The 55,197-nt window shown below is 70.8% G+C and carries 53 protein-coding genes (2 of these 53 only partly in view); 26 read left to right on the forward strand and 27 right to left on the reverse strand.

The window, feature by feature from the left end; translation table 11 throughout:
* From ASD69_RS09650 to ASD69_RS22980, 4 genes are all read right to left on the reverse strand, one after another.
* Positions 1–873, reverse strand: partial view of a multidrug efflux RND transporter permease subunit gene (locus tag ASD69_RS09650; RefSeq protein WP_056177287.1) — the beginning only. The gene continues 2,295 nt to the left of window position 1, outside the view; 873 of the gene's 3,168 nt are visible here — the first part of the coding sequence; it begins with the start codon at positions 871–873; its stop codon lies beyond the left edge, outside the window.
* 172 nt (positions 874–1,045) lie between these two features.
* Entirely contained in the window at positions 1,046–2,272 is a 1,227-nt protein-coding gene (locus ASD69_RS09655) for an efflux RND transporter periplasmic adaptor subunit (RefSeq protein WP_082576406.1), read from the reverse strand.
* A complete protein-coding gene (locus ASD69_RS09660; RefSeq protein ID WP_056177289.1) occupies positions 2,269–3,210 on the reverse strand; it encodes an SDR family oxidoreductase in 942 nt (313 codons plus the stop codon). Before ASD69_RS09660 ends, ASD69_RS09655 begins: the two co-directional genes overlap by 4 nt.
* Positions 3,207–3,569 carry a DUF2798 domain-containing protein gene (locus tag ASD69_RS22980; protein ID WP_082576407.1) on the reverse strand — a complete coding sequence of 121 codons (363 nt, stop codon included), beginning with the start codon at positions 3,567–3,569 and terminating at the stop codon, positions 3,207–3,209. The genes ASD69_RS09660 and ASD69_RS22980 overlap by 4 nt, the downstream gene beginning before the upstream one ends.
* Before the next feature lie 75 nt (positions 3,570–3,644).
* On the opposite strand from ASD69_RS22980, the gene ASD69_RS09670 reads away from it, so the two are divergent.
* Positions 3,645–4,730 (forward strand): LysR family transcriptional regulator, encoded by a 1,086-nt coding sequence (locus ASD69_RS09670; protein ID WP_056177292.1) that lies wholly within the window; start codon positions 3,645–3,647, stop codon positions 4,728–4,730.
* A gap of 262 nt (positions 4,731–4,992) precedes the next feature.
* On the opposite strand, the gene recD is transcribed toward ASD69_RS09670, so the two are convergent.
* From recD to recC, 3 genes are read right to left on the reverse strand one after another with little or no spacing between them, the layout of a single operon-like run.
* Positions 4,993–6,810, reverse strand: a complete 1,818-nt coding sequence (gene recD, locus ASD69_RS09675) for an exodeoxyribonuclease V subunit alpha (protein WP_056177294.1) — start codon at positions 6,808–6,810, stop codon at positions 4,993–4,995.
* Positions 6,807–10,466, reverse strand: a complete 3,660-nt coding sequence (gene recB / locus ASD69_RS09680; RefSeq protein WP_082576408.1) for an exodeoxyribonuclease V subunit beta — start codon at positions 10,464–10,466, stop codon at positions 6,807–6,809. The genes recD and recB overlap by 4 nt, the downstream gene beginning before the upstream one ends.
* Positions 10,463–13,807, reverse strand: coding sequence for an exodeoxyribonuclease V subunit gamma (recC, locus tag ASD69_RS09685; RefSeq protein WP_056177296.1), 3,345 nt, complete (start codon positions 13,805–13,807; stop codon positions 10,463–10,465). The genes recB and recC overlap by 4 nt, the downstream gene beginning before the upstream one ends.
* Before the next feature lie 465 nt (positions 13,808–14,272).
* Between recC and ASD69_RS09690 the strand changes: the two genes are divergently transcribed.
* The 6 genes from ASD69_RS09690 (at position 14,273) to ASD69_RS09715 (ending at position 18,769) form a co-directional block, all read left to right on the forward strand.
* Positions 14,273–15,061, forward strand: coding sequence for an ATP-binding cassette domain-containing protein (locus ASD69_RS09690; RefSeq protein ID WP_056177298.1), 789 nt, complete (start codon positions 14,273–14,275; stop codon positions 15,059–15,061).
* Positions 15,061–15,810, forward strand: a complete 750-nt coding sequence (locus ASD69_RS09695) for an MlaE family lipid ABC transporter permease subunit (protein ID WP_056177300.1) — start codon at positions 15,061–15,063, stop codon at positions 15,808–15,810. Before ASD69_RS09690 ends, ASD69_RS09695 begins: the two co-directional genes overlap by 1 nt.
* A gap of 37 nt (positions 15,811–15,847) precedes the next feature.
* On the forward strand, positions 15,848–16,426 hold the full coding sequence (mlaD, locus tag ASD69_RS09700; RefSeq protein WP_056177303.1) for an outer membrane lipid asymmetry maintenance protein MlaD: 579 nt from the start codon (positions 15,848–15,850) through the stop codon (positions 16,424–16,426).
* Entirely contained in the window at positions 16,423–17,079 is a 657-nt protein-coding gene (locus ASD69_RS09705) for an ABC transporter substrate-binding protein (RefSeq protein ID WP_056177305.1), read from the forward strand. Before mlaD ends, ASD69_RS09705 begins: the two co-directional genes overlap by 4 nt.
* Positions 17,080–17,081: 2 nt before the next feature.
* Positions 17,082–17,363 carry an STAS domain-containing protein gene (locus ASD69_RS09710; protein WP_056177307.1) on the forward strand — a complete coding sequence of 94 codons (282 nt, stop codon included), beginning with the start codon at positions 17,082–17,084 and terminating at the stop codon, positions 17,361–17,363.
* 74 nt (positions 17,364–17,437) lie between these two features.
* A complete protein-coding gene (locus tag ASD69_RS09715; RefSeq protein ID WP_343123759.1) occupies positions 17,438–18,769 on the forward strand; it encodes a VacJ family lipoprotein in 1,332 nt (443 codons plus the stop codon).
* A gap of 455 nt (positions 18,770–19,224) precedes the next feature.
* Here the strand turns inward: ASD69_RS09715 and rmuC are convergent, their stop codons facing one another.
* On the reverse strand, positions 19,225–20,580 hold the full coding sequence (gene rmuC, locus ASD69_RS09720; protein WP_056177309.1) for a DNA recombination protein RmuC: 1,356 nt from the start codon (positions 20,578–20,580) through the stop codon (positions 19,225–19,227).
* A 121-nt stretch (positions 20,581–20,701) separates the two neighbouring features.
* On the opposite strand from rmuC, the gene ASD69_RS09725 reads away from it, so the two are divergent.
* Entirely contained in the window at positions 20,702–21,226 is a 525-nt protein-coding gene (locus ASD69_RS09725) for a hypothetical protein (RefSeq protein ID WP_056177311.1), read from the forward strand.
* Positions 21,227–21,267: 41 nt separating this feature from the next.
* A complete protein-coding gene (locus tag ASD69_RS09730) occupies positions 21,268–21,630 on the forward strand; it encodes a hypothetical protein (protein ID WP_056177312.1) in 363 nt (120 codons plus the stop codon).
* On the opposite strand, the gene ASD69_RS09735 is transcribed toward ASD69_RS09730, so the two are convergent.
* Positions 21,627–22,568 carry a LysR family transcriptional regulator gene (locus tag ASD69_RS09735; RefSeq protein ID WP_082576409.1) on the reverse strand — a complete coding sequence of 314 codons (942 nt, stop codon included), beginning with the start codon at positions 22,566–22,568 and terminating at the stop codon, positions 21,627–21,629. The genes ASD69_RS09730 and ASD69_RS09735 overlap by 4 nt on opposite strands.
* 84 nt (positions 22,569–22,652) lie before the next feature.
* Here ASD69_RS09735 and ASD69_RS09740 point away from each other — a divergent pair, with 84 nt between their 5' ends.
* The 3 genes from ASD69_RS09740 to ASD69_RS09750 all read left to right on the forward strand — a co-directional run bounded on the left by ASD69_RS09740 (position 22,653) and on the right by ASD69_RS09750 (position 24,762).
* Complete coding sequence (locus tag ASD69_RS09740) at positions 22,653–23,588, forward strand: DMT family transporter (protein WP_056177315.1); 936 nt, start codon at positions 22,653–22,655, stop codon at positions 23,586–23,588.
* A gap of 28 nt (positions 23,589–23,616) precedes the next feature.
* On the forward strand, positions 23,617–24,315 hold the full coding sequence (locus ASD69_RS09745) for a hydrolase (protein ID WP_200943976.1): 699 nt from the start codon (positions 23,617–23,619) through the stop codon (positions 24,313–24,315).
* A gap of 114 nt (positions 24,316–24,429) precedes the next feature.
* A complete protein-coding gene (locus ASD69_RS09750) occupies positions 24,430–24,762 on the forward strand; it encodes a hypothetical protein (RefSeq protein WP_056177317.1) in 333 nt (110 codons plus the stop codon).
* Positions 24,763–25,187: 425 nt separating this feature from the next.
* Here ASD69_RS09750 and ASD69_RS09755 read toward each other — a convergent pair whose 3' ends face one another.
* A complete protein-coding gene (locus ASD69_RS09755; protein WP_056177318.1) occupies positions 25,188–26,357 on the reverse strand; it encodes a class I SAM-dependent rRNA methyltransferase in 1,170 nt (389 codons plus the stop codon).
* Positions 26,358–26,495: 138 nt separating this feature from the next.
* On the opposite strand from ASD69_RS09755, the gene ASD69_RS09760 reads away from it, so the two are divergent.
* The 3 genes from ASD69_RS09760 (at position 26,496) to ASD69_RS09770 (ending at position 28,306) form a co-directional block, all read left to right on the forward strand.
* On the forward strand, positions 26,496–27,260 hold the full coding sequence (locus ASD69_RS09760) for a rhomboid family intramembrane serine protease (protein ID WP_056177320.1): 765 nt from the start codon (positions 26,496–26,498) through the stop codon (positions 27,258–27,260).
* A gap of 81 nt (positions 27,261–27,341) precedes the next feature.
* On the forward strand, positions 27,342–27,713 hold the full coding sequence (locus ASD69_RS09765) for a hypothetical protein (protein ID WP_056177322.1): 372 nt from the start codon (positions 27,342–27,344) through the stop codon (positions 27,711–27,713).
* Positions 27,714–27,733: 20 nt separating this feature from the next.
* Complete coding sequence (locus tag ASD69_RS09770) at positions 27,734–28,306, forward strand: cysteine hydrolase family protein (RefSeq protein ID WP_056177324.1); 573 nt, start codon at positions 27,734–27,736, stop codon at positions 28,304–28,306.
* A gap of 84 nt (positions 28,307–28,390) precedes the next feature.
* Here ASD69_RS09770 and ASD69_RS09775 read toward each other — a convergent pair whose 3' ends face one another.
* The 7 genes from ASD69_RS09775 to ASD69_RS21880 form a co-directional block, all read right to left on the reverse strand.
* Complete coding sequence (locus ASD69_RS09775) at positions 28,391–28,591, reverse strand: hypothetical protein (RefSeq protein WP_056177326.1); 201 nt, start codon at positions 28,589–28,591, stop codon at positions 28,391–28,393.
* A 104-nt stretch (positions 28,592–28,695) separates the two neighbouring features.
* The gene (locus ASD69_RS21865; protein ID WP_157489525.1) at positions 28,696–28,863 is read right to left on the reverse strand and encodes a hypothetical protein; all 168 of its coding nucleotides are present in this window, start codon (positions 28,861–28,863) and stop codon (positions 28,696–28,698) included.
* A 146-nt stretch (positions 28,864–29,009) separates the two neighbouring features.
* Entirely contained in the window at positions 29,010–30,254 is a 1,245-nt protein-coding gene (locus ASD69_RS09780; protein WP_056177328.1) for an HlyD family efflux transporter periplasmic adaptor subunit, read from the reverse strand.
* Positions 30,251–32,386, reverse strand: a complete 2,136-nt coding sequence (locus ASD69_RS09785) for a peptidase domain-containing ABC transporter (protein ID WP_056177330.1) — start codon at positions 32,384–32,386, stop codon at positions 30,251–30,253. Before ASD69_RS09785 ends, ASD69_RS09780 begins: the two co-directional genes overlap by 4 nt.
* Positions 32,387–32,463: 77 nt before the next feature.
* Positions 32,464–32,628, reverse strand: coding sequence for a hypothetical protein (locus ASD69_RS21870; RefSeq protein ID WP_157489524.1), 165 nt, complete (start codon positions 32,626–32,628; stop codon positions 32,464–32,466).
* Positions 32,629–32,639: 11 nt separating this feature from the next.
* Positions 32,640–32,780: a hypothetical protein gene (locus ASD69_RS21875; protein ID WP_157499134.1), complete on the reverse strand. Its 141-nt coding sequence runs from the start codon at positions 32,778–32,780 to the stop codon at positions 32,640–32,642.
* 81 nt (positions 32,781–32,861) lie between these two features.
* Positions 32,862–33,029 carry a hypothetical protein gene (locus ASD69_RS21880; RefSeq protein WP_157499135.1) on the reverse strand — a complete coding sequence of 56 codons (168 nt, stop codon included), beginning with the start codon at positions 33,027–33,029 and terminating at the stop codon, positions 32,862–32,864.
* A gap of 145 nt (positions 33,030–33,174) precedes the next feature.
* On the opposite strand from ASD69_RS21880, the gene ASD69_RS09790 reads away from it, so the two are divergent.
* Positions 33,175–33,747: an ECF-type sigma factor gene (locus ASD69_RS09790; RefSeq protein ID WP_056177332.1), complete on the forward strand. Its 573-nt coding sequence runs from the start codon at positions 33,175–33,177 to the stop codon at positions 33,745–33,747.
* Positions 33,744–36,539: a serine/threonine-protein kinase gene (locus tag ASD69_RS09795; protein WP_056177335.1), complete on the forward strand. Its 2,796-nt coding sequence runs from the start codon at positions 33,744–33,746 to the stop codon at positions 36,537–36,539. The genes ASD69_RS09790 and ASD69_RS09795 overlap by 4 nt, the downstream gene beginning before the upstream one ends.
* A gap of 106 nt (positions 36,540–36,645) precedes the next feature.
* Here the strand turns inward: ASD69_RS09795 and ASD69_RS09800 are convergent, their stop codons facing one another.
* Positions 36,646–38,388, reverse strand: coding sequence for a phosphoethanolamine transferase (locus ASD69_RS09800; protein WP_056177338.1), 1,743 nt, complete (start codon positions 38,386–38,388; stop codon positions 36,646–36,648).
* Between the two features lie 367 nt (positions 38,389–38,755).
* Between ASD69_RS09800 and ASD69_RS09805 the strand changes: the two genes are divergently transcribed.
* From ASD69_RS09805 to ASD69_RS09815, 3 genes are all read left to right on the forward strand, one after another.
* Positions 38,756–40,426, forward strand: a complete 1,671-nt coding sequence (locus tag ASD69_RS09805; RefSeq protein WP_056177340.1) for a M28 family metallopeptidase — start codon at positions 38,756–38,758, stop codon at positions 40,424–40,426.
* Complete coding sequence (locus ASD69_RS09810) at positions 40,416–41,288, forward strand: hypothetical protein (protein ID WP_056177342.1); 873 nt, start codon at positions 40,416–40,418, stop codon at positions 41,286–41,288. The genes ASD69_RS09805 and ASD69_RS09810 overlap by 11 nt, the downstream gene beginning before the upstream one ends.
* A gap of 128 nt (positions 41,289–41,416) precedes the next feature.
* Positions 41,417–42,109, forward strand: coding sequence for an aspartate/glutamate racemase family protein (locus ASD69_RS09815; protein WP_056177344.1), 693 nt, complete (start codon positions 41,417–41,419; stop codon positions 42,107–42,109).
* 136 nt (positions 42,110–42,245) lie between these two features.
* Here the strand turns inward: ASD69_RS09815 and ASD69_RS09820 are convergent, their stop codons facing one another.
* The gene (locus ASD69_RS09820; RefSeq protein ID WP_056177346.1) at positions 42,246–42,722 is read right to left on the reverse strand and encodes an Lrp/AsnC family transcriptional regulator; all 477 of its coding nucleotides are present in this window, start codon (positions 42,720–42,722) and stop codon (positions 42,246–42,248) included.
* A 149-nt stretch (positions 42,723–42,871) separates the two neighbouring features.
* Between ASD69_RS09820 and phhA the strand changes: the two genes are divergently transcribed.
* Positions 42,872–43,765: a phenylalanine 4-monooxygenase gene (phhA, locus tag ASD69_RS09825; protein ID WP_056177348.1), complete on the forward strand. Its 894-nt coding sequence runs from the start codon at positions 42,872–42,874 to the stop codon at positions 43,763–43,765.
* A 42-nt stretch (positions 43,766–43,807) separates the two neighbouring features.
* Here the strand turns inward: phhA and ASD69_RS09830 are convergent, their stop codons facing one another.
* Entirely contained in the window at positions 43,808–45,199 is a 1,392-nt protein-coding gene (locus tag ASD69_RS09830) for an FAD/NAD(P)-binding protein (RefSeq protein ID WP_157499136.1), read from the reverse strand.
* A 144-nt stretch (positions 45,200–45,343) separates the two neighbouring features.
* Positions 45,344–46,069, reverse strand: coding sequence for a hypothetical protein (locus tag ASD69_RS09835; protein WP_056177351.1), 726 nt, complete (start codon positions 46,067–46,069; stop codon positions 45,344–45,346).
* A gap of 145 nt (positions 46,070–46,214) precedes the next feature.
* Between ASD69_RS09835 and ASD69_RS09840 the strand changes: the two genes are divergently transcribed.
* Positions 46,215–47,351, forward strand: coding sequence for a histidine kinase (locus ASD69_RS09840; RefSeq protein WP_056177353.1), 1,137 nt, complete (start codon positions 46,215–46,217; stop codon positions 47,349–47,351).
* Positions 47,348–47,980: a response regulator transcription factor gene (locus ASD69_RS09845; RefSeq protein ID WP_056177355.1), complete on the forward strand. Its 633-nt coding sequence runs from the start codon at positions 47,348–47,350 to the stop codon at positions 47,978–47,980. The genes ASD69_RS09840 and ASD69_RS09845 overlap by 4 nt, the downstream gene beginning before the upstream one ends.
* Positions 47,981–48,230: 250 nt before the next feature.
* On the opposite strand, the gene ASD69_RS09850 is transcribed toward ASD69_RS09845, so the two are convergent.
* From ASD69_RS09850 to ASD69_RS09875, 6 genes are all read right to left on the reverse strand, one after another.
* Positions 48,231–48,620 carry an HU family DNA-binding protein gene (locus ASD69_RS09850; RefSeq protein WP_056177357.1) on the reverse strand — a complete coding sequence of 130 codons (390 nt, stop codon included), beginning with the start codon at positions 48,618–48,620 and terminating at the stop codon, positions 48,231–48,233.
* Positions 48,621–48,898: 278 nt separating this feature from the next.
* Entirely contained in the window at positions 48,899–49,597 is a 699-nt protein-coding gene (locus ASD69_RS09855) for a YafY family protein (RefSeq protein ID WP_056177359.1), read from the reverse strand.
* Positions 49,598–49,699: 102 nt separating this feature from the next.
* A complete protein-coding gene (locus ASD69_RS22460; RefSeq protein ID WP_056177361.1) occupies positions 49,700–51,061 on the reverse strand; it encodes an NIPSNAP family protein in 1,362 nt (453 codons plus the stop codon).
* Between the two features lie 67 nt (positions 51,062–51,128).
* On the reverse strand, positions 51,129–51,602 hold the full coding sequence (locus ASD69_RS09865; RefSeq protein ID WP_056179753.1) for a hypothetical protein: 474 nt from the start codon (positions 51,600–51,602) through the stop codon (positions 51,129–51,131).
* A 226-nt stretch (positions 51,603–51,828) separates the two neighbouring features.
* Positions 51,829–53,208, reverse strand: a complete 1,380-nt coding sequence (locus ASD69_RS09870) for an ATP-binding protein (RefSeq protein ID WP_056177363.1) — start codon at positions 53,206–53,208, stop codon at positions 51,829–51,831.
* Positions 53,205–53,870 (reverse strand): response regulator transcription factor, encoded by a 666-nt coding sequence (locus tag ASD69_RS09875; protein WP_056177366.1) that lies wholly within the window; start codon positions 53,868–53,870, stop codon positions 53,205–53,207. The genes ASD69_RS09870 and ASD69_RS09875 overlap by 4 nt, the downstream gene beginning before the upstream one ends.
* 191 nt (positions 53,871–54,061) lie before the next feature.
* Here ASD69_RS09875 and ASD69_RS09880 point away from each other — a divergent pair, with 191 nt between their 5' ends.
* The 3 genes from ASD69_RS09880 to ASD69_RS09890 all read left to right on the forward strand — a co-directional run.
* The gene (locus ASD69_RS09880; RefSeq protein WP_157499137.1) at positions 54,062–54,412 is read left to right on the forward strand and encodes a hypothetical protein; all 351 of its coding nucleotides are present in this window, start codon (positions 54,062–54,064) and stop codon (positions 54,410–54,412) included.
* Positions 54,409–54,957: a GNAT family N-acetyltransferase gene (locus tag ASD69_RS09885; protein ID WP_056177370.1), complete on the forward strand. Its 549-nt coding sequence runs from the start codon at positions 54,409–54,411 to the stop codon at positions 54,955–54,957. Before ASD69_RS09880 ends, ASD69_RS09885 begins: the two co-directional genes overlap by 4 nt.
* Before the next feature lie 112 nt (positions 54,958–55,069).
* On the forward strand, positions 55,070–55,197 hold the 5' portion of the coding sequence (locus tag ASD69_RS09890; RefSeq protein ID WP_056177372.1) for an MBL fold metallo-hydrolase. It continues 901 nt past the right edge of the window; 128 of the gene's 1,029 nt are visible here — the first part of the coding sequence; its start codon is at positions 55,070–55,072; the stop codon falls past the right edge of the window.

The raw sequence follows: 55,197 nt of genomic DNA on the forward strand, positions 1-55,197 counted from the left end.
GATGCCGACCGCGTTCTTGCCGTCCAGCTGCGAACGCAGGCTGTAATCGCCGGCGCCCAGTTCCAGACGGGCGACGTCGGACAGGCGCACGATCTCGCCGTCGTTGCCGCTCTTGACCACGATGTTGCCGAACTCTTCCTCGCTCTGCAGACGGCCCTTGGCGTTGATCAGGGTCAGGAAGTCGCTGTTGGGCATGGGCTCGGCGCCGAGCTGGCCGGCCGAGACCTGCACGTTCTGCTCGCGCATGGCGCGCAGCACGTCGCTGGCGGTCAGACCGCGCGAGGCGATCTTGTCCGGGTCCAGCCACACGCGCATGGCGTAGTCGCCGCCACCGAAGATCTGCGCGTCGCCCACGCCGGACAGGCGCGCCAGGGAATCCTTGACGTGCAGACGGGCGTAGTTGCGCAGGTACAGGGTGTCGTACTTGCCGTTGGGCGAGGTCAGGTGCACCACCATCAGGAACACCGGCGCCTGCTTCTGGGTCGTCACGCCTTGCCGGCGCACGTCCTCGGGCAGTCGCGCCAGCGCCTGGCTGACGCGGTTCTGCACGCGCACCGCCGCATCGTCCGGATCGGTGCCCGGGCGGAAGGTGACGGTGATGGCCAGCACGCCGTCGGAACCGGCGACCGACTTGATGTACATCATGTCCTCGACGCCGTTGATCGCTTCCTCCAACGGCGTGGCGACGGTTTCGGCGATGACCTTCGGGTTGGCGCCCGGGTACACCGTGCGCACCATCACCGAGGGCGGTACCACTTCGGGATATTCGCTGATCGGCAGGATCGGTATCGCGATCAGGCCGGCGGCGAAGATCACGATCGACAGCACGGCAGCGAAGATCGGCCGATCGATGAAAAATTTGGAAAAGTCCATAACGGATTCCTTGGTGCGGCATGTAGCCGCATGAGTCCCCGGCCGACGCCGCGGCGTCGGCCTTGATTGCGGAAACCTGGCCGGAAGGCGGCCGACGCCCGCGCGTGCGGGACGTCGGCGGCCTGCCTGTGCTTGGTGTTCGGCTAGCGGTCCGCAGTCATACGGTCGTGCGTCACTTCGCGCCGGCGGTGCTGGCGACCGGCTGACCCGGCACCGGCGCGGATGCGCCCATGACGATGGTCTTCGGGGCCACCGGCGCGCCGGGGAAGAAGATCTTCTGCACGCCGTGCACGATCACCTTGTCGGTCGGCGCCAGGCCCGACTGGACCACGCGCAGACCGTCGATCATGCGACCGAGCACCACGTCCTTGCGGACCGCTTCGCTCTTGGCGCCGAGCACGTAGACGTACTTGCGGTCCTGGTCGGTGAGCACGGCCTTGTCGTCGATCAGCATGGCCTTGAAATCGCCGCTGCCTTCCAGCTGCACGCGCGCGAACATGCCGGGCGTGAACATCCGGTCCGGATTGGCCACCACCGCGCGGGCGCGGATGGTGCCGGTGGTCGGATCGACCTGATTGTCGGTGAAGTCGACCGCGCCTTCGTGCGGATAGCCGGCTTCGCTGGCCAGGCCGACGCGGACCGGGTTCTTGTTCTCGGCGCGCTCGCCCTTGCGGGCCAGGTCGTTGTAACGCGAGTAGGTCTGCTCGTCGCTTTCGAAGTAGATGTACATCGGATCCTGCGAGACCAGGGTGGTCAGCAGGGTCTGATCGGCCTGGGCCAGGTTGCCGACGGTGGTCAGCGCACGGCCCGCGCGGCCGCTGATCGGCGCGCGCACTTCGGTGAAGGTCAGGTCCAGCTGGGCCGAGGCCACCGCGGCCTCGGCGGCGCGCACGCCGGCGTTGCCCTGGGTGGTCGCGGCGCGGCGGGTCTCGAACTCTTCGCGCGAGATCGCCTTGGCCTCGACCAGGGTCTGGGCGCGCTGGTCCTGGGTCTGGGCCAGGCGCGCTTCGGCGCGCGCGCGTTCCAGTTGGGCCTGGGCGCGGTTGAGCTCGGCGCGGTAGCGGCGCTGGTCGATCACGAACAGCAGATCGCCCTTCTTGACCTCCTGGCCTTCCTTATAGGCGACGCGCTCGACGTAACCGCTGACGCGCGGGCGCAGTTCGACCGATTCCACCGCCGCGACGCGGCCGGTGAATTCGTCCCACTGGCGGACCTGCTTGCTCAGCACCTGGGCCACGCTGACTTCCGCCGGCGGCGGCATGCCGCCACCACCGGATTCGGCGGCCTGGCTGCCGCAGCCGGCCATGGCCAGCGCAATGACGACGCTCGCGGCCAGCGCGAGTACGGGGAGCCCGGGGCCGGCGCGGCCGGAGCGGGCGAGGACTTTGCGAGGGCTCATTGTGGGGAGGGTTCCTGGTTGGTTTTCGAAGTGGTGATCGCTTTCAGCAGCGCGCGTGCGTCTTGCAGACAGCGTTGCGTTTTGGAGTCGACGGGGCTATCCGGATCTTGCGTAGCGGTCGCTGGCGTCGTCGATTCGGCGGCGGCTGGCTGCAAGCGCGCGGTCTGGGCCGCCGGCGGTGCGGGTTCGCGGTCGATGTCGTCGGACAGATCGACCGCATAAGAAGGCAGCGTGCCGGGGCCGAGCGCGCGCGCGTAGGTGACGATCGCGCGCGCCGGTTCGCTGCGTTGTTCGGCCTGTTCGATCAGCGCCAGCGCGCGCTGGCCGATCGACAGGGCGCTGGGCCATTCCGGGCAGGCATGGCAGCCGTTGAGCTCGGTGCGCACGGGCATGTCGACCGCGAGCAGCTGCACGCGCACCGACATCTGCCGGGCTTCGTCGTGCAGCACGCGCGCCAGCATGCGCAGCGCGGCCGCGCCGATCGAGCGATGGCCGTAGCCGGCCCAGGGGTGTTCGCTGCCGGGGCCGCCGATCAGCACGTAGCTGCCGCCGCGGTCGCCCTCGGCCAGCAGCGGCAGCAGGTGGCGGGCGGCGGCCAGGTGCGGCAGCAGGTCTTCGTCGAGCTTGCGGCGCAGGAACGCGGCCGGGTGATCGAGCAGGCGGCCGCGCTCGTTGCTGCCGCAGACCGCGGCGACCACGCCGGCCAGCGGGCGCCCGAGCTTGCGCAGGGCGCGCGCGAGCTTGGCGCCGTCGGCGTCGCTGGCGACCGAGCCGCTGAGCACGGTCAGGTCGGCCTCGGGGTAGGCCGCTCGCAATAGCTTGAGCTCGCGGCCGCCGCGGGCCACCGCGATCACCGGCCAGCCGGCCTTGATCGCGGCCTGGACCACGCCGCGGCCGACGCCGCCGGTGGCGCCCAGGATCACCAGGGGGGATTTCATTGTCCCGCTCCCGGGATTTTTTCTCCCATCAGCGGGATGGTTTCGCGGCGGGTGTGGTGGGACAGCAGGGCGCCGATCGCCGGCAGCACCAGCATCGCGGTCGGCAGGGCGACCGTGAAAGCCAGCACCCAGGCCAGCATCCAGGCCTCTTCCGTGCCTTCGGACAGGCCTTGGCGGAACACGATGGCGGCCAGCACGATCAAGGCTGACATCGCTATCATCATCAGCGGCAGGAAGGCGAGGCGGGCTTGGCGGGCGGTCAACATGGGGGCGGCAGGGGGTTCCGGGTGTGCGACAAAGACTAGGCGCACGAACGGCACTTGATTAGCCGTTGATTCAGGGAATAATTGTCCCGACATCGGGCTAATGCCCGGCTCGGCCCCCTAGCCAGTCCCGAGACGGCCCCTCCCGTCATCCCACATCCGGAGTCCCCCATGGCCCGCGATCTCAACGACACCCTGATCTTCGTCAAGGTGGTCGAGCACGGCAGCTTCATCTCCGCAGCGCGTGCGCTGCGGCTCCCCAAGACCACGGTCAGCCGCAAGGTGCAGGACCTGGAGGCGCGCCTGGGCGCGCAGCTGCTGCATCGCACGACCCGCAAGCTCGGCCTGACCGAGGCCGGCAACATCTATTACGAGCACTGCCAGCGCATCGCGCGCGAGCTGGACGAGGCCGAAAGCGCGGTCGGCCAGCTCCAGGGCGGCCCGCGCGGCTGGTTGCGCTTCACCGCGCCCTACTCGGTCGGCATCACCTGGATCGCGCCGCTGCTGGGCGAGTTCCACGCGCGCCACCCCGAGGTGCGCCTGGAGATGCTGCTGACCAACGAACCGCTGGACATCATCGACAAGGAAATCGACGTCGCCCTGCGCGTGGGCGAGCTGCCCGACTCCAACCTGATCGCGCGCCGCCTGGCGGTGTTCCGCACCCAGGTCTACGCCAGCCCGAACTATCTGGCCCGCCACGGCGAACCGCTGCACCCGGACGATCTGCAGCATCACCGTACCCTGGCGATGCAGAAGTCGCGGCGCAACGGCGCCTACGTGTGGACGCTCAGCGACGGCGACCGCAGCATCGACTACCGCGTCGATCCGGTGCTGGTGGCCAACGATCCGGGCGCGCTCAAGGGCGCGCTGCTGTGCGGCGAGGGCCTGATGCTGGCCAGCGACGTCACCGTCAAGGCCTATGCCGAACAAGGCTACGTGCAGCGCGTGCTGGCCGGCTGGACCGGGCCGGAGATGGACTTCAACGCGGTGTTCCCGCGCGGCCAGGTGCAGTCGCCCAAGGTGCGCGCCTTCGTCGACTTCCTGGTCGAGCGGCTGAACTTCGACGCCGACTACATGCAGGTGCTGTGCCCGGACCGCCAGCGCTTCCGCAAGGCCTCCGAGGACGCCTCGGCGGCGATCGCGGCCGAGCTGGCCAAGGTCGCCAAGCAGCGCCCCAGCAAGGCCTCGCCGGAAGTCGAGGTCGATGCGATCGTGGCCGGCGCGGTGCACGACAGCGAGGATGCGGAGCTGGCCTGAGCCGGCTTCGAATACGACTGCGGCCGTAGGGTGCGGTGAGCGTAGCGAACCGCACCATCGCCATACCCGGCCGGCCGCGCCAGTGCGGTTGTCGCCGCGCCCTACCAGTCCGATGTGCTCCTTCTTTCTTTAGCCCCTCTCCCGCTGGCGGGTTGAGGGTCGGTGCAGGCGCTGGGCTCCAACCTCATGCACTGCCCTCATCCGCCCTTCGGGCACCTTCTCCCGCAAGCGGGAGAAGGGACGGCTAGTGGCGGGAGCGGGGCTAGCGCAAGCGCGCCGCCAACCCCGACACCCGCATCGCATGGCGCGATAGCGCCGCGCGCAGCACCGCCTCGCTCGCGCACAGATGCAGCTCGCGGCGCGCGCGGGTCATGCCGGTGTAGAGCAATTCGCGCGACAGGCTGCGCGCATCCGCGCGCGGCAGTTGCAGCCACACCCGGTCGAACTCCGAGCCCTGGGCCTTGTGCACGGTCATCGCGAACGCGCCCGTGTGGGCGGGCAAGGCGGCCGGGTAATAGCCGCGCACGCCTTCGCTGCCGCCGGCGAACCAGACCACGCTGCCCTCGCCGTCGGCGGGACGCAGGCAGACGCCGATGTCGCCGTTGAACAGACCGTGGCGGTAGCTGTTCTCGGTGATCAGCAGCAGGCGGCCATGGAAGTAGGCCGCGCGATGGCTGCCGGCCAGCGCCTCTTCGATGCGCGCGTTCAAGGGCGCGGCGCCCTGCGCACCGTCGCGCAGCGCGGTCAGCAGGCGCACGCGGCCGGCCAGGGCCAAGGCCTGGGCGGGGTCGTCGACCGCGGCCAGCGCACGCCATTCGCCGAGCAGGCGCTCGCGGCCGGCACCGACCAGCGGATCGATCGCGTCCTCGTGGAAACTCACGCCGCGCAGCGCGCCGTCGCGCAGCAGGGCCAGCGCGGTGTCGGCATCGCCGGCGCGGGTGGCTTCGGCCAGCGGCGCCAGGTCCAGGCTGTCGGCCTGGCGGTAGCCGCGTTGCAGGTGCACTCGGTGGCCGGCCAGCGGCGCGGCGGCGGTTTCCGCGATCGGCCCCTCGCCGAGCAGTGGTTGCAGCAGGCGTTCGATCGACGCCGGCAGCGCCTCGTCTTCGCCGGCCGCGTCGACGATCGCGGCCAGCACGTCGCCGGCTTCCACCGACGGCAGCTGGTCGCGGTCGCCGAGCAGGATCAGGCGCGCGCCGTCGGGCACGGCCTCGACCAGTTTGCACATCAGCGGCAGATCGACCATCGAGGCTTCGTCGATCACCACCGCGTCGTAGGCCAGCGGATCGCGCGCGTCGTGGCGGAAGCGCGGGCTGTCGGGCAGGCTGCCGAGCAGACGATGCAGGGTGCGCGCCTCCACCGGCAGCGCGTCGCACCAGGCCGGGTCGACGCCGGGCAGCATACGCAGGGTGGCGGCGGCGGCGCGCAGGCTTTCGGCCATGCGCTCGGCAGCGCGGCCGGTCGGCGCCGCCAGCGCGATCCGCGGCGGCGGCGCGCCCGCGCGCTGCGCCTGCGCGATCAACAACAACAGCAGACGCGCGACCGTGGTGGTCTTGCCGGTGCCGGGCCCGCCGGTGACCAGCAGCAGCGAACGCGCCAAGGCCAGCGCGGCCGCGCGCGCTTGGTGGTCGCCGTCGCGTGCGTGCGGAAACAAGCTCGCGAACAGGGGCGCGAGCGCGGCGGTGTCGGCCGGCGGCGACGCTTGCGCGGCCAGCGCGCGCAGGCGCGCGGCCAGGCGGCGTTCGTATTCGCGGTAACGACGCAAATAGAGCAGACCGCGCTCCAGCACCAGCGGCGCGCCCGGATCGGCGATGCCGTCGTCGCCGGGCTGGGCGATCCAGGGCGAGGCGCGCAACGCCGCCAGCCATTGCGCGGGTTCGACCAGCACCGCCGCGCCGATGTCCTCGTCGGGTCGGGCGACATCGAACGCCGCATGGCCATCGGCGATCGCGCGCGCGGCCAGCGCGGCGCCGGCCTGCACCAGCTCGGGCGTGGCCGGATCCAACCGGCGCAGCGATTGCGCCAGCGCGTGATCGACGCTGCGCACCAAGCCGCGCCGCAGCAGGGCGTCGAGCAGGCTCATGGCGCGCCACCCGCGCCGCCGAACAGCGCGTCCAAGGCCTCGACCAGCGCGCGCGGCGGCACTTCGGCGTGGATGCCCGCGCCTTCTTCATCGGATCGCATCGGATCCAGACCGCGGCAGAACAGATAACGAGTGCCGCCGAAATCGCGCGCGTAGTCGTAGTCGGCGCCGAGCCGGAAGCGCAGCCAGCGGTGCAGGGCCAAGGTGTAGATCAACGATTGCAGGGTGTACTCGCTGTCGTCCATCGCGCGCTCGATCGCGGCCGCGTCGTAGGACGGCAGGCGGTTGGTCTTGTAGTCGAGCAGGTAATAGCGGCCTTCGTGCGCATAGACCAAGTCGATCTTGCCGGTCATCAGACCATCGAGCCGGCGCCGATGGCCGAAGGCCTGGCGCGCGCGCAGCCAGCCGTGCGCGTGCAGCAGTTCCAGCAGGGCCGTGGTGGAGGCGTCGTTGAGCGCGAAATGGAATTCCATCTCGGCGCGCAAGGCGGCCGGCGGCAGGTCGGCCAGGCGCGCGCCTTCGGGCAGGGTCGCGGTCAGGGTCGCGCCGACCAGGCGCGCCAGCGTGTCCAGGCCGCCGTCGTCGACGTCGGCCTCGGTATAGCCCTGTTCGTGCAGGGCCGTGCGCAGCAGCGCCTCCTGTCCGTCGGGTATCGCGCCCAGGCGGCGCCAATCGCCCCAGGCGGCGAAGTCGCAGCGCTCCAGCGCGGTGTGCACGGCGTTGCCGAAGCGGCTGCCGGAGAAGCGCAGCTCCATCGCGTCGATCGGCAGCTCGCTGGGCGCGGGCAACGCCAGCGGCTCGGGTTCGTCCTGCGCGCCGTGTTCGTCCTGGACCCTGCTGCCGGCGTCCTCGCGGGTGAGCTGGGTGAAGCTGTGCACCCACCAATCGCGCGGCAGCCCGCGGCGCAGGCTGCGCGCGGACGGCACCGCCGCGGGCGCGATCGGAGGCAGCGGTGCGGGGCGCGGCTCCAGCGCGCGATCGTCGATTTCGATATCGCCGGCGTCGCCGCTGTCCAGCGCCTCGGGCGCATCCAGCATCGGCGCCAGCGGCGTCGATGCGCTCAGGTACAGCGGCCCGGTCGCCAGCCACAGCGCGTGGCGGGCGCGGGTCAGGCCGACATAGAGCAGGCGCGCGTCCTCGGCGGCGGACTCGCGCGCGGCGCGCACGCGCGCCTCGCCCCAGACCGGCGTGCCGGCGTCGTCGTGCTCGCCTTCCAGTTGCAGCACGCGGCCGTCGTCGTCGGGGTATTCGCAGTGACGCCCGCCGCGCGGCTCGCGACCGATCGCGGCGAACGGCAGGAACACCAGGCCGAACTCCAGGCCCTTGCTCTTGTGCAGGGTCAGGATCTGCACGCGGCGCGCGTCCGATTCCAGACGCAGCTGCTGTTGTTCGTCGTTGTCGTCGGCCTCGGCGATACGCAGGCGCAGCCAATCGACCAGGCCGTGCAGGCCCAGCGCCTGGGCGTCGGCCTCCTGCAGCACTTCGCCCAATTGCAGCAGATTGGTCAGGCGGCGTTCGCCGTCGCCCAAGGCGAGCAGGCGCGGCGCCTGCTGCGCGCACAGGTCGGCGACCAGGGCCAGTGGGCCGTGACGCTGCCAGCGTTCGCGCCATTCCAGCGCGCGCAGCTGCCAGTCGCGTTGCCAGGCGTCTTCGACGTCCATGCGCGCGATCGCACGCGCGTCCAGGCCCAGGAACACGCTGGCCAGGGCGCCGCGCAGGCGGCCGTGATCGCCGGGTTGGAGCAGGGCCTCGAACAGCGCCAGCAACTCCAGGGCCTGCTCGGTCGCGAACACGCTCTGGCGTCCGGCCGCGACCGCGGGGATGCCGGCGGCGACCAGGGCGCGCTGCATGCGCGCGGCCTCGTCGTGGCTGCGCACCAGCACGGCGATGTCGGCCGGTTGCAGCGCGCGCCCGTCCAGCGTGGCCTGCCCGGCGCGCGCGTCGGCGAGCCAGGCGTGGATCGCGGCCACGCAGGCGCGCGTGGCCAGCTCGCGCGAGTCCGGTGCGCTCCATTGCGCGCGGCCCTTGGCGGAGCCGACGCCGTCGTCGGGCGCGGGCAGGCGGCGCAGGGTCAGCGCGGGCGCGCGCCGGCCGTGACGCGACAGGGCCGCGTCGGCGACGCTGCCGCCGGGCTCGACTTCGAGGAAGCGGATGCGCGCGTCGACGAAGGCGTCCGCGCCCGCGCGTTGGTACAGGGCCTGCACCGCGCGCAGCAGCGACGGCCGCGAACGGAAATTGCGCAGCAGCGGCGGCGCCAGCTCGGCCTGGGCCGCGGCCGCCAGATAGGTGTGCACGTCGCCGCCGCGGAAGCCGTAGATCGCCTGCTTGGGATCGCCGATCACGAACAGGCTGCCGCCTTCGCGCCCGTCGGGCCCGAACACACGTTCGAAGATCGCCCACTGGCGCGCGTCGGTGTCCTGGAATTCGTCGACCAGGGCGACGGCGTACTGCGCGCGCAGCCGCGCGACCAGGGCGCCGGCATGCGGGCCGCTCAAGGCCTGGGCGACGCCGTCGATGAGATCGTCGTAGGTCTGCACGCGGCGCACGCGCTTGAGCTCGGCCAGGCGCGCGGCGGCGTCCTCGCGCACGCGGTGGACCAGGGCCAGGCCCTGCGCGTCCAGCCATTGCGCGCGCGCGGCCGCGGCCTCGAGATAGTCGGCGATGGCGACGAACAGCGGCGAGCTCGGGGTCTGCGCCTGCTTGCCCTTGTTGGTGCGCTCGGCGAGCGCGGCCGGGGTCATGCGGTCGATGCGCGGCTCGATGCGCGCGGCTGCGTCTTCGTTCGCGCACCAGCGCGTCAGCGCCTCGCGCAGCGCGCCCGGCAATTCGGCGCGCCAGGTCTGGCCGTTGAGCACCTTGGCGGCCATCGCGGCTTCGATATCGTTGAAGGCCTGTGCGCCGTGCTGGCGATAGCGCTCGCGCAGGGCGGCCGCGCGCGCCTGCAGCAGCGGCAAGGGATCGGGCGTGGGCGCGGGCAGCGCGGGCTTGAGGCGCGCGGCGCGCAGCAGCGGCCCCAAGTCCGCGGCCAGGGCGGCGGGACCGGCGGGCCAGCGCGCCTGCAGCTGTTCGGCCGCGACCGCGTCGGTGCCCAGCGAGCGCCACAGATCCACCGCGACCTCGTCGCGCAGGTCGCGATCGCTGCCGATCATCTCCGGGGCCAGGAAGGCCTGGCCGGTCTCCAGCGCGTGTTCGCTGAGCACACGCGCGCAGAAGCCGTGGATGGTCACCACCGCGGCCAGGTCGATCTCGCGCGCGGCGCGGGCCAGGCGCGCGCGCAAGGCCGACGGTGCTTCCTCGCGCAAACGCGCGGCGATCAGCGCGCGCGTGACCGCGCGTTCGCCGTCGTCCTCGCCGATGGCCAGGGCCGGATCGTCGGCGGCGATGCGCGCGGCCAGCAGCAGGCGCTTGCGCAGGCGCTCGCGCAGTTCCTGGGTGGCCGCGTCGGTGAAGGTGACCGCGAGGATCTGGCCCACGCGCAGGCCGCGCTCGATCACCAGGCGCGTGACCAAAGTGGCCAGGGTGTAGGTCTTGCCGGTGCCGGCGCTGGCCTCGATCAACTGCAGGCCGTGCAGCGGCAGGCGCAGGTAGGCGTCGTCCGCGCCGGGCTCGGGCGCCGGCGGCGGCTCGTCGAACAGATCGCGCGTATGCCCGCTCATCGCGCGTCCTCTTCGCTGCGCGCGTGCACCACGGCGTCGAACACCAGCCGCGCGATCGCGCGGAATTCTTCGGCCAGGTCGGCGCCGTCCGCGTTCGCCGCGGCGAACGGGTCGCGGCCGCGCAACGCCAGGCGCGCGCCGCTGGCCTCGGCTTCGCTCCAGCTGTGAGTGCCGCCGTGCCATTGCAGCGCGGCCTGGTTCCAGGCGTCGCGGCCCTCCGCATCGGCCGCGTACCACAGCCAGCCGGCGCGCGGCAGGAACGGCAGCGGCTCACGCAGACCGTGCGCGCGCAGGCGCAGCAGCGCGTCCAGCGCGGCGCGCGCCCGCGCGGGCGATGCGGCGGCGCGCAGCTGCGGGCCGACGCCACCGGCTGCCTCCGCGAACTGCGCCAAGGGACGCGCATCGCCCAGCGCCGACAGCACCAGCCAGTCCAACCCGTGGGCGATCTGCGCGGGCCCGTGCAGTTTGCCGAAGCGCAGGCGCGCCAGCCCGGCGGCGTAGAGATCGTCGACGCGGCCGTGCAGGCGGCCGGCACCGAGCTCGAGTTCGAAGTGCTGCGACTGCGGCGCCTGCTGTTCGCGCCACTGCGCGAAGGCCTCGGCATAGGGGCGCACTTCCGCGAGCAGGCTGTCGAGCTGGCGCCGGCCCAGCGGACCTGACGGCAGCAAGGCGCGCGCGCGCAGTTGCGCCTGCAGATCCTCACCGCGTCCGGCCAGCAGGGCCTCGTACACCGCGTACTGCAGTTGCTGGCGCTGCAGGCCGCGACCGGGCAGCAGCAGCGGCTCGACATCGTCGACGGCGGCGCCGGCGTCGGGCAGGCGCAGGTTGAGGCGCTGGCGCAGGAAGGCGCCGGGCGGATCGCGCAGGAAGGCGCGCAGATCGGCCAGGGCGATGGCCGGCGCGGTCGCATCCATCGGCGCCAGCGGCGCGTCGATCCAGGGCCCGAGCTCGATGCGGGCCTCGCCGCCCGCTTGCGCGGCGGGCTGCCACTCGCCGCGATAGCTGTAGCGGCGCGGTTCCGGCGCGGCCTCGCCGTGGTCGCCGGCGCCGAACGCGGCCGGCGAGAACGGCTGCAAGGGCTCGCGCACGGTCAGCGCGGCGCGCGCGAGGTCCGGTGCCTGGTGGTAGCGCGCGGCCACGTCCAGCAGTTCCGACACCAGCGGCGAGGGCTCGCGCAGGCTGCCGTCGCGCGGGTCGGCGCCCAGGTAGCTCAGGTACAGCACCTCGGAGGCGGCCACGAACAACTGCAGGAACAGAAAACGATCGTCCTCGCGCAGCGAACGGTCGCCGTGGCGGCGCGCGGCGGTGCCCAGCTCGGCGGCCAGGCGGTTGAGGCCGCCGACCGGATCGCGGCGCGGGTAGTCGCCGTCGTTCATGCCGAGCAGGCAGATCGCGCGGAACGGGATCAGGCGCATCGGCACCATGCGGCCGAAGCTCACGCCGCCGGTGAGCAGCGGCGCGCGCGTGTCGGCCTCGCCGAGGGCGGCGCGGAAATGCGCGCGCACCACTTCGGCCGGCACCGGCGCATCGAAGCCGGCGCGGGCAGCATCGCGCGCGAAGGTCTCCACCAGCAGACGCAGGCGCTCCAGGGTGCGTTGATCGCCGGCGTCGTGCGGGCGCCGCGGCAGCAGCGCCTGCAGCAAGCCGAGCAGGCGGTCGCGCCACTGCGCCGGCGGCATCGCCGCGCTCAGCGCGCGTTCGTTGCGCGCCAGCACGCGCAGCAAGCGGATCAGCGCGTCCAGGGCGTCCAGGGCGCTGCCTTCGAGCTCGGTATAGGGCGCGACGCCCGCGATGTCCTCGTCGGCGCCGCTGGCGTGCCCGATCAGCAGACGATCCAGAGCGAACCGCCACGTGTAAGCGTCGTCGGCCGGAGCGTCGTGGCGTGCGCGGTGGGCGTCGTCGATGCCCCAGCGCGCACCGGCCTCGTGCAACCAGGTGTGCAGGCGCTCCAGCGCCGGCGCATCCAGGCCGGCGGCGGCGGCGATCGCCGGCGCGGCCAGCAGGTCGAGGATCTCGCTGAGGCCGAAGCGCGAGACCGGCAGCGCGAGCAGGCGCAGAAACACGTCGGCCAGCGGCTCGGCCGCGAGCGGGCTCACGTCGGCCAGCGCATACGGAATGAAGCCCGGGCGCCCGGCCAGGCCGCCGAACACCGCCGCGATGTGCGGCGCGTAGGGATCGATGTCGGGCGCGAGCACCGCGATCTCGCGCGGCTGCAGCGGCGGATCGAAGCGCGGGTCCTCGAGCAGGCCGCGCAGTTGATCGTGCAGCACCTGCACCTCGCGCAGGCGGGTGTGGCAGGTATGCACCTGCAGGCTGGGGTCGGCGCTATCGACCGCCGCGCGCCAGCCCGGCACCGCCGGCGCGCGCCGATGCAGCAGGTCGCGCTGCAGGCGCCGCAGCAGGCTGTCGCGCGCGGGATCGTCGGCGGGGTCGGTTTCGGGGTCGGCGTAGGCCGCGATCTCGCCGGAGGGGTGCACCACTTCGTAACCGCCCAGCACCGCCATGAAGTCGCGGCCGGCCGCGCCCCAGGCCTGCAGCAGCGGGTTCTCGTCGGCCTCCTGCGCCGACGCGTCGGCATCGAGCAGGCGCAGGCGTTCGCCGTAACTGGCCAGATCGCCCCAGTATTTGCGGCTGGGCGTGGGCAGATAGAAATGCAGCACGCCGGCGCGGGCCTGGGTGGCGATCACGCGCAGCACGTCGGGCGAGACGTTGAGGGTGGCGAAGGCGAACAGGCGCGGCGGCAGACCGTCGGGCACCTCCGCGCCGTCGCCGCCGTAGCGCGCCAGATAGTCGCCGATGCGACGCGCGCGGTAGCGGCTGGCGCCGGCGACGCGGCGCCACAGCGCGGCCTGAGCATCGTCGCGATCCTGGCCTTGGTCCCAGGCGCGCAGCCAATCGCGGCGCCAGGCCTGGTATTTCTCGAACAGGCCCGCCAGCTCGCCGGCCAGCGACCAGGGCTTGAGCGGGTCGGCGCCGGACAGATAGGCGCGCAGCTCGGCCAGCGCCGGTTCGCGCAGCGCGGCCGGATGCGAGAGTTCCTTATAGAGCCGCCAGCGCAGCGCCTCGGCGCCGATGTCGTCCTCGATGCCGGCCACGTTGGCGTCCAACGCGCGCTGCACGAACTCGCCGGGGGTCAGGAATTCCAGGTTGGCGGCGATCCCGTAGGTCTGGGCCAGGGTCGCCTGCAGCCAGCGCCGCATCGCCACCTGCGGGATCAGCACCACCTCCGGCGCCAGCACCGACCGCCCGGGCACGGGCGTGCGCAGTTCCTGTGCCAGCAGTCCAGCCAGCACGTCCAGCGCATTGGAGTGGTAGAGGCGGAAGTCGGGACGGCCGGGCATCGCGACATCTTGCCGGAATCGGGATTGGGGAATGGAGAATCGGGACTGGCTACGACGACCCGCGTCACCCCCGATTCGTCATTCCCGCGAAGGCGGGAATCCAGTGACTTGGTCGACCTGCCGCTGGCGACGCGACCGCCATAGCGCCGTGGAAATCATCTGTCTCGGCCGTTCGCGCACGACGCCGGCACACGCGCTGAAGTCACTGGATCCCCGCCTTCGCGGGGATGGCGGATCGACAGTGACGACGCGCCCGGCTGGAACACGGCGCTTAAAACCTTCTTAATCCGGGCCGTCCAGGATCGGCCGACACCATGACGACACCGCCTTGCGTAGCGTCGCCGCCGAACCTGCGACAATGACCGCACCGCATCCCCCGTTCAGCCTCAGCCCGCCAAGCTGCCGAAACTTGCGACCCCGCGCGGGCCGCGTGCGGCCGCACCTCTCCGGATGACGCCCCCCAGCATGACGACCGAAACGCCCATCGTCCGCCTGACCGACCTGCGACTGGATCGCGGCGGCCGCGCCGTGCTGCGCGACATCAACCTGTCGGTGCCGCGCGGCAGCATCGTCGCGGTGCTGGGCCCCTCGGGCAGCGGCAAGTCGACCCTGCTGTCGGCATTGACCGGCGAACTCGCGCCGGCCGCGGGCCGGGTCGAAGTGCTGGGCCGCGAAGTGCCGCGGCCCTCGCGCGCGCTGCTCGAACTGCGCAAGGGCCTGGGCGTGCTGCTGCAGGGCAACGGCCTGCTCACCGACCTGACCGCGGCCGAGAACGTGGCCCTGCCGCTGCGCACGCATACCGATCTGCCTGACGCGCTGATCCGCCGTCTGGTGCTGATGAAGCTCAACGCGGTCGGCCTGCGCGCGGCCGCCGACGCCTATCCGCGCGAACTCTCCGGCGGCATGGCGCGCCGGGTCGCGCTGGCGCGCGCGCTGGCCCTGGACCCGCCGCTGATGATCTACGACGAACCGCTGACCGGCCTGGACCCGATCGCCTCGGGCGTGGTCATGAGCCTGGTGCGCCGCCTCAACGACACCCTGGGCCTGACCAGCATCATCGTGACCCACCACGTGCACGAAACCCTGCCGGTGGCCGACCACGCCATCGTGATCGCCAACGGCGGCATCGTCTTCTCCGGCACCCCGGCGGACCTGGAAGCCAGCAGCGACCCGCTGGTGCAGCAGTTCCTGCGCGGCCAGCCCGACGGCCCGATCGCCTTCGATGCCGCGCCGCGCACGGCGGAGGCCGCGTGATGGCCTTCGTCGACGCCACCCGCCAGCTCGGCCGCGCCGGCCTGTTCACCCTGTCGGTGTTCCGGGCCTCCAAGCCGACTCCGGACTTTTTCCGCGAGCTGATTCGCGAAATCTACAAGATCGGCGCACGTTCGCTGCCGATCATCGCCGTTGGCGGCGCGTTCGTGGGCCTGGTGCTGACCCTGCAGGGCTACCGCACGCTCGCCACCTTCGGCGCCAGCAACTCGCTGAGCACCCTGTTGGGCCTGTCGCTGTACCGCGAACTGGGCCCGGTGCTGACCGCGCTGCTGTTCATCGGCCGCGCCGGCAGCTCGATCGCGGCCGAGCTGGGCCTGATGCGCGCCACCGACCAGATCACCGCGCTGGGCCTGATGGCGATCGATCCGGTCGGCAAGGCGGTCGCGCCGCGCTTCTGGGCAGCGGTGCTGAGCGTGCCGCTGCTGACCGGGTTCTTCTGCAGCTTCGCGATCGCCGCCAGCTATCTGGAAGCGGTGCACGTGATCGGCCTGGACCCGGGCTATTTCTGGCCGGCGCTGAAGGACAACGTCGATTTCGTCGACGACTTCTGCGTGGCCCTGTTGAAGTCGGGCGTGTTCGGCGCGATCGCGGCGCTGGTCGCGGCCTACGTCGGCTACCACGCCGAGCCGACCATCGAAGGCACCTCGGTCGCGACCACCAAGGCGGTGGTCAACGCGTCCTTGCTGGTGCTGATGTTCAACTTCGTCATGTCCGCGTTGTTGTTTAAGTAAAGCATCGCCCGCGCATAGAGTTTCGGAGACCCACCTCATGTCCGTCCGCAGTCCCCGCATCGAATTCGCCGTCGGCGCGTTCCTGTTGCTCGCCCTGGCCTCGCTGCTGGTGCTGGCGATCGCCTCCACCAACGGCAAGTGGGGCTTCGGCGGCGACAGCTACGCGCTCAAGGCCCGCTTCACCACCATCGGCGCGCTGCGCCCGAACGCGCCGGTCAAGATCGGCGGTGTCGCGGTGGGCCAGGTCGCCAACATCGAACTCGACCCCAAGACCTTCGAGTCCAAGGTCACCCTGGCGATCAATAGCCAGTACAAGGGCCTGCCCGCCGATACCTCGGCCGGCATCTTCACCAGCGGCCTACTGGGCGAGAGCTATATCGGCCTGACCCCGGGCGGCGATCCGGAGCCGCTCAAGCCCGGCGACGAGATCTTCCTGACCCAGCCGGCGGTGGACTTGATCCAGCTGGTCGGCAAATACATGTTCAGCGGTGGCGGCGCCCAGGGCGGCGACAAGAAGGAAGCCGCGACCCCCGCCGCCGAAGACGTGCCGGCGTATTTACAAGGCGATGCCCCCAAGGGCGACGCCGCCCCCACCCACGACGAGAGCAAGCCATGAAGCGCAACCTCATTTCCCTCGTAATCGCCTCGGCGCTGCTCGCCGCCGCGCCGGCGATCGTGTTCGCGCAGTCCGCGCAACCGGCCGCGACCGCGCCGGCCGGATCGCCCAGCCAGATGGTGCTGAGCAACAGCACCCGCATCCTGAGCACGCTGGAGGCGCGCCGCGCCGAGTTCACCAAGAACCGCGGCGCGCTGAGCAAGTTCATCGCCACCGAGTTCAACCAGATGTTCGACCGCGACTACGCGGCGCGCCTGGTCCTGGGCGCGCACGGCCGCGGCGCCTCCGACGCCGACGTCAAGCTGTTCGCCGACGCGCTCAGCACCAGCCTGATGCAGCGCTACGGTTCCTCGCTGCTGGACTTCAACGCCAAGCTGCAGGTGCGGATCAAGTCCGAGACTCCGCTGCGCGGCGGCGCCATCGTCAAGGTGTCCAGCGAATACCTGCGCCAGGGCGGCGAGCCGGTGCCGGTGGATTACCTGATGCGCAAGGTCGGCGCGAACTGGAAGGTGTTCGACGTGATGGTGGAAGGCGTGAGCTTCGTGCAGACCTTCCGCAACCAGTTCGACACCCCGCTCAAGCAAAAGACCATCCCCCAGGTGGCCGCCGACATCCAGGCCGGCCGTCTGCAGGCCCAGGCCCAGGGCAACTGAGCATGAGCGCGGCCACGGTCCGACGCGAAGGCGAGGCGCTGGTGTTCGCCGGCGCGCTCGAGCGCGCGGCGGTGGCGGCGTTGTGGCGGCAGGCGCAGCCGCTGTTGAAGGACCTGCGCCGGCTGGACCTGAGCGCGGTCAGCGAGGTCGACAGCGCCGGTCTGGCGCTGTTGGCCGAACTCGCCGCGCGCGCGCCCGGCGTAAGCGTGATCGGCACCCCGCCCGGCCTGACCGAGCTGCGTGCCGCGTACCGACTCGACGAGGGATTGGGCTTTTCCAGCTGATCCCGAACACACCGTTGCGGTCGCCATCGCCTCAGGGACATGGCCGGGCCGCCCTTAGCGAATAGACTGCGACCATGCGCTCCCCCACCCCCGTAATCGCTCTCGCCCTCGTCCTGTTGCCGTTGGCGGCCAACGCACAACAGATGTCGGCGCAGCAGCGCGAGACCTTCGAATCCTGTCTGGCCGCCGGCGACGGCAGCGCGGACGCGGCCCTGGCCTGCCGCCGAAAGATCGAGGACGGCGCGACCCAGCCGACCGCCGCTACGCCCGCCGAAGCGGACGCGGCCGCGCAGGCACGGTCGGCCGTCATGGCCGAAGCGGAAGCCGCCGACGCCGCCCAGCGCGCCGCCGCGGCCGCCGCCGACGCGAGAGCCTCCGCCACCGCGGCAGCGCAGGCGTCCAACGCCGCGTCCGTCTCCGCGCTGGACGCTTCCACGCCGGCCGACATCGAGGCGGTGGCCGACACCGCGACCGCGGCCGGCGCGGCGGCAGCGGCGGAAGCCGCGCAGCAGGCGGCCCAGGACGCGGCCGCGGCCCCGGCCGTCGACGCCACCGCCGCAGCGGACGCCGGCGTAGCCAGTCCGGCCGATCAGCGCACGCAAGCCGAGCGCGATTTCGACGCGCTCTACGGCGCGCAGTCGCAGGAATACGATCCGGTCGCCGACCCGACGCTGCCCGCGCCGGCCTCGCTGCCGACCATCTACGACCCGTGGGAGCGCTACAACCGCAAGATGCACCGCTTCAACAACGCGGTGGATCGCGTCATCGCCAAGCCGCTCGCGCGCGCCTACGTGCGCGTGGTGCCGCGGCCGGTGCGCCTGGGCGTGAGCAACTTCTTCAACAACCTCGGCCAGCCGGTGTCGGCGGTCAACGCCCTGCTGCAGGGCAAGCCCAAGCAGGCTGCGCAGTCGCTGGGCCGTTTCGCGCTCAACAGCACGGTCGGCATCGGCGGCATCTTCGACCCGGCCAGCGACGCCAAGCTGCCCAACCGCAGCGAGGACTTCGGCCAAACCCTGGGCATCTGGGGCTGGAAGCGCTCGCGCTACCTGGAACTGCCGCTGTTTGGCCCGCGCACCGTGCGCGACGCCTTCGGCGCGGTCGGCGACGCCCCGCTGAGCCCGTTGCGCCAGGTCGAACGCGACCGCATCCGCATCCCGATCCAGGGCCTGCAGCTGGTCGACGTGCGCGCCCAGCTGATGCCCACCGACGCCCTGCGCGAAGGCGCCGAGGACGACTACACCCTGGTCCGCGATTCCTGGATGCAGCGCCGCGACTACCAGATCTTCGGCGACCGCATGGACGCCGAAGACCAGGGCCTGCCGGACTACCTGCGCGACGATAGCAACCCCAGCGTGCCGGCCGATGCCATGCCGCTGATGCCGACGGACGCGAATTACAACCGTTGAAGCTCAGTAGCGCGGGTCGAACATTCCACGCGATGTGCTCCTCTCCCGCTGGGAGTAGGGAAAACAAAGACCCGACGCCATCTAGCCCCTCTCCCGCCTGCGGGAGAGGGGTTGGGCTGAGGGCCGCCGCAAGCGCGCAGCCTCAACCTCGACCGCTGCCCTCATCCGCCCTGCGGGCACCTTCTCCCGCCAGCGGGAGAAGGCGAATCAAAGGCTCTGCGTACTGAGCCCCTCTCCCGCTTGCGGGGTGAGGCGCGGCGCGAGCCACTGGCTCGCGCTGGGCCGAACGCCCGACCGCTGTGCGGTCGGGCCGGGGTGTGGGTTGGGGTGAGGGCCGCCGCCGCAGGCGCTTAGCTCCAACCTCAGTCGCTGCCCTCACCCGCCCTGCGGGCACCTTCTCCCGCCAGCGGGAGAAGGGAAATCAGAGGCTTTGTTTCTGAGAGCGTCGCCCACCCTCAAGTCTCATCGTCGCCCTCAGCGAAATCATCCGCCCCCAGCAACCGCCGCGCCTCGTCTGCCGGCAGTGTCTCCACGCCCTTCAATTGCCGCTCGATCGCGCGCGTGCGTACGCCCGCGGCGTCGATGCTGTTGCGCACCGTATCCAGCTGCGTGCGGGTCTTCTCCAGCACGCCGGCGAACTTGCCGAACTCGTTCTTGACCGCGCCCAGCAGCTGCCAGACTTCGCTGGAGCGCTGTTCGATCGCCAGCGTGCGGAAGCCCATCTGCAGGCTGTTGAGCAAGGCCAGCAACGTGGTCGGCCCGACCAATGTGACGCGGAAATCGCGCTGCAGCGTCTCGAACAGCCCCGGCCGGCGCAGCACCTCGGCGTACAAGCCTTCGGTGGGCAGGAACAGCAGCGCGAAGTCGGTGGTGTGCGGCGGCGCCAGGTATTTGTCGCGGATGCGCTTGGCTTCGACCTTGACCTGACGCTCCAGGCCGGCGGCGGCGATCGCCAGCGCCTCGGGATCGGCGCGGTCCTGGGCATCGAGCATGCGCTCGTAGTCTTCGCGCGGGAACTTGGCGTCGATCGGCAGCCGCACCGGTTGTTCCGGCGTGGTGCCGGGCAGGCGCACCGCGTATTCGACGCGCTCGCCACTGCCGGGAACGGTGGCGACGTTGCTGTCGTATTGCTCGATCGTGAGCACCTGCTCCAGCAGCGCGCCCAGCTGCACTTCGCCGAAGGTGCCGCGGGTCTTGACGTTGGTCAGCACGCGCTTGAGGTCGCCGACGCCGTTGGCCAGCTGCTGCATCTCGCCCAGGCCGCGCTGGACCTGTTCCAGGCGCTCGGATACCAGACGGAAGGATTCGCCCAGGCGCGTTTCCAGCGTGGTCTGCAGCTTCTCGTCCACGGTCGCGCGCATCTGCTCGAGCTTGGCGGTGTTGTCGGCCTGCAGCTCGCGCAGACGCTGTTCCAAGGTGGTGCGCAGCTCGCCCAGGCGCAGCTCGTTGCGCTGGGTGAGCTCGTTGAGGCGCTGGCCCAGGCCTTCGGCGAAACGCTGCTGCAGCTCCGCCGCCTCGCCGCGGCCCTTGCGCGCATCGTCGGTCAGGGTGACCACCAGCTGATCCAGGCGTTGGTCGGTACGCTGGGTGAGTTCGGTGAGGCGGCCGCCGAAGCCCTCGATGCGCTGCTCCTGCGCCGACGACAGGCTGTCGAGCTGCTGGCGCAATTCTCCGCGCCCCTCGCGCTGTTCCTCGCGCAGCGACTGCTCCAGGCGCCCGTCGGGCTTGCGCAGCAACAGCACGATCAGCAACACGATCGCCACCAGCACGGCGATCAACAACAGGGTCAGCAGCAGCGGGGTTTCGGCCATGGCGACAGTGTAGCCCGCTGGGTCTCAGGGGCTAAGAAGCGGCTTGCCGGGAGGGCGATCGGGTTGAGATAGTGCCGCGCATCGTCGTCGCACTCCGCGTCGTCCAAGGCCGGAAACCCGCATGCGTATCAAGTCGCTCGCGCTGCTATTGTCGATCGCATGCCTGGGGACCGCGGCGCAGGCCGCCGAGCCGGCCGCGGAGTCCGACAGCGCCAAAATGATCCGCCTGACCCAGGCGCTGGAGCACGACCTGCTGGGCGATACGGACAATTCCATGCGCGCCTGGTTGCTGGATTGGCTGATGCAGACGCCCGATCACACCGTCGTGGTCTGCGACGTCGTAAGCCCCCTGGTCAAGGACGACCGCGCGCCGAATGCCGGCATTTACGTGCTGCAGCAGATGTTCGGCAACGGCGCCTATCAGATCGGGCACCCGGACGATAAGGATCCTGGCGCGCCGCAATTGGCCGGCGTCGAAAGCATGCTGCGCGCCTATAGCGCCGTACTGACGAAACAGCCGCAGTCGCGCATCGCGTATCTGGACACGTTGCTGGAGCAGCAGACGGCCGGCAAGCTCAAGCAGTACATGACACCGATCATCGACGAGAAGTGCACGAAGGCTCCGGCCGCGAAATCCGACGCCTGATCGTTGTCGCAACGCTATGCCCGCCACTACGCTGGAACGCCATGACCTCGACTACGCGCCAACGCCTGACCCAGACCGCGCGCATCGGCCTTGCGATCAAAGTGGCCGTGATGATGCCGGCCTTGACGGCCTGCCTGGTGGTCTTCTTTGGCAAACGCGGCGGCGAATCGGCATTCGTGGCCTGGTGCTTCGACTACTGGTGGGCGGCGCTGCTGTCAGGCGTGTTTGCCCTTGTCGTCATCGAGCTGGTGGTCGTGCTGTTCATGCGCTGCCCTCATTGCAAGTTCCGCCTCGCGCGCGCGCACGGCCCAAGCTGGGCGTTCTTCGTCCTCAATGCGCACATCCGCTACTGCGCGCACTGCGGGCGGTCGCTGGACGAAGCCAAGACCACCGCCGTTCGCTAGCGCGTCGCGCCTAGCCAGCCCGGATTCTGCTTCCACCGCGCCTCCAAAAACTCCACGAACGCGCGCACCTTGGCCGGCACATAGCGCCGCTCCGGCATCACCGCGTGCACGTCCAGGCCGGCGATCTCCCAGTGCGGCAGCACGCGCTGCATGCGGCCGTCGCGGATCTCGTCGGCGATGGCGAACTCGGGGATGCGCGCGATGCCGGCGCCGGAGAGCACGGCGGCCTTCAAGGCCAGGCTGGAGTTCGCGTCCAGGCGCGCGCCCAGAGCGACGCGCACGACTTCGTCGCCATGGCGCAGCTCCCAGGTGCGGCCGGTCGCGGCCAGGCTGAAATGCAGGCAGTCGTGCGCGGGCAGTTCGTCGGGGCGCTGGGGGTGGCCGCGCCGCCGCAGGTATTCGGGCGAGGCGCATAGCCAGACGCGGCTGTAGGAGATCGTGCGCGCCACCAGGCTGGACGCTTCCAGCCGGCCCAGACGGATCGCCAGGTCCTGGCTTTCCATCACCAGGTCGGTGGGGCGGTCGTCCAGCTGCAGGTCCATGTCGATCTGCGGGTACTGGGTGAGGAAGTCGCCCACGTGCGGGGCGACATGCAGCACGCCGAAGCTCATCGGCACCGACACGCGCAACCGGCCCTGCACCACTTCGCCGGTGCCGGCGACGGCATCCTCGGCCGCGCGCGCCTCGGCGAAGGCCGACTGGGCATGGCGCAGATAGGCCTGGCCGGCCTCGGTCAGGCTGAGCCGGCGCGTGGTCCGGTGCAGCAGGCGCGTGCCCAGCCGCCCTTCCAGCGCCGAGACCTGCTTGCTGACCGCGGCCTTGGACAGGCCCAGGGCGTCGGCCGCGCGCACGAAGCTGCCCAGCTCGGCCACGCGCAGGAAGGCGAGCAGGCCGGCGAGGTCGGGGACGGGGAGGCGCCCCTGAGGGATTGTTGACATGGGGAAACAGTTTAAGCACGTCCGGGCCGATTATCCGCAGGCCCGGAATCCGTAACTTGGCCTCGTCCCCACCGGTACGACGCCATGAACCTCACCACGAAGCGCTTAGTCCTCACTCTGCTGGCGGGCAGCCTGGTCGGCGCCATCTTCGTGATCAGCAAGCTGCTGCTGGGGCGCGGCCTCAGCCCGTTGATTGTTTCCCTGATCCAGACCGCCGGCGCCGCCGCGGTGCTGCTGGCGGTGCAGCGCGCGCGCGGCGAACGCCTGCCGCTGGACCCGGCCTCGCGCCGTTTCTACCTGATCGCCGCCCTGATCGCGGTGGCCGGCTCGGCCCTGCTCGGCAACTGGGTGCTGGCGCGCATCCCGGCCGGCATCTTCACCGTCGTGGTGACCTTGTCGCCGATGTTCACCTCGCTGTTCAACGCCCTGGTTGAACGCCGCTGGCCGTCGCCGACCGCAATGCTGGGCACCGGCCTGGGCCTGCTCGGCGTGCTGCTGGTGCTGGTGCCGCGCGCCAAATCGGTCGAGGCCGAACAGGCGCTGGCGCTGACCGTGGCCCTGGGCGTGCCGGTGCTGCTGGCGATCGGCAACGTCTACCGCAGCCGCTACTGGCCCAGCGGCCTGAGCGCGCCGATGTCCAGCGCCGGCACGATGCTGGTGCAGGCGCTGGCGGTGCTGCCGCTGATCGCGGTGAGCGGCCAGCGCGCGAGCGTCGAGCAGCTGGCCGCGTCCTGGCCGCTGCTGCTGGCGATGGTGCTGGTGACCCTGTCGGCCAACGTCGCCGCCGCCGCCCTGCAACGCATCGCCGACTCCGTCGCCTACAGCCAGATTGGTTACGTGATCGCACTGACCGGCGTGGTCTGGGGCGCCGTGCTGTTCGGCGAGCGCCTGGGCTGGAGCTTCGTGCCGGCGCTGGCGCTGGTGTTCGCCGGCGTCGTGCTGGCCAACCGTCGCGTCGTCGCCGCCCCTGCGGCGGTCCCCGCCAATGCCGCGCTGCCCGCTCTGAACGGCGCGCGCTGAATCCCCACCCTCCACTCGGAATCCCGTCATGCGTCTCTCGCCAGTCCGTACCGCCCTGCTTTCGATGTTCGCCCTGTTCGCCGCCGCGCCCGCCCACGCCGATCTGCGCGACCCGCTCACGCGCGACAACAGCGCGGTGCTGATGGTCGACTACCAACCGCAGTTCGTGTTCTCGGTGCAGTCGATCCCGGTGCTGGAGCTGATCAACAACGCGGTCGGGTTGAGCAAGGCCGCCAAGGCCTTCGAGGTGCCGACCTTCTACGCCACCATCAGCGCGCAGCGTTTCGGTGGCCCGTTCTTCCGCCAGCTCACCGACGCGCGTCCGGAACTGACGCCGTTCGATCGCACCTCGATCGACGCCTGGCAGGAACCGCGCCTGCGTGCGGCGATCGCGGCCACGGGGCGCAAGAAGCTGCTGGTCAGCGGCTTGTGGACCGACAGCTGCGTGACCCTGCCGGTGCTGTCGGCGCTGAAGGACGGCTACGAGGTGTACGTGGTGGTCGACGCCAGCGGCGACGTCAATCGCGAATCGCACGAGATGGCGGTGCAGCGCATGATCCAGGCCGGCGCGGTGCCGGTGACCTGGATGGCGGTGATGCTGGAATGGCAGGGCGATTGGGCGCGCGGCAACACCGGCGCGCAGGTGCAGAAGATCGCCCAGGAACACGGCGGCGGCTGGGGCCAGGGCATCGACTACCACCAGTCCATGGTCGCGCCGCGCAAGTAAGCGCCCGCGCGCGCTCGACGGCCGCATCGCCACACGGCGTTGCGGCCGTCGGCGTTACAGTGACGGCTTCCTTAGCAATCGCGGCGCAGTCCACGCTCGCCGCCCGGAGTTGTCATGGCCGCCTGGTTCACCGTCGCCGCCCCCTTGATCCCCGAAATCCTGCGCCTGGCGCGGCCCTACTTCACGCGCGCGCCGCAGCAGACCAACGCCGCTGTTTCCGATGTGGTCGCGGTGCAGATCACCGAGCTGCAGGACGTGGCCGCGCAGAACGCCGAGTCGATCAAGGTGCTGGCCGCGGAGATGCAGAAGACCCTGGCCACGCTGCAGGAAGCGTCGATGACGCTGGAGCAGCGCCTGCGCCGAGCGCGGCGTTTGAGTTTGGTGTCGTTGGCGGTGGCAGGCGTATCGCTGGCGGTGGCGGTGGCGAGTTACGCGCTGGCGACCTAGCGGCGCGCGCGGCCGCCCCTGCGGCGCTTGCTGTGGGAGCGGCGCGAGCCGCGATGCCCGTGATGCTTTCTGTGGGAGCAGCGCGAGCCGCGATGCCCGTGATGCTTTCTGTGGGAGCAGCGTGAGCCGCGATGCCGGTGATGCTTTCTGTGGGAGCGGCGTGAGCCGCGATCGCGACAAGGCGCGCGGCCGCGGCTCTCACCGTCGCGCGTGCACTGCGTGCGGATTCGTGCGGATCGCAGCGACGCCGGCGGGCGATCGCGGCTTACGCCGCTCCCACAGGAAGCGAGGGCCGCGGTCGCTCTTACGAAAGCGGAAGCGAGAGATCGTCGTCGTGCGATTTTCGCGGTCGCGGCTTTCGCCGCTCCAACAAGAAGCGAGGGCCGCGCCACGCCTGCCGGTAGCAGCAGGCGCGGCGCGGTCGGTCAGTCCAGGACGCGGCAGAACACCGCCTTGAGGTAGCGCGACTCGGGCACCTGGGCCAGCCAGGGGTGGTCGGCGCCGGCGCCGGAGACTTTCAGCACCTGCACGGTGCGGCCGGCGTAGAACGCGGCGCGGCGGATCATGTCGAGGAACTGCTCCTCGCTGACCAGGCCGGTGCAGGAGAAGGTCGCGAACAGGCCGCCGGGCTTGACCACGCCCAGGGCCAGCTTGTTCATGTCCAGGTACTTCTTCAGCGCCGGGATCACCTGCTCGCGGTCGCGGGTCATCTTGGCCGGGTCCAGGATCACCACGTCGAAGCGCTCGCCCGCGTTACCCATGTCGCGCAGGTAGGGGAAGATGTCGGCCTGGACGAACTTGACGTGGGCGTTGTTGAGCTTGGCGTTGGCCTTGGCGATGTTGATCACGTCGGCGTCGATGTCCACGCCGATCACTTCCTCGGCGCCGCGCGCCTTGGCGTAAACGCCGAAACCGCCGGTGTTGCAGCACAGGTCGAGCACGCGCTTGCCGGCGACCTGACGCGACAGCCACTCGCGGTTCTCGCGCTGGTCGGCGAAGAAACCGGTCTTGTGCGCGCCGGCCGGGTCGGCGCGGAAACGGATGCCGTATTCGGTGATCGTGGCCGGCGGCACCGCCTCGGTGCCGCGGAAGTCGAAGCTTTCCTGCTTTTGCACGTGCTCGTCGGCGAAGGCGTAGAAGCGGCAGCCCGGGAACTGCGCGCGCAGGGCGTCGTAGATCCATTCGCGGTAACGGAACGCGCCGGCGCTGAAGTACTCGACCACCAGCAGATCGCCGTAACGATCGACGACCAGGCCGCTGAGGCCGTCGCCTTCGCTGTGGACCACGCGCCAGGCGTCGCTGACCTCGTCCAGGCGCAGCACGTCGCGGCGCAGCGAAACCGCGGCGGCGATCTTGCGCGCGAACCAGTCGGCGTCGATGGTCGCGTCGGGGTCGTTGTCGAGCATGCGCAGGGCGATGCGCGAATGGCCGTTGTAGAACCCGCGGCCGATCCACACGCCGTCGACGCCGACGACGTCGACGATGGAGCCGGGTTTGGGGCGCTGGGCGGGCTTGTCGACCAGGCGCTGGAAGATCCAGGGATGGGTGGATTTCCAGGCGTTCTTGAGGCGTACGGTAGGCAGATCGTTGTTCATCGCCGCATTTTACGCGGGTTGGACGCGGCTCCGGGGGTTTGGCTGCGGCGCGCGCCGGCCCGCGCGTCCCATCGGCGGGACAAACTGGCCCGCCTCGCCCGGCTTGTATTCGCGCCCGGCGGTGCCAATCTCGCAAACATGCACCTGCCCACTCCCGATGCCCCGCCCGACACCCCCGCCCAGCGCGCGGCCGACCGCGGCCGTTTCGTGCGCGCCCTCAACGCCAGCCTGGCCTTCGTGCTGGTGCTGGCGGCCGTCTACAGCGCGCAGGGCCAGTTCGACGTCGGCGCCTGGTCGGTCCAGCCCTGGTCGCTGGAGGGCCTGCTGGGCCTGCTGACCGCGCCGCTGCTGCACGGTTCGATCGAGCACCTGGCCACCAATGCGATCTCGCTGCTGATGCTGGGCCTGCTGGCCGGCGGGGTCTACCCGCGCGCGACCCTGCGCGCCCTGCCGCTGATCTGGCTGGGCTCGGGCCTGGGCGCCTGGCTGCTGGGCAGCGCCGGCAGCCATCACCTCGGCGCCAGTGGCCTGACCCACGGCCTGATGTTCCTGGTGTTCGTGCTGGGCCTGCTGCGTCGCGACCGGCCTTCGATCGCCGCGGCCATGATCGCCTTCATGTTCTACGGCGGCATGCTGCTGACCATCCTGCCGCGCGAACCCGGCATTTCCTGGCAGGCCCACCTGGGCGGCGCGGTCGCGGGGGTGATCGCGGCCTTCCTGTTCCGCCGCAGCGACCCCTTGCCGCCGCGCAAGCGCTACAGCTGGGAGGACGAGGAAGACAGCATGGTGCCGGCCAACGACGAACTGGAACCGCCCAGCCCGCGCGAGGTGCCGGTGCTGTGGAACCGCCCCGATCCGGAGCAGGGCGTGGTCCTGCGATTTCCGCCGCGGCGCGAGCCGTGAAGACCCCGGCTTAACCCGGTCGCGGCGGCAGGCTAGAGTGGCGCATCGACCGCAGCCTTTGCGGCCACAAGGACCCACCCGATGCGCTTCGTTTCCCGTGCCCTGGTGCTGAGCGCCCTGCTGCTCGCCAGCCCGCTCGTCGTCGCCAAGGGTGCCTGCCTGATCCAGGGCCAGCTCTCCGGCATGTCCTTCACCGACTGCAGCGAAGTCGACGCGGCCAGCCCGGACGGCGCCTACAAGATGCAGTGCGAATCCAACGCCGCCTCGATCAAGTCGGTCGGCGGCAACGCCACCGCCACCGTCAGCGGCGCCTGCCCGGCCGACCCGCAGGGCATCTGCGAGAACCCGATGGGGCGCAAGGTGCGCACCTACTACTACGGCCGCAACGCGCAGACGCTGGTGGTCACCCAGCGCAGCTGCGAAAGCGCGGGCGGCACCTGGCGCTCGCCCTGAGCGCGGCGAGCGAATCGGCCATGACCTGCGCCCTGCTGGTGATCGACGTGCAAAGCGGCCTGTTCGACGGCGAACCGCGCCCGGACGACGCCGACGCCGTGATCGCGCGCCTGAACGCGCTAATCGCGCGGGCGCGCGACGCCGGCACGCCGGTGATCTTCATACGTCACGAACGCATCGGCACTCTGCTGGAACCGGGCGCGCCCGGCTGGGCGTTCCAGGCCCAGCTCGACGTCCACGACGACGACCTGATCGTCGGCAAGACCTCGCCCGACGCCTTCCTGCGCACCTCGCTGGAAAGCCTGCTGCAGTCGCTGGACGTCGACCACCTGGTGATCGGCGGCTACGCCAGTGATTTCTGCGTCGACACCACCACCCGCCGCGCCGCCGCGCTGGGCTATCCGGTGACCCTGGCTGCCGACGCCCACACCACCCACGACAAGCCGCACCTCACCGCCGCACGCATCCGCGAGCATCACAACGTCACCCTGTCGGACATCGTCAGCTTCGGCGTCGAGATCCGCGCGCTCGACAGCGCGCAGATCCAGTTCGAACGGCTCGAGCGGCCGACCACGCGCGGGACGCGCGGCTGACACGGGCCGACCCGGCCCATTGATTCCGACCGTACGCGCACAGCGCGTATCGGCAGCCACGCCATCGCCAGGCCGCAACCGCGCCTACTGCGGCGGCCGCTCGGTCTCTTGGTCCGGATCGTCGTGCGGCGTGAGCACGGGCGGGTGTTCCAGCGGCGGCGGCGGATTCACCGGGGCCGGGTACAGCATCGAGGCCGGCTTCATCGTGGCCAGCACCTCCTTGGTGTTGTCGTAGCGGTTGCCGCCTGCGACCAGAGGCAGGCTGTGCGGGTCCAGCGTTTTCATGATCGGTCCTTTGTGCGATGCGATGGCAGCTCGCGCGAAGCGCTGCGTGCGCGCCGCACGCCCGGAGGACGTGCGGCGCGGATCCGGGGCGATACCGCCGCGGTTTACTTCAAGATTTCGGTTTCCTTGTCCGGGCCGGGGGGCACGGGGATCGGATTGGGCAGCGGCGGCGGACGGGTGGTGTCGACCGGCGGCTTGGGCTTGACGATGGTGGTGTCGATGCCCTGGCCGCCGGCGATGCGGCGCAGGTCCTGCGTGTCGATGGACTTCATCGGTGTATTCCTTCGTTGAGTGGTAGCGGCCGCGCAACCTTGCGCGACGCGGCCGGGTTCGCGAGCGCGGCGCTGACCGCGCCGGCGACATCGGCCGTTATTCAGTTCGTAGCGGCGAGGCAAAACCCGACACGGCGCCTGCGCGCTCATGCGCCGATGCGGCCGCGCACCGAATACAGCGGTTCCAGCAGCCACTCGTACAAGCGGCGGCGCTCGCCCAGGATGTCCGCGTCCAGGCGCATGCCCGGACGCAGCGCTTCCGCCCGGCCGTAGGCCAGGATCGATTGCCGCTCCAGGGCCACGACCACGCGGTAGGCGTTCTCGCCCTGCGCCGCGTCCGCCCCGGCCGCGACCGCGCTGCGCGAGACCCGCAGCACTCGGCCGCGGTGCTGACCGAACTTCTGGTACGGGAACGCGCGGTAGCGCAACAGCACGCGATCGCCGGGCGCGACGAAGCCGATGGCGGAACTGGGCACCCACAGCTGCGCCTGCAGTTCGGAGCCGCTGGGTAGCAGGCTCAACAGCGGCTGGCCGGCCTTCACGGCCTGCCCGGGTTCGACCAGGCGGCTGGCGACCAGACCCGGCACCGGCGCCTTGATCATCAGCTCGCCGCTGGCGTCCTGCAGCAGGCGTTCGTGTTGCAGTTGCGCCAGAAGCTGCTGGTGCTCGGCGCGCTGCTGCGCGCGCTGCGCCGGCAGTTCCAGCAGGCTTTGCTGCAGTTGCGCGAGTGCGCGCTGCGACTGGCTGGCCTGGCGCTGCATCGCCTGCTGCTGGCCGACCAGTTCCAGCAGCGCCTGCTCCTGCTGCCTGAGTTGCAGCTCGCTGGCGTAGCGCTGCTCCACCACCGAACGGTAACGGCCGACGGTATCGCGGCCGATGCGCACCTGCTCGGTACGCGTGGCCAATTCGGCGCGGGTTTGCGCCTGCTCCTGGCGCAAGGCCTGGATCTGCCGCAGCAGGCCGTCGCGCTGGGCCTGCATCTGCTCGTCCTGCGCGGTGTCCAGGCGCCGCAATCCGTCCAAGCGCCGCTCGATCCCGACGCCCGCGGCGGTGTGCAGGTCGGCGCCCGCGGCGGTGATGCGCGGAATCTGCACCAGCGCCAGCGCGCTGCCCGCCGTCACGCGTTCGCCCTCCTGCGGGAACGAGCGCGCCAGCACGCCATCGGCCGGCGCCAGCACCGTGGACAGGCCCAGGTCCGGCACCAGTTCGCCGCCGACGGTGGCGCGGCGCGTGTACTGACCGAAGGCCAGGAACGCCAGGATCGTGGCCGCCAGCGCCACCGCCAGCGCCGCCAGCAGCCATAGGCTCAGCGGCTGCAGCAGCGACACCGTACCCAGCCAGCTGCCGCGCCGCGCCTGCACTGCCTCGGGCCGGAACAGATCCGCACTCATCGCGGCGCTCCCGCCGGCGCCGGCTCGCGACGCTCGGCCAGCGCCAGCACGCGCTCCTGCGGCCGGTACTCTTCGACGATGCGTCCGCGCTCCATCACCAGCACGCGGTCGGCGCTGGCGATGGTTTCGGGACGGTGCGCGATCACCACCCGTGTCAGCGCCAGGCCGGCGATGGCCTGATTGACCAGGCGCTCGCTGCGCACGTCCAAGTGACTGGTGGCTTCGTCCAGAAACAGGATGCTGGGCCGCCGATACAAGGCGCGCGCCAGCACGATGCGCTGCTTCTGCCCGCCGGACAGGCTGCTGCCCATATCGCCGATCAGGCTGTGATAGCCCATCGGCATGGCGACGATGTCCTCGTGCACGCAGGCCAGGCGCGCGGCCTGCTCCACCCGTGCCGGATCGGCATCCTCTTCGAAGGCGATGTTGTCGGCGATGCTGCCGGCGAACAGCTGGTCGTCCTGCATCACCACGCCCAGCGTCGCCCGATAGTCGCGCAGACCGATCGCGGCGATGTCCTGGCCGCCTACGCGCACCGTGCCTTCCTGCGGCACCGCCAAACCCAGCATCAGTTTGACCAGGGTGGTTTTGCCGCAGCCGGAGGCGCCGACGATAGCCACCGATTCGCCGGCGCCGATGCGCAGCGCGCAGTCGCGCAGCACCCAGGGTTCGCCGTCGGCATAGCGATAACCCAGGCCGTCCACCTCGATCGCGCCATCGGCCGGAACCGCCGCCTGCGCGCGCTCGCGCGCTTCGCGTTCGGGCGGCTCCAGCACGATGTCGGCCAGACGCTCGCCGTGCAGACGCAGCATGCGCAGTTCCACGCCCTTGTCGATCAGCCCGGCCACGCGCGCGGAGAACTGATCCTTGTAGCTCAGGTAGGCGATCAGCATGCCCACCGAGAACAGGTTGTCCATGGCCATGCCCGCGCCGAGCCAGATCACCAGCACGCGCTCGAAACCGAACAGCAGCTGGTTGATTCCGTTGAAGCCCAGACCCAGCCGCGCCAGCCAGACCTCGCGGTCGCTGGTCGCGTGCATCAGGTTGGCGTACGCGGCCGCGCGCCCGGCCTCGCGGCCGGCCAGCTTCAGCGATTGCAGTCCGCGCACCGACTCGAGCAGGTAGCTCTGCTGGCGCGCGCCGGCGATCAACTGGCGTTCGGTGCCGTCGCGCATCGCCGGGAACGCCGCCGTGCGCAGCGCCAGATAGGCCGCCACCGTCAGCAGGGTCACCAAGGCCAGCTTCCAGCTGTAGACCAGCAACATGACCAGGGTCGCCGCGGCCATCAGCCCGTCGATGAAGGCCTCGACGAAGCTGGTCGACAACGCGCGCTGGATGCTGTGCACCGAGCCCAGGCGCGAGATCACGTCGCCCAGGTGGCGCTTGCCGAAGTAACTCATCGGCAGCCGCAACAGGTGCCGGAACACGTTGCCGTTCCATTGCAGGCCCAGCGCGGTGGACAGGTGGACCACGGCCCACGCGCGCAGCGCGCCGATGGCGGCCTGAAACACCACGCTGGCGGCGAAGGCCAGGCCCAGGACGGCGAGCAGGTCGCGATCGGACGCGATCAGCACCTGGTCGATCACGCCCTGCATGAAGAACGGCGCGATCAGCACGAACACCTGCAAGGCCGCGGACAGGCCGAACAGCAAGGCCAGCGAGCGCCACAGGCCGCGGACCCGGCCGATCAGCTGGCGCAGCGGCAGCGCGGGCGGCGCGGGCGCGCGTTCGAAGGCTACGCCTGGGCTCAGTTCCAGCGCCACGCCGGTGAAGTGGCGCGAGACTTCCGCGCGCGTGAGGCTGCGTTCGCCCAGCGCCGGATCGAGCACGCTCACGCGCTCGCCGCGCACTCGCGTCAGCACCACGAAATGGTTCAGATCCCAATGCAGGATGCAGGGCATGCGCAGACGCTGCAGCTCGTCCAGCTCCAGGCGCAGCGGCCGGCCCTGCAGGCCCAGTTGCGCGGCGGTGTCGATCAGCTGGCCCAGATGCGCGCCTTTGAGCGACATGGGGTAACGCCGGCGCAATTCGCGCAGGCCCACGGCGTAGCCGTGATGGGCGGCGATCATCGCCAGACAGGCCAGGCCGCACTCAGCGGCTTCGGATTGGACGATGGCGCGCTTGGCGTTCATGCGGCGGGAGCCCGCGATTGAGGCGACGAACGAAGATCGCAACGGGCGGCCGCGACGGCCGCCCGCTGCGTGCGGGCTTACAGCGCGTACACCGGACCGGGCTGCGTCGGCGGCCACGGCGACGGTTGCGGACGCGGGAACGGGAACGGCGGGCGGGGGTCGGTGCAGGTGCCTCCGGTTGCCGGATCGGTGATCACGCCGCCGGCGACGGCGTCCAGCTGTTTGCGATCGAGTTCTTTCATGATCCGGCGCCTCACTTCTTATCGATGATGATCACTTCCGGCAGGCGCACCGTGTCGGTGGGCGGCGGATTCTGCGGCTTGACGATACGGATGGTGTCCTGGTCGCCGCCGCCGGCGACTTGCTGCAGGTGTTGCGGATGAAGGGTGTGCATCGTTGGCTCCTTGCTGGATGAGGGTGCGTTCCTTGCGCGGGGTGACCGGGTCGCGTCCCTGCGTCCGCGGCCGTACCGATGTCAGCGCGCGCTCAGCGTTGCCGACGTCGGCGGGGTTTGGACCGGCGCGCCGCCGTCGCGCGGCACCGGCTTGAGCACATGGCCGGGGTCGGTGCAGTCGCGCCCTTGTTCGTCGACGCCGCGGCCGCCGCCGACGGCCGCTCGGTGTTGTGGTTCCAGTACTCGCATCGTCTTGTCTCCGGTGAGGTGGTGCGGCGCCGATCGCCGGCCCGTGATCCCTAGTTCGTAAGCCCGGGCGAAAACCCGACACCGGCATGCGACCCGATAGCGGCCGGCGTATGCTGGCCGCACCAAGGACAGGTACGGGGGCGCGATGACGGATCCGCAGACCCGGGGCGAGGTCACCGCCCTGCTGCAGGCTTCGCGCGCGGGCGACGCGCAGGCGCGCGACGCGCTGTACCGCCTGGTCTACGGCGAACTCAAAGGCATCGCCCTGCGCCACCTGGCGACGATGGGCCGACCGCTCGTGGATCCCACCGAGCTGGTCCACGAGGCGCTGCTGCGCCTGCTGGGCGACCGCGTCGACGCGCAAAATCGTCAGCACTTCTTCCGCATCGCGGCCACCGCGATCCGCTACACCCTGATCGACCTGATCCGCCAGCGCCAGGCCGAGAAACGCGGCGGCGGCGCGATCATCACCCGCTTCGACGAAGCCCTGGAGCGGGCTCCGGAAGGGGCTCTGCCCGAGCAGCGCTGGCTGGAAGTGGAAGCGGCGCTGGCCGCTTTCGAAGGCCCTTATCCGCGCCAGTGCCGCACGATCGAACTGGCCTACCTGGTGGGTTTGAAGCAGCATGAGATCGCCGACGCGCTGGCGGTCAACGTGCGCACGGTGGAACGCGATCTGCGTTTCGCCAAAGCCTGGCTGCGCGAGGAGCTGGACCGATGACGCCCGAACAGCATGCCCGCATCGAGCAGCGCTTCCAGGAGGCGCTGACCCTGACCGCCGACCAGCGCTCCGATTTTCTCCAGCGCAACGAGCCCGACCCGCAGGTGCGCGCGGCGGTGGAGCGGCTGCTCGCGCACTGCGCGACCGAAGGCCGCACCGACCCCGTGCTGGGCCGACTGGCGCAGGCCTTGCACACCGCCGCGCCGATGCCGCCGCACGCCATCGGCGCCTACCGCCTGCTGCGCGAACTGGGCAGCGGCGGCATGGGCACGGTGTATCTGGCCGAGCGCGAGGCCGGCGACGGCGTGCAGCGGGTCGCGCTGAAACTGCTGCACGGAGCCTGCGGCGACACCGCGCGACGGCGCATGGCGCGCGAACGCGGCCTGCTGGCCAGCCTCGACCATCCGCTGATCGCCCGCCACATCGACGGCGGCACCAGCGCGCAGGGCCAGCCCTATCTGGTCATGGACTACATCGACGGGGCACCGCTGCACGAGCATCTGGCGCGCTCGCCCGGCAGCCTGCGCGAACGGCTGCAGTTGTTTTTGCGCTTGTGCGCGGCGGTCGACCATGCGCACCGGCGGCTGGTGCTGCACCGCGACCTCAAGCCTTCCAACGTGATCGTGCGCGGCGACGGCGCGCCGGTGCTGCTGGACTTCGGCATCGCCACGCTCATCGACGGCGGCGACGGCCCCGCGCACACCGTGACCGTGGCCTTCACCCCGGGCTACGGCGCGCCCGAGCAGCGACGCGGCGACCCGGCAACCACCGCCACCGACGTGTTCGGCCTGGGCGTCCTGTTGTTCGACCTGATCACCGGCCGGCGCTTGTCGCAACTGCGCGGACCCGACGCGGCGGTGCCCGCGCCGAGCGTCAGCGTGGAAGCGACGGCACTGCGACGGGCCTTGCGCGGCGACCTCGACCGCATCGTCCTGACCGCCTGCGCCGAAGACCCCGGCGAGCGTTATCCCAGCGCGGTCGCGCTGGCCGAGGACGTGCAGCGTCACCTCGACGGCCAGCCGGTCGTCGCCGCGCACGGCGGCGCCGTCTACCGCCTGCGCAAGTTCGTCGGCCGCCATCGCCTGGCCACCGCCGCCAGTCTGCTCGCGATGCTGGTGGCCAGCGGCCTGGTCTGGCGCCTGGACAACGAGCGCGACCGCGCCGTCGCCGCCGAACATACCGCGCAGGCCGCGCGCGCGCGCGCCGAGCGCGAGGCGCAATACACCGAGGCGTCGCGCAAATTCCTGGAATCGGTGTTGGCCGAAACCGCGCCCGACGCCGTGCGCGGCGCGCCGGTCAGCGTGTCGGCCCTGCTCGCGCGCGCCGCCGACAAATTGCAGTCCGATACGCGCCAAGACCCGCGCACGCGCGCGATCGCCTGGCTGACCATCGCCGAGGTGCAGGAAGCCATCCGCGATCCCCAGGCCAGCCTGCGCGCCGTCGACGCGGCCGACGCGGCGATCGCGCGTCTGGATCGCGACGACCCTGAACTGCGCGCGCGCCTGCTCAGCGCGCGCGGCTCCGCCCTGCAAGGCATGGAGCGGCCGGAGCAGGCGATGGCCACGCACCGCGAACTGCTCGCGCTGCGCGAGCGCCAGGGCGCCGACGCCACCACCCTGGCGCAGGCCTACGTGGACTACATCGCGTCGGCCCTGCAGGCCGCCCAGGACCAGGAAGTCGAGCGCGCGGTCCGCCGCGCCACGGCGATCCTGGACGCCGGCGGCGAAGCCGCGCCGGAGCTGCGCCTGGAGCTGACGATCGCCTCGATCGCGCCGGCGTTGGCGGCCGACGATCTGCCGCGCGCCGAACGCCAGTTGCTACGCGCACGCGCGCTGGCCGCGCCGGTCTGGCCGGCCGACCATCCAGGCCGGCTGGTCCTGCACCGTCTGGCCGGACAGCTGCGCAGCGAACAACTGCGCCTCGACGAGGCCCTGCGCGAAACCCAGGAAGGCCTGCGCATCGCGCGTACCGCCTACGGCGAACGCAGCCGCAACACCATGGAAATGGAAAGCGAGCTGGGCGACATCTACCACCAGATGGGCCGGCTGCGGGAAGCGGTGGAGCATTCCGAGCGCGCTCTGCGCATCGGTATCGACCTGGGCCTGGATCCGCGCCTGCTGGCCAAGCTGCAGATCGCGCTGGCCTCGGTGTACGGCGAAAGCATGGGCGAGCCGGTGCGCGCGATCGAACTGCTGGACCAGGCGCTGCAGTGGATGCAGGCCTACGGCGACGAGCCGGACCTGCAGCCCTGGCGGATGCGCGCGCTCAACGTGCGCGCCATGTCCCAGGTCGCGCTCAAGCGCGATGCCGCCGCAATGCCGGACTACGAAGCGGCCTTGGCGCTGGCGCGCACCCACGCCGACCCCAAACAGCTGATCAGCATCCAACTGCGCATGGTCCGTCCGCTGATCCGAGAGCGCCGCTACCAACGCGCGCAACAGCTGCTGGACGAGTCCGAGCGCCGGATCGCCGAGGGCCCGCCCGAGCACAAGAACTTCGAGCCCGGCCTGCTCGCGCTCAAGGCCGATCTGGCGTTCAAGCGCGGCGACCTGGCTGCGGCCTCACGGCAGGTCAAGCGCGCCTTGGCCGCGGCCGCGGCCAGCCCGGCCTACGACCCGCTGATGATCGCCAACGTGCAGCTGATGGCGGCCGAGATCGCCCATGCCCGCGGCGAGCGCCAGTCCGCGCGCGACCTGCTCAAGCACGCCACCGCGGCTTACGACGCCGGCCTGCCGCCCGGCGCGATCCAGCGCGTGCGCGCCGAACAGCTGCGACGCAAGCTCAGCGGTTGAGTACTGCGGCGAGCATGGCGGGCCGCTGGCGCGGCGCTGGGCGTACGGCCCGTTCGGTCGCCGCATGCCGGCGACCGCAACACCGCGCTGCGCTGAGGGTTGCCGGCTACTCGCTGGCGCGCACCGCCGGCAATCCGTTCGAACGCAGCTGCGCGTAGACGCTGCGGTTGCGATCGAGCTCGCCCAGGCTGGACAGGCCGCCGAGCACCAAGCGGCCGTCGCGCACGCTGACCCCGCGGAACGGGTTGTCGGTGTACAGATTGGAGCCTTGTAGATAGTCGATGCCGGGCTCGGCGTTGGGGTTGTCGATGCGATAGCCCAACTGCCCCATCAGGGCGTGGCCGAGGCCGTAGTGGCTGATCCAGCCGCCGTTGCCGGGCGGCAACCGATCGACCAGGCCGCGGCTGCGCACCAGCACCGGCACCCGCGCGACCTGCGGGGTGAGCACGTTGTGGCCCCACACGCCGCCCTCGCCCAGCATCTGGCCGTGGTCGGAGGTGACCACGAACAACCCCTTGCCGGGCAGGCGTTCGAAGCGCCGGTACAGCTGCGCGGCCAACGCGTCCTGATACAGCAGCGAGTTGTCGTAGGCGTTGCGTTGGCGGGTCGCGAACGGCAGGGTCGCCGCGGTCGGCCAGCGCGCGTAACGCTGGCCGTGCTGGGCGTAGTTCTTCTCGTAAGGCAGGTGCGCCGTGCGCAGCATGATCACCACGAAATTGCGCGTGCCCGGGGTGATCCGTCGCGCCATGTCCAGCACCGCGTCGTCGCGCGCCTCGATCACCCGCTTGGTGTCGGTATCGCGCGTGCGCACCACGTCGATGCTGGCCACGTCGAGTTCGTTGAGCAGGTTGCCGCTCTGCGTGGACAGCCAGTAGGTGCGGTAGCCGGCGCGCTTGGCCAGGCGCATCAGATTGGTCTGGTAGGAACGCTGCTGACCCAGGTTGCCGGGCTCACGCACGCCGTTGATCAGCAGCGCCAGCGAGGCCGAGGTCGCGGTGGCGCCGGCGATGCCGTGGTGCCAGCGCGCCTGGCCGTCGCGCACCCATTGCGACATCGTCGGCGTGGTGTCGCGCGCGTAGCCGGTCAGGCCCCAGTGGTCGCTGCGGGTCGAATCGAAGATCACCAGCCACACGTTCTGCGGCAGGTCCTGCTCGGCGACGGGCGTGCGCGCGACCCGATACGGCTGGTACTGCAGATCGTAGGACTGCACCGATTTGCCGACCAGATTCACGGCATAGAAGCTGAAGCTGTTGATCGAGTTGTGCAGCGAACTGCGCGCGGGCGCCGGCATGTACTGCGGCATCGCGCGCTGGCTGGCCTTGTAGGGCTTGGTCGCCAGGGCGACGGCCAGTACCAGCAGCGCGATCGGCGCGCGCGGCAGCGGCAGGCGCGGCAGACCCAGGTTGTAGAGCGCGAACAGCAGCGCATAGGGCAGGGCGCCGGTCAGCAGGGTCGGCCAGTGCGCGCGCGCACCCGCCAGCGTGGCCTCGGCGATGTCCGGGGTTTCGCGTGGAATCATCGCCAGGTCCACCGGCGTCAGCGGCCGGCCCATCGCGGCGATGTGGCACAACTGCAGCAACTGCATCAGCGCGAACACGCTCAGCAGCGCGTTGGCCGCCCAACGGCGGCCGCCCAGCCACAGGCACAGGTGCATGAAGAACAGGCCCAGTACCCACGGCAGTTGCAGGCGCGCCAGGTTATGCGGGCTGGTGAGCTGCTGCAGGAAGTCGTCGCTGAGCATCAGCGCCGTGCTCAGGCCGGCGACCGCGGTCAGGCTCGCCCAAGGCCCGAGCCGGACCCGCCAGCCCGGTCCAGGAGCGGGCGCTATCGCGGTCGCGCCGATCTTCATGTCGCCACTCTCCAAACCCAAGTGGCGTTGGAAGGTAAGTAGGTGATTTCACCTACGCGTTAAGGAATTGCTGGCCCACATAGAAAGGGCACATGAAGTGCGCTGTTGCTTGCAGTGATGTGTGCGCCGTAGGCGCCGAGCCTTAACGAGGATTCAGCCGCTGCCGATGCGGCGCATGCCTGCGAGCGCAGCTAAGCCTCTGACCCAGATGAACTTCGCGAATCTGCGGCCAGCGGCCGACGGCTTCGGCTTATGATCGCGCCAACTATTTTCACATTTTCGTCACATTGACGATCCAGCGGCCAGCCGCGGAACGTCGCCCGCGATGCTAGCGTCGCGACCGATCACGCGACCGGAACCCCTCCTGATGCGCCTCGCCGCCGCCGCTGCCCTGCTCGTGTTCGCACTGACCGCCTGCCAGCGCGCGCCCGAGATCGCCGGTGAGGGCTACGACGAGTCGGCCGCGGCCGATGCGCGCCGGATCGAGGCCGACGTGCGCTATCTCGCCGACGATCTGCTCGAAGGCCGCGAGACCGGCAGCCGCGGCCACGACCTGGCCGCGCTGTACGTGGCCCAGCGCCTGCGCGCGATGGGCCTGCGTCCGGCTGGCGAGAACGGCGGCTACACCCAGCGCGTGCCGCTGCTGCGCGCGCAGCGCCTGCCCGAGGGCAACGAACTGGTGATCGAACGCAACGGCGCCACCACCGCGCTGCGCTTTCGCGATCAGTTCCTGCCGCTGCTCAATTTCGACCTGCCGCAGGCGCGGGTGGAGGCGCCGGCGGTGTTCGTGGCTCAGGCGGTGCACGCGCCCGAGTTGGGGCACGACGATTTCGCCGGCCTGGAGGTGCGCGGCAAGATCGCGGTGCTGTTCGGCGGTGCGCCGGCGCGCTTCGCGCCCGACCAGCGCGCGTTCTATTCCAGCACCGACGAGAAGCTGCGCGCGCTGGCCGAACGCGGCGCGGTCGGCGCGGTGTTCGTGGCCACCACCGGCGACGAACAGACCTACCCCTGGGCGCGCTCGGCCGAGGATTGGCAGCGCCCGGGCATGCGCCTGCGCGGCGCCGACGGCCGCGCGATCGACAGCACACCGCAGCTGCAGGTGGTGGCGCGGGTCAGCGCGGCGGTGGCCGACGTGCTGCTGGCCGGCAGCGGCCATACCGCGGCCGAGCTCTACCAGGCCACCGACGCCGGCCGCCTGCGCGGCTACGCGCTGCCCGGCCGCATCGTGCTGGCCGCGCGCAACCGCATCGCGCCGCTGGAATCGCGCAATGTGGTCGCGCGCCTGCCCGGCCGCGACCGCGCCCTGACCGACGAGCACGTGGTGTTCAGCGCCCACCTCGACCACGTCGGCCTGGGCCCGCCGGTGGACGGCGATGCGATCTACAACGGCGCGATCGACAATGCCCTGGGCGTGGCGGTGATGCTGGAGGCCGCGCGCAAAGTGGCCGCCGCGCCGAATGCGCCGCGCCGCTCGATGCTGTTCGTCGCGGTCACCGGCGAGGAGCAGGGCCTGCTGGGCGCGCAATGGTTCGTCCGGCACCCGACCGTGCCCGGCGCGCTGGTGGCCAACCTCAATCTGGACATGCCGCTGCTGCTGACGCCGACCCGCGACGTGGTGCCGATCGGAATCGAGCACTCCAGCCTGGCGCCGCTGCTGCGCCAGGCCGCTCAGGAGACCGGCGTGAAACTGTCGGCGGACCCGGCGCCGGAGCTGAGCATGTTCGTGCGCAGCGACCAATACGCCTTCATCCGCGCTGGCGTGCCCGCGGTCTATCTCAACGGCGGCATCGAGGGCGCAGGGCTGGGCGACGATCCGCGCGCGGCCCAACGCGAGTACCTGCGCCTGCGCTATCACCAGCCCAGCGACGACACCCGTCAGCCCATCCACTACGCCGACGCCGCGCGCCTGGCCCGGCTCAACGCGCGCCTGGGCCAGCTGATCGGCGACGCGCCGCAGCGCCCGGTCTGGAATGATGGCGACTTCTTCGGCCGGCGCTTCGGTGCCGGCGCACAACCAGGGAAGACGAATGCGCATTGAGCCTGCTCACCGACTCGCACCGCTGCTGCGCTGGCCGTTCCTGCTGGCGCTGGGGTTGCTGATCCTCAACGATGCGGTGCTCAAGAGCGCCTGGCATAACGCCTTCACCGGAAAGCTCTCGGACTTCGCCGGCGTGTTCGCGTTCGCCTACTTCTGGGCGGTGGCGATCGGGCGTGGACGCATGGCGGTGCATGTCGCGGTGGGGCTGGCGTTCGTGTGGTGGAAGTCGTCGTGGTCGACCTCGGCGATAGACGCCTGGAATGGCTTGCCGCTGTTCGATGTGGCACGCGTGGTCGACTACGGCGATCTGTTGGCCCTGGCTGTACTGCCGTTGTCGTGGTGGTGCCTGGCACGAGGCGCGCAGCCGAACCCTCGCGACGGCGTTACGCCGGCCTGGCCCCAGTTGGCGGTCGCGGCCATCGCGCTGGTGGCGTTTACGGCGACCAGCCGCCCGTTGACGACGATGACGATCAAGGGCGGCGTCGTGTACCTGGTGCCGCTGTCACCGGAGCAGATGCTGCAGCGCTCACGCGACTATCTCTACGATGAGCGACACGATCCGGAGCTTTATCCGGTAGGGTTCGATTGGTCGGACTGCGCGGTCACGGCCGAGTTCGAACTGCACAGCGCCGACGCCATGACACAGATGACCCTGCGTAAGTTCACCAGCCGCAGCTGCGACATACGCGATGCCAAGCCCGCCGAACTGTTCCGGGCGATGCAACCGGAACTGCGCTCGCGCCTGGGCGCGCGGCTGCTGCAACCCTACGCCATGCCCAATCACACAGAGCTCGAAGCCCGATACGGCGGTCCGCCGAGATGTTGCGAGGCTGATGAGGAAGTCGAAGCAACGAAACCGTAGGATGCGGTGAGCGCAGCGAACCGCATCGGCGCGCATGCTCGCATTGGCGTTGCGGTGCGGTTCGCTGCGCTCACCACACCCTACGCGGCGCTGGCGCAACGACAGCGCGCCATCCCTATACTCAAGCCATGAAAACACTGGGCCTGCTGGGCGGGATGAGTTGGGAATCGACGGTTCCCTATTACCGCCAGATCAACGAGACCGTGAAGGAACGCCTGGGCGGCCTGCACTCGGCGCGGCTGTTGCTGTACAGCGTGGACTTCGCCGACATCGAACGCCTGCAGCACGCCGGCGACTGGGAGCAGGCCGGGCGCGTGCTCGGCGAGGCCGCGCGCGGTCTGCGCCTGGGCGGCGCGGAGCTGCTGGTGATCTGCACCAACACCATGCACAAGGTGGCCGCGCAGGTCGAAGCGATCTCGGGCCTGCCGCTGCTGCACATCGCCGACCCCACCGGCGCGGCGATCCGCGCCGCCGGTCTGCAGCGCGTCGCCCTGCTGGGCACGCGCTTCACCATGGAGCAGGACTTCTACCGCCAGCGCCTGAGCGAACGCCACGGCCTGGAGGTGCTGGTGCCGGATGCGGACGAACGCGAACGCGTGCATCGGGTGATCTACGACGAGTTGTGCCTGGGCACGATCCGCGAGGCCTCGCGCCAGACCTACCGCGAGATCATCGCCGGGCTGGTCGCGCGCGGCGCGCAGGGCGTGATCCTGGGGTGCACCGAGATCGGCCTGCTGATCGGGCCCGACGATGTCGAGGTGCCGGTGTTCGACACCGCGGCGCTGCATGCGCGCGCGGCGGCGTTGGCGGCGATCGAGTAAGGAAGCGGCGCGGGCGTTCGGCTTGGCGCGATGATGCGGTTCGCTGCGCTCACCGCATCCTACGAAGGCGCATGCCTACGAGGTCGACCGTAGGATGTGGTGAGCGCAGCGAACCACATCGCCACCATCGACACCATCAACGCGCCGGCAACGGCAACCCGCGGAACGCCTTGACCGTGCGCAGCACGAAGCTGGAGTTCACGTCGGCCACGCCGGCCTGGTTGAGCAGGCGGTCGAGCAGGAAGTGCGAGAAGTGCTCCAGGTCGCGCACCGCGACCAGCAGCAGATAGTCCATGTCGCCGGTCAGCGCATGGCATGTGACCACCTCGTCCCATTCGTTGACGAAACGGCGGAACAGCTCCAGCGCGTCGGTGTCGTGGTGGTTGAGCTGCACGCGCACGAAGGCCTGCAGGCCCAGGCCGAGGCGCTCGGGGTCGACTTCGGCGCGGTAGCCGGCGATCACGCCCTCGCGCTCCAGGCGCTGGACCCGGCGCAGGCAGGCCGAGGCGGACAGATGCACGCGCTCGGCCAGCTCGGCGTTGGTCTGGCGGCCCTGGCGTTGCAGTTCGGCCAGCAGCAACAGGTCGGTGCGATCCAGCTCGATGGCGGGCATATTCGTGCAACCAAATCGTTAAACACGCAATAATCATGCGCCGTAACCGAGTTCTAGCGCAACAACGCAAGCTTATTGCGCGAATCCGGGGCTACAGTCCTAAGTCGAGCCGCGATCCAACGAATCGCGGATCCACCCGGAATCCCGCCATGAACGACACCACGCCGCAGCGCGTCGAACACCAGCTCACCGACAAGGGCTACGTGCCGGTCTATACGACCGCCGTGGTGGAGCAGCCGTGGTCGAGCTATACCGCCAGCGACCATGCGGTGTGGGCGCAGCTGTTCGAGCGCCAGCAGCGGATCCTGGTCGGTCGCGCCAGCGACGAGTTCCTGACCGCGCAGCGCGCCATGCACATGACGCCCGACCGCATCCCCAAGTTCGAAGACCTCAACGCGGTGCTGCGCGCCGCCACCGGTTGGGAGCTGGTCGGCGTGGAAGGCCTGCTGCCGGAACTGACCTTCTTCGATCACCTCGCCAACCGCCGCTTCCCGGTGACCTGGTGGATCCGCAAGCCCGAGCAGATCGACTACCTCAGCGAGCCCGACCTGTTCCACGACCTGTTCGGTCACGTGCCGCTGCTGATGAACCCGGTGTTCGCCGACTACATGCAGGCCTACGGCCGCGGCGGCGTGAAAGCGCACGCGATCGGGCCCGACGCCCTGGTCAACCTGACCCGCCTGTACTGGTACACGGTGGAATTCGGCCTGATCAAGCAGGCCGACGGCCTGCGCATCTACGGCAGCGGCATCGTCTCGTCCAAGGGCGAGTCGATCTACTGCCTGGACTCGGACGCGCCCAACCGCATCGGCTTCGATCTGGAGCGGATCATGCGCACGCGCTACCGCATCGACACCTACCAGAAGACCTACTTCGTGATCGACAGCTTCGAGCAGCTGATGGACGCGACCGCGCCGGACTTCACCCCGCTGTACGCGCAGCTCGCCGCGCAGGGCTCGGTGCCGGCCGGCGAGGTGCTGGCCGGCGACACCGTCTACCACCGCGGCACCGGCGAAGGCTGGCTCAACGACGGCGACGTCTGAGCGGGCACGCTCACGGCGCGCCCTGCCCCAGTCGAACGGCGCTCAGCCCCGCGCCGCGAGCGCAAACGGCGCCGGCCGTTGCGCGCCTTCGGCCGCCGCCGACAGCTGACGCGCCAACGCACGCGCCGCCACGCGCAGCTCCGGCACCGCGGTGATCTCCCACAAGCGCCCGCGCAGCAGCGGCCCCAGGCAGTACAGGCCGCGCACCGGCGCGCCGTTCGCGTCCAGCGCTTCGTAGCGCTCGGAGGCGTTGAGGCCCAGGCCCAGGGGATCGGCGCTGATCAGGCCGGATTCGCGCAGGTGCGCGATCAGCGGATGGGTGGTGCGTTCGATGTCGGTGTCGAAGCCGGTGGCGCGGATCAGCACGTCGTAGGTCTCGCTGCGCACCTGGGTCTGGCCGCGCTCGCGGATCAGCGCCTCGACCGCGTCGGTGCCGCGGCGCGCGCGCAGCAGCCGCCCCGCGCGCACCGTGAGCTGGCCGCTGACCTGCAGCGCATCCAGTTCGGCCGCGACCGGCGGCGCCAGGCGGTGGCGCACGCTCTCCCAGTACGAACGCAGGTGGCGCAGGAAGCGCGCGCGCTGCGGCTCCGGCAGGCCGCGCCAGAATCCCTGCAGATACGGACGCAGCGCGTCGATCAGGCTGCGCCAGTCGGACACGATCGGCAGCAGCATGCGCAGCGAGCGCAGCAGCTGGCCCAGGTCGTGCGCGTTCAAGGCCTGCAGCACGGTCGGCGGCAAGGCGATCGGCGCGCTGGCCTCGTCCAGATGCCGGCGCGGCAGCAGGCCATGGCGCGACAGCGCCGCGATCGGCCCGGTGTGGCCGCGCCGGCGCAGGGTCGCAACCACGTCGGCCATGGTCAGGCCGGTGCCGACCACCAGCAGGCGCGCGTCTGGGGCGATGCGGTCGATCGCGCCGTCCTGCCAGGGCCAGGCCAGATAGCTGGGATGCACCGCCAGGCGCGGGCCCACGCCCGCCAGCGGCTGCGGCGGCAGCGCGCCCAAGGTCAGCACCACGCGCTCGCTGAAAAAATCGCTGCCGTCGGCCAGATGCACGCGGAAACCGCCGGGGCTGCGTTCGACCGCGATCGCCTCCTGTTCGACCAGATGCAACGTGGCGGCGCTGGTGTCGGCGGCCGCGCGCAGGCGCGCATGCAGGTATTCGCCGTACAGCAGCCGCGGCAGGAAGCTCTGGCGTGCGCGCTCGGTGAGATTGAGCCAATCGGCGAACTCGGCCGGATAGTCCGGCGTCGCACCCAGGTCGCGCGCGCGCACGTTGAGCAGATGCTCCGGTCGCGCCTCGCCGTAGGCCACACCGCGGCCGTAGCTGTCGGCCACGCCGACCAGGGTGATGTCGACGCCGGGACCGGCCTGCGCCGCCAGTTCGCTCGCCAGGGCGCTGCCGCTGAAGCCGGCGCCGATGATCGTGATCCGCATGCGCATCGCCTCACGTGGGGGGAGGCTACGTTCTAGTGGATCGCGCCGGCGGGTGGGTAAAGCGCGGGTTATTTGGGCGGGCCGCTCACCCAACGAAATGGCACAGGCACATAGCCGAACGGAATCTCGCCGATGCGTCCGCGATCACAGCGCGCGCGAACTTGCCGCGCCCCGCGCGGTAGGCACGGTCGCCGCGGGCCGCGCAGCCGCGTACTTGCGGTCCAGCACCCGCTTGGCGATCACCGCCGCCAGCAGCGGGCCGAACCAGGCGAAGTAATGCAGGGCCACGCCGTCCACCGCCGGCAACAGGCGCGGCAGGCCGATCGCCAGGAAGGCGACGTGGGTGGCGATGGCGTTGCCCAGCATCGCGCTGTAGTGCTCGCCCAGCCACCAGCGCGGGCGCGCGGCCAGGCGCGCACGATGCAGGCGCTTGTTCAAGGTGTCGTAGCCGACGTACAAGCCGATCGCGGAGAAGCCGATGAACAGCGGCGAGCCGTCGTGCACGCCCAGCGCGAGGACGCCCAAGCCGGCCAGCAGCGCGAGCAGGCCAGAGCCGACGTAGACCGGTCCGGTGTAGCGCGCGACATCGTGCTTGTCGCGGATCGCGCGCCAGGCCGCCCACACGCCGTTGGCGGTGATCGCGACCAGGTAGCCCAGGAACACCGCGATGTAGAGCTGGCCCTGCAGATAACGCACCACCGCCATCGGCACCGCAGTGATCAGGATGCCCAGCATCGCCAGCAGATAGGCCTGGCCGAAGCGACGGTGCAGCGCGCTGCCCTTGCGCAGCGCGGCGGCGGCCCAGAACGTGGCCAGGGCGAGCACGCCGATGCTGCCGTGCGCGGCAACCAGGATCGAGTAAGCGGTCATGACGTCGGCTCGTTGGCGGTTGCGCACAGCCTCGCGCCGCGCGCCGCGCCGGCGCAGTGCCCGCGGTCACCGACGCGACCTGCCGGAAGTCACCTTTCGCCGAACGGGCATTGCCAGTCGCGGCGCCCGCCCGCAGCATGCGGGCATGAAGTCATCCTTGCTGCGAGCGATCCTCGACAACGCGTTCCTGCGCGTGGTGTTCCAGCCGCTGAACCTGCCGGCGTTCCTGACCTGGCTGGCGGTGGGTCTGTCGCTGCGCTTCGACAACCGCGCCGACGATGTCTGGCAATGGCTGGCGATGGCCGGTTTCGGCCTGGCCTTCCTGATCGGCGACTTCGTGCCGCGCAACCAGCGCGCGCTGACCGCGCTGCTGCTGACCAGCGAAGCGATCTGCGCGCTGGCGCTGACCTGGCTGGCACCGCGCGGCGGCACCACCCCGGCGCTGCTGGTGATCCTGTCGGCGCAGCTGGCGATGATCTATCCGGCGCGGACCACCCTGGTGGCGATGCTGCTGATCGACTTGGGCCTGTTCCTGGTGCTGCGCGCATCGGGCCACGACGCGGCCCTGATCGTGGTGCTGATCTTCGCCGGCTTCCAGGCCTTCTCGTCGCTGATCGCGCACTACGCGCGCCGCGCCGAGGAGGCGCGCGACCAGCTGTCGCGCGTCAATGCCGATCTGCTGGCCACGCGCGCGCTGCTGGCCGACAGCGCGCGCGACGCCGAGCGTTTGCGGGTGGCGCGCGAGCTGCACGACGTGGCCGGGCATAAACTCACCGCCATGACCCTGAACCTGCGCGCGCTCGCGGCCGACCCGGAGTACGCCAAGCGCCCCGAAATCGCGATCGCGCAGCGTCTGTCGAGCGAGTTGCTGGGCGATATCCGCAATGTGGTCCAGGCCCTGCGCGATACGCGCGGTCTGGACCTGGGCGTGGCCCTGCGCGCGCTGGCCGCGCCGATGCCGCGCCCGCGCCTGGAACTGAGCATCGCCGACGACGTCCATCTCACCGACCCGGCGATCGCCGAAACCATCCTGCGCCTGGTCCAGGAAGCGCTGACCAACAGCGCCCGCCACGCCGACGCCGAGCGCGTGCGGGTCGCGATCGCCCGCGTGGGCGCCCGGCTGCGCATCAGCGTGGAGGACGACGGCCAGGTACGCGGTGCGCTGCGCGAGGGCAACGGCCTGGCCGGCATGCGCGAACGCGTGGCCGCGGCCGGCGGAACCCTGGCCTTGCAGACCACGGTGCGCGGCGCGCTGCGCATCGAAGCGGAGCTGCCGGCATGAGCGGCCCGAAGATCGCCCTGGCCGACGATCAGGCGCTGGTGCGCGCCGGCCTGCGCGCCTTGCTGGAACTGCAGGGCGTGAGCATCGCCTTCGAGGCCGACGACGGCCAGGTCCTGCTGGACGGCCTACAGCAGACCCCGGTAGACGTGGTCCTCAGCGACATCCGCATGCCCGGGCTGGACGGCATCGAGGCGCTGGTGCGCCTGCGCGAACGCGGCGACCGCACCCCGGTGCTGCTGCTGACCACCTTCGACGACGGCGACCTGCTGCTGCGCGCGACCGAGGCCGGCGCGCAGGGCTTCCTGCTCAAGGATGCCGCCCCCGAAGACCTGTACGACGCGATCGTGCGCGTGGCCGCCGGCGACACCCTGCTGCAGCCGGTCAGCACCGAGCCGGTGCGCGCGCGCTACCGCTACCACGCTGACGACGCCCCGCGCGCGCTGTTCACCGAGCGCGAGGTCTCGGTGCTGCGGCTGATGGCCGGCGGCTATTCGAACAAGGAGATCGCGCGCGCGATGTTCCTGGCCGAAGGCACGGTCAAGAACTATGTGTCGGTGATCCTGGAGAAGCTGGACACGCGCGATCGCACGCGGGCGGTGTTGAAGGCGATTACCCTGCGGGTGATTTGAGAGGGCGGTGCGTGCGCGTGGAGGACGAAGCGGCGCCGCGGCGCCAAGAGCAAATCCCCCTCAATCACCCCTTTTTCAAAGGGTGAAGACAAGCACGGCTACACGCGCGGAGGCCGTGCGCCGAACTCAAATCGTGGGGAGGCTTAAGACCGCGGTCGCGGACCGGGTGGAAGCGCACACCCTCTCCCGCGGACGGAAGAGGGTGCGGCGTGCGGAGGCGGCGCCAGGCCGCGCTCCGCTGGACGGGCGATTAGGCCGCGGCGTCCTTGAGCTTCTTGAGCGGACGCACCTTGACCTTGACCGAAGCCGGCTTGGCAGCGAACCACTGCTCTTCCTTGGTGAAGGGGTTGATGCCCTTGCGCTTCGGCTTGGCCGCCACGTTGACGGCGGTGATCTTCAGAATGCCCGGCAGGGTGAACGCGCCCGCGCCCTTCTTGTTGATCGAAGCGTGCACGGCGCCTTCCAGCGCGCTCAGCACCGCACGCACGTCCTTGGCGACCACGCCGGTGGCTTCGGCCAGATGCGCGACCAGGCCCGACTTGCTCAGGGCTTCCTTGATCGGCTTCGGCGCGGCCGGCTTGGCGGCAGCAGCCTTCGGAGCGGCCTTCTTCTTCGCAACAACTTTCTTCTTCGTCGCCATTTATTTGTCCCGGTGGTACTCGATGAATGGATGGTTTGCCAGGAAACCCCTTCGGCAAGGCGGAATGTAGGGCAACATCGCGGCCACGCCAAGCGCCGAATGGCGGAAAAAGCGCTTTTTTTTCGTCATCGCGCCCGAGCGGTCGCCGATACGGGCGCGAAAGGGCCGGGAATCGCCCCGCAGCCGGCGCGCGCGCCGGCGTGCCGGGCACCGCCGATACGGCCCGAATGCGCCCGTTTCCGACCGCTCGCGCGCGTTCATCGCTAGCCGCGGCGGCGTCAGCGGGCGTCGGCGGGATTGGCGCCGACCGAGCGCAGGTAGGCGTCGAGGCCGCGTTCGCGGCTGTCGCCAAAGGTTTCGCCGGTGGGCGCGTACTCGACGATGCGATCGGGGCGGAAATTGCGGAAGTCGCCGCGCAGGCGGCACCACGCGCCCAGGGTCCAGCTGCCGCCCCAGAACGACAGGCACAGCGGCTCGACCTCGCGCTGGCTGGCGCGCGCCTCGTTGTCGCGGTACAGCAGGCGCAGCACGCGCAGATCGGAGATGGCCCCGTGGAGGGCATCGATCAGGCCGCTGGCCTCGATCCGATTGTCGAGCTGGGGCGCGAAGATGCGGGTGCGCCGGCTGCGGTCCTTGAGCTCGGGCGGCAGCACCGCCTCGATCTTCAGCAAGGCCGCGGTCGCGCTTTCGCCCAGGCGCTCGCCCGCGAACGCGCGCACGAAGCGCGTGCCGACCACCAGGGCTTCGAGCTCGTCGGGACTGAACATCAGCGGCGGGATGTCCGAGCCCTTGCGCAGCACGTAACCGACGCCGGCCTCGCCCTCGATCGGCACGCCCGAACGCTGCAGGTCGGCGACGTCGCGGTAGACCGTGCGCAGCGATACCGCCAGCGTCTTGGCCAATTGCTGGGCGGTGATCGCTTGGCGGCGTCCGCGCAGGGCATGGATCAGCAGGAACAGTCGGTCGGCACGGCGCATGCCGCATGATCCCGCGCCACGCGTTCGGGCTCAACACGCGCGCGGCGGCGGGTCATGAGGGGCAGGGCCTTGGTCGGGCCGGGTGCGCGCATCGCCACGGTCCTAGGACGCGACCGCCAGCTCCGCGTCCGAATCGCGGTCGTGCTTGGGCCCGCCCACCGCGCCGGCCATGGCCATCGCGCGGGCCACCGCGGCCGCCGCGGCCTGTTGCGGGCCGTCGGCATCGGCCAGTTCCGAACGCGCCGACGGGCCCAGCCGCAGCAGCACCGGCGCCGCGGCCAGATCGCCCAACATCGCGTCCACCAGCACCTCGCGCCAGCGCGGATCCAGATTCAGGCTGCGCGTGGCCTGCGCCCAATGGTCCTCGTCGGCATAGCGTGCGAACCACACGAACACCCGCTCGCCCTCGCGCACCGGCAGGCGCGGGAAGGTGTTCTCGGAAGCGTCGGTGACGTAGGTCGCGACCAGTTCGGCGCCGGAGCCGCGCAACAGCGGCGCGAACGCGGACTCGAACAGGTCGTCGAAACCGTCCTCGGCCGGCGCGTTCAAGCTGCAGATGCCGGCCACATAGACCGATGGCGGCAGCGTATCGGCGCCCACCGGCGCGCGCGCCGACGCGGCCGGCTTGAAGCCCGAACCCGCGCGCGCGGGCTTGAGCAGCAGCACGTTGTCGTTGTCCAGCAAGGTCGCGTTGGCGGCATCGCGATGGCGCTGCCAGACCGGGCCGAAATAGAACGAGTTCAATGCGGCGGCGCGCTCGCGCATGCCGGGAAACCCGCGCACCCAGACGTAGCGGTCGGGTTCGTCGAGGTCGCGGAACTGGCCGATCACGTGGATGCCGACGGCTTCCTGGGTCTCGACGAATTCGCGTTCGAACAGCTCGACCAACTCGTCGCGGCGGCCCGGCTGCATCTGGTACTGGCGCAGTTCGATCACCGCGTCGTCGTGGACCAGGCGGCCGTGCTCGTCGATGCGGCGCATCCACATATGCCAGTTGGTTTCCCAGGTCTTGCCGCCGTCGGTGGAAAAGGCTTGGTGCCAGTGCGCCGCGTTGGCGCTGATCTGGTCCCAGGTGAATTTCGCCAGCACCGGCCGGCCTTCGTGCTCGGCCGCGCCGACGAACGTACCCACGCCGTCCTTGAACGCGCCCACCACCGGCGGCTCGAGCACACCGTCGTGGTTGCCGGCCCAGTACAGGCTCCACTGCCGGGTTTCCGGATTGAACAGGCGCAAGGTCATGCCGAGAAACTTCTCGCCGCGACCGGGGCGGCCCCAATCGGTGACGAAGTCGTCGACGTTGCCCAGCCCGCCCAGGATGGGCTCGCAGCCCTGGGTGGCCTCGAACACTTCCCAGTCGGTGGAGCCGACCAGGCGTGCGCGCAGGCGTTCGTTGCGGATGGTCCAGCGGCCGTGGAAGAAGTCGAAATCGTGGCGGCCGTCGTTGGCTGGCGTGCTGTCGTTCATGACTGTCTCGCTGCGCGCGGTGCGCGCCTGGGGTTCACGGAATCGTGCGTAGGGACTGCGTCGTCGCTCAAGCCAGCCGGGTCATGTGCATGACCCAGTTGGTTTCCCAGGTCTTGCCGCCATCGGGCGACAGCGCCTGTTCCCAGCGCAAGCTGCGTTCGGTGATCTGCGACCAGACCGCGCGCGAGGGCAGCATTCGGCCCTGGTGCGCCTCCTGGCCTTCGAACACGCCCACGCCGTCGCGGAAGCCGCCGATCAGCGGCGGTTCGAGCACGCCGTCGCGGTCGCTGGCCCAGTACACGAACCACTGCCGCGTTTGCGGCCGGTACAGGCGCAGCGCCATGCCGACGATGCCGCCGCCCCAATCGGTGGTGTAGCGGTCCATGCTGCCCAGGCCGCCGAGCACCGGTTTGCATTCGTCGATGGCATCGAACTCGATCCACTCGTCGCTGCCGGCCAGGCGCTCCTTGAGGCGGCGGTTCTTGACCTGCCAGCGGCCGTGATAGAAGTCGAAATCGTGGCGGCCGTCGCGTTCGGGCATGGCGGAGCTTCCTGTCGCTGGAGTGGAGGCGGCGTGCGCGAACACCGTCGCGGGCAGCGTGGCGGCCATCGCCGCCGCCGGGGCGGCCACGCCCCATCGCAGGATTCGTCGTCGTTGCCGGTCCATGCTCGCGCCCCGCCCGTGCCGATCGCACCGGCACAGACTGCGCCCGGGCTACTGCCAGCCTGCTGTCAGTAGCCTGGCTTGCGATTTCGCGCGAGCCGGCTCATCCGGCCGGGTCGGGCGCGCGCGGGAAGAACACCGCGATGCAGAAGCCGCGACCCTCGATGCCGTCGCAGGGCTCGATGCGCGCGTCATGGATCTGGGCGATGCGCGCCACCAGCGACAGGCCGATACCGCTGCCGCCGTCGGCGCGCCCGGGCTCGGACTGGCCGGGTACGCGGAAGAAGCGGTCGAAGATGCGGCCGCGATCGGCCTGCGGCACGCCCGGGCCGTTGTCGGATACGCGCAGCTCCACGCCGCGCACGCCGTCGCGCACCGCGTGCAGGCACGACACCGCGACCTGGCCGTCCATGCCGGCGTAACGCACCGCGTTATCGATCAGGTTGCGCAGCAGGATGCCGAGCTGGTCGACGTCGCCCAGGATGGTGCAGGGCTCGGACTGCAGGCTGACGCGCTGGCGGCGGTCGCGCGCCAGGGTCTCGAAATCGCGCACCACCAGCACCACCAGTTCCGACAGCGACACCGGCAGCAGCGGCGGCGGGCCGGCGCCGGCGTCCAGGCGGGCCAGATCCAACAGCTGCTCGGACAAGCGCGCGCTGCGCCGCACGCCCGCGCTCAGGCGCTGCAGGGCGGCGTTCTTCTCCTCGATGGTGTCCGCGCGCAGGGCCAGGTCGGCGTGCGCGGTCAGCACCGCCAGCGGCGTGCGCAGTTCGTGGGCGGCGTCGGCGATGAAGCGGCGCTCGTGCTGGACCGCGTTGTCGACGCGTTCGAGCTGGCCGTTGAAGGCGTCCACCAGCGGGCGGAATTCGCTGGGCAAGCCCGGCGCGTGCAGCGGCGTGAGGTCCAGCGGCTTGCGTTCCAGCAAAGTACGCCGCAGCGCCGTCAGCGGGCGCAGCGAGCGCCCGATCACACCCCACACGGCGATGCCGAACAGCACGAAGATCAGTGCCGCCGCCAGCACGCTCCAGGCGATCCAGCCGCGCATCTCGTTGACGATCTGGTACTTGGAGCGGCCGACCTGGACGGTGATGCCGCGCTGCGGCTCGGTGAGGCTGTACACGCGCCAGCGCTCGCCATCGATCACCCGGGTGGCGAAGCCGTCGCGGAAGTCCGGCTTCAGCGGTTCCAAAGGTGCGGCCGGCGAATAGACCACGTTGCGGCCGTCGACCCAGACCTGGAAGCTCATCTTCCAATCGCGCGCGCCGTTGGGCTTGGGCGGACGCGCGCGCGCCGGCAGGGCCTTCAGGCCATCGGGCATCGAGCCCAGAACCTGCGCGGCGATGTCGCGCAGCGAGGCGTCCCACAGGCCGGTGCGCTCCATGCGCTGCTGCCATACCTGACAGCCCATCCAGACCAGCCAGGCCACCATCACCGCCTTCAGCAGCACCCAGGTCAGGCGCCAGCGCAGCGAACGCGTCCTCATGCCTGCGCACCGCCGATGCGGTAGCCGTAGCCGTGCACGGTCGCGATCACCTGCTCGCCGAGCTTGCGCCGCAGTTGGTGCACGTAGACCGCGATGGTGTTGCTCTCGATGGTGCCGGAGCTGCCGTACACGGCTTCCTCCAACTGCTCGCGCGTGACCACGCGGCCCTGACGCTCCATCAGCAGCATCAGGGTACGGAACTCGTGCGCGCTCAAGGGCACCGGCTCGCCGTCGCGGGTGACTTCGCGCCGCGCCGGGTCCAGCACCAGGTTGGCGTAGCTGAGCACCGGCGACACCCGGCCCTGGCTGCGTCGCATCACCGCGCGCAGGCGCGCGTACAACTCGTCGGGCTGGAACGGTTTGACGATGTAGTCGTCGGCGCCCGCGTCCAGGCCGACGATGCGGTCGCTGAGCTTGTCGCGCGCGGTCAGGATCAGCACCGGGGTGGCGTCGTAGCGGCCGCGCAGCACCGACAGCACGCTCAGGCCGGAACTGCCGGGCAGGCCCAGATCCAGCAGCACCGCGGCGTAGGAATGATCGATCAGCGCGGTCTTGGCCAGGGCCGCATCGCCGACCCAATCGACGCTGAAGCCGTTCTGGCGCAGCCCGTCGCGCACGGCCTCGCCGAGCATGACGTCGTCTTCGACCAGCAGGATGTTCATGACGGCAACCGATGGCGGTGAATGGGCTACAGCTAACGGGACGTATCGTGCGCGACGGCGATTAAGAAGTTCTTAAAGCGCGGCGCCGCGCGTTCAGCCGATCTTTACGCCACTTAAAAACTTCTTAAAAGCGCGCGCGCAGCATCCTCCTCGCCGACCCACCCCACGGGTCGTATCGAACGGAGATCGCCATGCCCGCATCGTCACGTCCCGTTTTGTCCCTGATCGTAACCCCGGCGCTGCTCGCAGGCTGCGCCTCCATCCCGCGCAGCCAGACCCCGGTGGCCGCGATCGCCGGCCTGGACTGCGAGGCCCTGGCCCAGGAGCAGGCCCTGAGCGAACGCAGCCGCGACGCCGCCCAGCACGCGCGCAGCAACGCCTGGAAGGCGGTGCTGCCGATCGCGGTCGGCGTGCGCTACGCCTCGGCGCGCTCGGCGCAGTCGGAGGCCGAACAGCGCCTGCAGGCGATCCGCGCCAGCCGCGACGCCCACCGCTGCGCGGACGCGCCCGCCCAGTCCGTCGACCTGGGGGCCGAGGTATGAGCCTGGTCTCGCCCCTGATGAGCGTGGTGCGCATCGCGCAACGGCCGGCCGCGGTCGCGCCGGCGGGCCCGCACGCACGCGCCGTGCGCCCCGACGACCTGCCCGCGCTATTGCGCCTGTGCACCGAACACGCCGAGCTGACGGTGTTCGAGCGCCTGCCCTACGGCCACGCCCGCGACAGCCTGTTGGAGCTGCGCGAGGCGCTGTTCGAACCGCCGCTGCGGGCTTGGGCCTGGATAGCCTACGTCGACGGCGAAGCGGTCGCCTACGCCAGCGCCACGGTCGGCTTCTCGTTGCTGGAACGCGCCTATCACCTGTGCCTGGAAGGCCTGTACGTGCGTGCGGCCTGGCGCGAACGCGAGATCGAAGCCCTGCTGTTCGAGCAGGCGCTGGACGCCGCCGCGCGCTTCGGCTGCCTCAACCTGCAATGGCAGGCGCCGGCCTGGAGCGAGGCCGCGCGCGCGTTGGACCTGCCGCGCCGCGCCACCCGCATGGAAGCGCTGCGTTACGTGCTGCCGGTAGGCCCCGCCGGCGACGCCGGCTAAGCCCATGTCCGCGCCGCGCGCCGCCCTGCCCGTCCCCCTCGCCCCAGCGCGTCCCCCGCGCAGGCGCCGCGCGCGTCGCGCGCTCCTCTTCCTTTTGGTAGTCGCCACTGTCATGACCACGCTCTCCCTCAGCGCTTGCCGCACCACCGCCTACCCGGACTCACCGCAGTTCCGCGACGGCGGCTTCCGCAACCCGATCGCGCCCAAGACCGTGGGCTGGCGCGAAATGCCGGCCATGCT

Source organism: Lysobacter sp. Root604 (assembly GCF_001427505.1).
Classification (GTDB): Bacteria; Pseudomonadota; Gammaproteobacteria; order Xanthomonadales; family Xanthomonadaceae; genus Lysobacter.

Coding starts and splice junctions, on each gene's coding strand:
- ASD69_RS09830 (WP_157499136.1), bottom strand. CDS start 45,199: ATGCGGATCACGATCATCGGCGCCGGCTTCAGCGGCAGCGCCCTGGCG.
- ASD69_RS09815 (WP_056177344.1), top strand. CDS start 41,417: ATGAAAACACTGGGCCTGCTGGGCGGGATGAGTTGGGAATCGACGGTT.
- ASD69_RS09655 (WP_082576406.1), bottom strand. CDS start 2,272: ATGAGCCCTCGCAAAGTCCTCGCCCGCTCCGGCCGCGCCGGCCCCGGG.
- ASD69_RS09775 (WP_056177326.1), bottom strand. CDS start 28,591: ATGAAAACGCTGGACCCGCACAGCCTGCCTCTGGTCGCAGGCGGCAAC.
- ASD69_RS09725 (WP_056177311.1), top strand. CDS start 20,702: ATGCGTATCAAGTCGCTCGCGCTGCTATTGTCGATCGCATGCCTGGGG.
- ASD69_RS09835 (WP_056177351.1), bottom strand. CDS start 46,069: ATGACCGCTTACTCGATCCTGGTTGCCGCGCACGGCAGCATCGGCGTG.
- ASD69_RS09800 (WP_056177338.1), bottom strand. CDS start 38,388: ATGAAGATCGGCGCGACCGCGATAGCGCCCGCTCCTGGACCGGGCTGG.
- ASD69_RS09660 (WP_056177289.1), bottom strand. CDS start 3,210: ATGAAATCCCCCCTGGTGATCCTGGGCGCCACCGGCGGCGTCGGCCGC.
- ASD69_RS09730 (WP_056177312.1), top strand. CDS start 21,268: ATGACCTCGACTACGCGCCAACGCCTGACCCAGACCGCGCGCATCGGC.
- ASD69_RS21875 (WP_157499134.1), bottom strand. CDS start 32,780: ATGCACACCCTTCATCCGCAACACCTGCAGCAAGTCGCCGGCGGCGGC.
- ASD69_RS09790 (WP_056177332.1), top strand. CDS start 33,175: ATGACGGATCCGCAGACCCGGGGCGAGGTCACCGCCCTGCTGCAGGCT.
- ASD69_RS09795 (WP_056177335.1), top strand. CDS start 33,744: ATGACGCCCGAACAGCATGCCCGCATCGAGCAGCGCTTCCAGGAGGCG.
- recB (WP_082576408.1), bottom strand. CDS start 10,466: ATGAGCGGGCATACGCGCGATCTGTTCGACGAGCCGCCGCCGGCGCCC.
- ASD69_RS09765 (WP_056177322.1), top strand. CDS start 27,342: ATGCGCTTCGTTTCCCGTGCCCTGGTGCTGAGCGCCCTGCTGCTCGCC.
- ASD69_RS09695 (WP_056177300.1), top strand. CDS start 15,061: ATGGCCTTCGTCGACGCCACCCGCCAGCTCGGCCGCGCCGGCCTGTTC.
- ASD69_RS09770 (WP_056177324.1), top strand. CDS start 27,734: ATGACCTGCGCCCTGCTGGTGATCGACGTGCAAAGCGGCCTGTTCGAC.
- mlaD (WP_056177303.1), top strand. CDS start 15,848: ATGTCCGTCCGCAGTCCCCGCATCGAATTCGCCGTCGGCGCGTTCCTG.
- ASD69_RS21880 (WP_157499135.1), bottom strand. CDS start 33,029: ATGCGAGTACTGGAACCACAACACCGAGCGGCCGTCGGCGGCGGCCGC.
- phhA (WP_056177348.1), top strand. CDS start 42,872: ATGAACGACACCACGCCGCAGCGCGTCGAACACCAGCTCACCGACAAG.
- ASD69_RS09820 (WP_056177346.1), bottom strand. CDS start 42,722: ATGCCCGCCATCGAGCTGGATCGCACCGACCTGTTGCTGCTGGCCGAA.
- ASD69_RS09735 (WP_082576409.1), bottom strand. CDS start 22,568: ATGTCAACAATCCCTCAGGGGCGCCTCCCCGTCCCCGACCTCGCCGGC.
- ASD69_RS09885 (WP_056177370.1), top strand. CDS start 54,409: ATGAGCCTGGTCTCGCCCCTGATGAGCGTGGTGCGCATCGCGCAACGG.
- ASD69_RS22980 (WP_082576407.1), bottom strand. CDS start 3,569: ATGTCGGGACAATTATTCCCTGAATCAACGGCTAATCAAGTGCCGTTC.
- ASD69_RS09785 (WP_056177330.1), bottom strand. CDS start 32,386: ATGAACGCCAAGCGCGCCATCGTCCAATCCGAAGCCGCTGAGTGCGGC.
- ASD69_RS09850 (WP_056177357.1), bottom strand. CDS start 48,620: ATGGCGACGAAGAAGAAAGTTGTTGCGAAGAAGAAGGCCGCTCCGAAG.
- ASD69_RS09670 (WP_056177292.1), top strand. CDS start 3,645: ATGGCCCGCGATCTCAACGACACCCTGATCTTCGTCAAGGTGGTCGAG.
- rmuC (WP_056177309.1), bottom strand. CDS start 20,580: ATGGCCGAAACCCCGCTGCTGCTGACCCTGTTGTTGATCGCCGTGCTG.
- ASD69_RS09875 (WP_056177366.1), bottom strand. CDS start 53,870: ATGAACATCCTGCTGGTCGAAGACGACGTCATGCTCGGCGAGGCCGTG.
- ASD69_RS09745 (WP_200943976.1), top strand. CDS start 23,617: ATGCGTCTCTCGCCAGTCCGTACCGCCCTGCTTTCGATGTTCGCCCTG.
- ASD69_RS09740 (WP_056177315.1), top strand. CDS start 22,653: ATGAACCTCACCACGAAGCGCTTAGTCCTCACTCTGCTGGCGGGCAGC.
- ASD69_RS09715 (WP_343123759.1), top strand. CDS start 17,438: ATGCGCTCCCCCACCCCCGTAATCGCTCTCGCCCTCGTCCTGTTGCCG.
- ASD69_RS09865 (WP_056179753.1), bottom strand. CDS start 51,602: ATGCCCGAACGCGACGGCCGCCACGATTTCGACTTCTATCACGGCCGC.
- ASD69_RS09705 (WP_056177305.1), top strand. CDS start 16,423: ATGAAGCGCAACCTCATTTCCCTCGTAATCGCCTCGGCGCTGCTCGCC.
- ASD69_RS09880 (WP_157499137.1), top strand. CDS start 54,062: ATGCCCGCATCGTCACGTCCCGTTTTGTCCCTGATCGTAACCCCGGCG.
- ASD69_RS09690 (WP_056177298.1), top strand. CDS start 14,273: ATGACGACCGAAACGCCCATCGTCCGCCTGACCGACCTGCGACTGGAT.
- ASD69_RS09750 (WP_056177317.1), top strand. CDS start 24,430: ATGGCCGCCTGGTTCACCGTCGCCGCCCCCTTGATCCCCGAAATCCTG.
- ASD69_RS09805 (WP_056177340.1), top strand. CDS start 38,756: ATGCGCCTCGCCGCCGCCGCTGCCCTGCTCGTGTTCGCACTGACCGCC.
- ASD69_RS21870 (WP_157489524.1), bottom strand. CDS start 32,628: ATGAAAGAACTCGATCGCAAACAGCTGGACGCCGTCGCCGGCGGCGTG.
- ASD69_RS09840 (WP_056177353.1), top strand. CDS start 46,215: ATGAAGTCATCCTTGCTGCGAGCGATCCTCGACAACGCGTTCCTGCGC.
- ASD69_RS09810 (WP_056177342.1), top strand. CDS start 40,416: ATGCGCATTGAGCCTGCTCACCGACTCGCACCGCTGCTGCGCTGGCCG.
- recC (WP_056177296.1), bottom strand. CDS start 13,807: ATGCCCGGCCGTCCCGACTTCCGCCTCTACCACTCCAATGCGCTGGAC.
- ASD69_RS09710 (WP_056177307.1), top strand. CDS start 17,082: ATGAGCGCGGCCACGGTCCGACGCGAAGGCGAGGCGCTGGTGTTCGCC.
- ASD69_RS09755 (WP_056177318.1), bottom strand. CDS start 26,357: ATGAACAACGATCTGCCTACCGTACGCCTCAAGAACGCCTGGAAATCC.
- ASD69_RS21865 (WP_157489525.1), bottom strand. CDS start 28,863: ATGAAGTCCATCGACACGCAGGACCTGCGCCGCATCGCCGGCGGCCAG.
- ASD69_RS09845 (WP_056177355.1), top strand. CDS start 47,348: ATGAGCGGCCCGAAGATCGCCCTGGCCGACGATCAGGCGCTGGTGCGC.
- ASD69_RS22460 (WP_056177361.1), bottom strand. CDS start 51,061: ATGAACGACAGCACGCCAGCCAACGACGGCCGCCACGATTTCGACTTC.
- ASD69_RS09760 (WP_056177320.1), top strand. CDS start 26,496: ATGCACCTGCCCACTCCCGATGCCCCGCCCGACACCCCCGCCCAGCGC.
- ASD69_RS09855 (WP_056177359.1), bottom strand. CDS start 49,597: ATGCGCCGTGCCGACCGACTGTTCCTGCTGATCCATGCCCTGCGCGGA.
- recD (WP_056177294.1), bottom strand. CDS start 6,810: ATGAGCCTGCTCGACGCCCTGCTGCGGCGCGGCTTGGTGCGCAGCGTC.
- ASD69_RS09780 (WP_056177328.1), bottom strand. CDS start 30,254: ATGAGTGCGGATCTGTTCCGGCCCGAGGCAGTGCAGGCGCGGCGCGGC.
- ASD69_RS09870 (WP_056177363.1), bottom strand. CDS start 53,208: ATGAGGACGCGTTCGCTGCGCTGGCGCCTGACCTGGGTGCTGCTGAAG.